Source organism: Actinoplanes sp. TBRC 11911, from assembly GCF_012933445.1.
Classification (GTDB): Bacteria; Actinomycetota; Actinomycetes; order Mycobacteriales; family Micromonosporaceae; genus Actinoplanes.
Map to the genome: position 1 here is coordinate 56346 of NZ_JABBNC010000002.1, position 56970 is coordinate 113315.

Below are 56970 nucleotides of genomic sequence, written 5' to 3' on the forward strand. Positions count from 1 at the left end.
GGCGGATCGGCGTACGGCTGGGCGTCGTGGACGCGTACCGGATCAATCTCGAGACCGACCACCGTGACGTCCGGGCGGACGGACGCCGCCAGGCGGCTGTGGAGTTCCACGGCCGTGACCGGCGTCGCGCCGTAACCCAGGTCGATGACCATGGGTTGCGCTGATCGCATCAGCAGATTCCCGCAGCGGTACGCGATGAAGTTGTCGACGCGACGCAACCGATTGGGGTTGGTCGTCCCCCGGGTGATCGCGCCGACAATTCTCACTCAGCTCTCCCGGTGAACCTTGTGCTGGGCCGCCTGGGCGAGCGGGCGGACCACCAGGCGGTCGATGTTGACGTGGTGTGGACGGGTCGCCGCGAACACGATGAGGTCGGCGATGTCCTCGGCCGTCAGCGGTTCCTTGACGCCCTGGTAGACCGCGTCCGCGCGGGCCTGGTCGCCGCCGAACCGCTTGAGCGAGAACTCGTCGGTGCGGACCATGCCCGGGTCGATCTCGATCACCCGGACCGGCTTTCCGACGATCTCCAGGCGAAGTGTCCCGACCAGGGCGGTCTGCGCGTGTTTGGCCGCCACATAACCCCCGCCGCCCTCGTACGGGACGAACGCCGCCGTCGACCCTACCGTCACGATCGTGCCGTTGCCGCTCGCGATTAACGCCGGCATCAGCGCCTTTGTCGTCCGGAGCGTGCCGAGGACGTTCACGTCGAACATCCATTGCCAGTCCTCGACCGAGCCGACCTCGATCTCGTCGAGACCGGCCGCCCCGCCCGCGTTGTTGACCAGCAGCGTGAGCGGGCCGTCCAGCCCCGCCACCACCTCGGCCAGCCGGGCCACCGACTCGTCCGAGGTCACGTCGGTTTCGACAGCCGTCGCGGACGATCCGATCTCCTTGACGAGCTCCGACAGACGGTCGGTGCGGCGGGCCGCCGCGATCACGTGGAAGCCTTGGGAGGCGAGCATTCGGGCGGTGGCCGCGCCGATTCCACTCGATGCTCCGGTCACGACTGCGTAGTTCACCATCGCTCCATCTTTGCGGATGACATGTGTCACCACGGGAACGAGGCATGGTGGTTCAGACGCTTCGCAAGGGGAAGATTGACAAGGACGTAACAAGTTAATGTGTGTTTTCCCCCACTTCGAGAGGATTAGTCGTGGCTGACTGGCCGACCCCGCGGCGCATCGCCACCCTTTCGGTTCACACTTCCCCCTTGGAACAACCGGGCATCGGCGACGCCGGCGGCATGAACGTCTACATCGTCGAGGTATCGAAACGGCTGGCCCGCCGCGGCGTCGAGGTGGAGATCTTCACCCGGGCGACGCGCAGTGGCCTTCCCAAGGTCGTCGAAATGGAACCGGGCGTCCTGGTGCGTCACGTGACCGCCGGGCCGTTCGAGGGCCTGAGCAAGGAAGATCTTCCGGCTCAGCTGTGCGCCTTCACCAACGGCGTGTTGCGTGCCGAGGCCGCCCGCCCGCCGGGCTACTACGACCTCATCCACTCGCATTACTGGCTTTCCGGACAGGTCGGCTGGCTCGCCCGCGAGCGGTGGGGCGTCGCGCACGTGCACACCGCGCACACTCTGGCGAAGGTGAAGAACCGGCTGATCGCCGACGGGGACCGGCCCGAGCCCAAGGCCCGCGTGATCGGCGAGGAGCAGGTGATCGCGGAATCCGACCGGCTGGTGGCGAACACCCGGTTCGAGGCGCAGGACCTCGTCTACCACTACGGCGCCGACCCGACCCGTACGACAGTGGTCCAGCCCGGTGTCGACCTCGACCGGTTCCGTCCCGGCCCGTCTGACCGGGACCGGCTCGGCCTGCCGCCCACCGGCGCGATCATCGCGTTCGTCGGCCGCATCCAGCCGCTCAAGGCGCCGGACGTGCTGGTCTCCGCGCTGGCCGTGATGAAAGCGACCACGTCCAGCGACGCGACGCTGGTGATCTGCGGCGGGCCCAGCGGCAGCGGCCTGGAACGGCCGTCCGCGCTGATGGAACTGGCGGCGTCGCTCGGCGTCAGCGACTCGGTGGTCTTCCTGCCGCCGCAATGCGCCGACAACCTGGCCGCGCTCTACCGCACCGCCGACCTGGTCGCGGTCCCGTCGTACAACGAATCGTTCGGGCTGGTCGCGCTCGAGGCCCAGGCGTGCGGCACCCCGGTCGTGGCGGCGTCGGTCGGCGGCCTGGTCACCGCGGTCCAGGACGGCACCAGCGGCGTGCTCGTCGACGGGCACGATCCGCGTGAGTGGGCCCGCGTGCTGGCCAAGCTGATCGAGGCACCCCGGCTGCGCCGGCTGCTGTCCAAGGGGGCCGTGGCGCACGCCACCGAGTTCTCCTGGGACCGCACGGCCGACGGCTTGATCCAGGTCTACGGTGAGGCGATGACCGAGCGCCGCGCCATGATCGCGGCCCGCCTGGAGAAGTGCTACGCATGGTGACCGAGTTGATCGAGCGGGTCCTCACCGACCGCGAGCTGGAGTGGGAACGCACCGGCCCGGACGCGTACGTGGTGACCCTGCCCGGCACCCACAAGCTCAAGACCGCGGTGAACCTGATCCTCGGCGAGCACGCGCTGCGCATCGAGGCGTTCGTGATGCGCCACCCGGACGAACGGCACGAAGAGCTCTGGGCGTGGATGCTGCGGCACAACGCCCGCATGTACGGCGTCTCGTTCTCCATCGACACCGTCGGCGACGTCTACCTCACCGGCCGCGTCTCGATCAAAAGCCTCGACGAGGACGAGCTCGACCGTTTGCTGGGGGCGGTTCTCACGTACGCCGACGAGTCGTTCGACACGATGCTGGAGATCGGATTCGGATCGTCAATCCGGCGCGAGTGGGAATGGCGGGTCAAACGCGGCGAATCGCTGGCCAATCTTCAAGCTTTCAAGCATCTGGCACCACCCGCCTCCTGAACGCCGCCGTTCCTCAATACCTGTTACCCATCAATGAAAATGTCCGTCTGGGGGAGCCCGGATGAGGGAGTCGTCATCCGCCGATCGGCCAGATGTCGGTGACTGTGACGGTCCAGACAGATGGCGGACAGCCAAGTGCCTTGTGAGGGTTGACCGGCCCAACTAGCGTAATCAATGGACGCCGAACCGTTAGTTCGGGGAACTGGTTGGCCAGCGATGGTCACCGCGGTCGGCGTTTGGGGACGGGTGGCATATGCCGTTGGGGGACGGCGCGACCCGAGACCGGCGGTTAGTGCGGGCGACGCCTATGGGGATGGGCGTCGTCCGCCGCCGCCGGCGCGAGAGTGCAGGGGCCGCGTGTCCGCGGAAAGCGCGGACCGTGGCCCTCTCTTCATTTCTGCCCGGGGGGCCGAGCCCCCTGGAACCCCACGATGTTGTGGTTGGCCTTGGCGGGTTGGTTGCGGTTTTTCCGGGGCTTCGCCCTCGCGACCAAAACCGCAACCCCCGCGATGCCGCAACGCCGCGATCCGCCGACCCCACAACCCCGCAACGCCGTGATCCCGCGATGCCGCGGTCCCGCAACGCCGTGATCCCGCAACGCCGTGATCCCGCAACGCCGTGATCCCGCAACGCCGTGATCCCGCAACGCCGTGATCCCGCGATGCCGATGCCGCGGTCCCGCAACGCCGTGACCCCGCAACGCCGTGATCCCGCAACGCCGTGACCCCGCGATGCCGTGATCCCGGGGTCCCGCGGCGCGCGCGCCCGCAGCCGCACGAACGCCATGCGCCGGCGCACCAACCCCCGCGAGCCCGTATCCCCGTGATCCGGTGACGCGCGAGCCCGCAACCGCCCGCGCCGGCTACCCCGCGATTCCGCAACGCGGCAACGCGGCAACGCGGTTGCGATCCCGCGACGGCGCGAGCCGGCAACTGCGAGAACGCCATAGCCGCGCGAGCTCACCAACCGCGCGATCCCGCAACCCGTGATCCGGCGACGCGCGAGCCCACAACCGCGCGCCCAGCGATCCCGCAACGCTGCGATTTCGCGAGCCGGCAACCGCGCGAGCCGGCAGCCGTGAGTTGGCAGCCGTGAGTTGGCAGCCGTGAGTTGGCAGCCGTGAGTTGGCAGCCGTGAGTTGGCAGCCGTGAGTTGGCAGCCGTGAGTTGGCAGCCGTGAGTCGGCAACCCGGTGATTCGGTGAACCCGCAAAGCGCGCGAAGCCCTTGAGTCGGCGCGGCCGTGTCGGCGGGTTAGGCGGTGGTGCCGGAAGAGCGCGGCCGTGGCGTTGTTCTTGAAGGCGTTCGTCGCATGCGGTCGGTCATCGGCTGCGACGCATCCGATTCCGGGGCCGCAGTCGGATTTTCGCGACCTTGGAGACTTATGGCTCGTATATGGGCGTAACTCTCCAAGGTCTCGACATTGGGCGCTAAACCCGTCGTACAAAAGCCGCTTAGGCCGACAAAACGACCGTCCAGAGAGGACGGTCGTCCACCATGCGGAACTGTTCAGCTGGTTCTCGCGCCGCTCACCCTCCGATGCGGTGGCCTTCCGCGGCGGACCTGAGGGCCGTCGCTGTGGGGAGCTGGGACGTTCCGGCCGTGACGGGTCCCCACACCCGTTGTGGGTCGCCACGGTGTGGGGAGCCGGAGCCTCCCTGCCGTCGCGACTCCCCACACGTGGGTGAGGGTGGCCGCGGTGTGGGGAGCCGGAGCCTCCCTGCCGTCGCGACTCCCCACACGTGGGTGAGGGTGGCCGCGGTGTGGGGAGCCACCGCCTCCCCGGCGTCGCGACTGCCCACACCGGGGTGGGGGGCGCCCACTGTGGGGAGTTGGGACCTGCCCGGGCCTGGCGGCGTCGCCTCGCACGGGACTCCCGGCCGACGGAACCAGCTGAACAGTTACAGCATGCAGACATCTGAGACCGAATAGTGAGAGCGATGGGGCTCGGGGGCGGCGCGGGCGCTTGGGGGCGGTCGAGGGGCTCGGGGGTGGCGGGGGCGGCCGAGGGGCTCGGGGTGGCGTGAGTTCTTTGGGGGCGGGCGAGGGCTCGGGGCGGCGCGGGCTCTTCGGGGTGGGCGAGGGCTCGGCGGTGGCGGGGGGCGGAGTTAGCTGGGGTGGGCGTCGGCGGTGGTGAGGGCGGTCTGGTCGCGGATGGTGGCGACTCGGCGTTCGCGGGGTGGGCCGGCGGCCAAGTGCAGGAGGGCCGCGGCTGCGCCCAAGAGGCCGATCAGCAGCCAGTGTGCGTTGCCCAGGTACTGCAGGCCGAGGCCGCCCAACGAGGGTGCCAAGAAGGAGGCCGCCGGAAATGTCAGGAAAAAGACGGCCTGGTAGCGGCCGCGCAGCAAAGGTGGTGCCAGCTCGGAATTGATCTCGGCGTTTGGCGGGGCGGCCAGCATGTTGCCGACCGTCCAGACCACGGCGGCGATCACGTAGGCGACCAGGGAGTCCGCAAGTGCGAGCAGCGCGAAGCCGATACCGTTCGCGAGCAGCGCGACGGCGAGCACCCGGTCCTTGCGGTGGCCGTCGATGAGCCGGGGCACGAACAGCTGCCCGACCACGATCAATGCGCCGCCCAGGGCCGCCACCACGCCGTACGCGGAAGGGCTGAGACCGTCGTCGCGCATGGCCAGCGGGACGATGGTGTTGTTCTGGCTGAAGATCAGCGCCTGCAGCAGCGTGAGCCCGACGAAGGCCAGGAAGATCCGGTCGGTCAGCGCGGTGGCCAGGCCCGCCGAACGGGCAGGACGAGCAGGCCGCCCCGCCGACCACTCAAACCGCCCGGGCCGGCCCGCGGGCCACCCAAACCGCCCGGGCCGGCCCGCGGGCCACCCAAACCGCCCAGATCGCCCGGCCGACCACCCAAAGCGTCTCGTCCAGCGCCCGGCCGACGCGGTGGGGACCTGGGCCGAACTGGTGCGGGTCAGGGTCTCGGGGACCTTCCACGCGATCAGCGCGCCGGCGATCAGCGTTGAGGTCGCGTCGATCAGGAACAAGCCCACGTAGCTCCACTGCGCCAGCAGTCCGGCCAGCAGGGACGCCGACGCGGTCCCCAAGTTGAACGCCCAGAACTGCAGGTTGAACGCGCGCGAGCGGCGCTCGGCCGGCACCACGTCGATGATCGCGGCGACGAATGCGGGGCTCGGGGCCGACTGGAGCAGGCCGAGCAGCAGGCACAAGCCGGCGATCACCACCAGGTTGCTGCTCAGCGCCAAGCCGGCCAGCACGACCGAGCAGAGGAAATGCGCGCCCAGCAACGTGTTCCGCCGGCCCCAGCGGTCGCTGAGCACGCCGCCGAGCAGTGTGCCGAGGATGCCGCCGATCCCGTACGTGCCGACGATGAGCCCGGCCATCGCGGTGCTCGCGCCCCGTTGCGCGGTCAGGTACAGCGAGAGGAAGAGGACCGCGAACCCGCCGACCCGGTTGATCAGGATGCCGGTCCAGAGGTACCAGTACGTCGCGGGCATGCCGCCTGCCGTGTCCCGGAGAAAACTCCGCACGGACCAACCTCCGTTAGGAAACTGTCTTAACGATTCCGTCGGGAAGGTTACTAGCGAGCGGCTGGGCCGCGTCGAGCGCCGGGCGGGAGACCAAGGTGCCCATGCGGCGGCGCCGGCTCGGCCCGGTCAGCAGGTGGCCGAGCGAGACGAGCACGCAGAGCAGGAAGCAGCCGAACCACAGCGCCGTGTTGCCTAAGTGCTGCTGGGTGAAGCCGCCGGCGACCGGGGCCAACGCCGTCCCGGCCGACCAGGACAGCGATTGCAGACCTTGGTAGCGGCCGCGCAGCAGAGCCGGCGAGAGCGATGCGACCGTGACCGCGTTGGACGGCGACTGCAGCATCTCGCCGAACGTCCAGATCACCACGGTGAGCGCGAAGAACCAGGCCGCGTGGGCGAACGCGACCAGTCCGAAGCCCACGCCGACGATCAGCGCCGCGATGGTGAGCACGCGCGCGCTGTCCCGGCCCTCGATCAGCCGTGGGATGAAGAGCTGGCCGAGCACGATCAGGATGCCGTTGACCGCGATCACCCAGCCGTAGGTCGCCGCGGAGAGGCCGTCCGCGGTCATCGCGATCGGCAGCGTCGACATGTGCTGCATCATCACGACGATGCCGCCGAGGCTGATCAGCAGGTAGGTGACGAAGACGCGGTCCCGCAAAGCAGTGCCCAGGCCGCCGGTCCGCACCCGGTCGCCAGACGCGGCCGAACGAGGGGGCCGCGTCTCGGCCAGGAAGATCAGACTGATCACCGCGGTGATCAGCGTGGTGCCCGCGTCGATCACGAACAGCAGCAGATAGTTCGCCCGAGCCGCGAACCCGGCCGCCACCGACGAGAACGCGAACCCGAGATTGACCGCCCAGTAGTTCAGGGAGAACGCCCGGACCCGGTCCCGGTCGCCGACGACGTCGATCATCATGGCCTGGAACGCCGGGCGCACGGCCTCGCTGCAGAAGCCGAGCAGCAGGGTCGCCAAGAGAATTTGCCAGTACGCGTGTGCGAAGCCCAGCGTGAGCATCAGAGCCGCGGCGCTGAACTGGGCGAGCAGCATGGTGGGCCGCCGTCCCCACCGGTCGGCCAGGACGCCGCCGACCGTGGTGCCGATCGCGCCGCCCACCCCGTACAGGCCGATCACCAGGCCGGCCTGGCTCTGTGAGAAGTGCCGCTGGCCGGTCAGGTAGATGGCCAGGAAGATGACGACGAAGGCGCCGAGCCGATTGATCAGTGTTCCGGTCCAGAGGAACCAGAACTGCCGGGGGAAGCCTCCCGCGGTCTGTCTGAACCATCCGCCCACGCCGCCCCCAGTAATTAGTGATCTCGATTTATCCCCTTACAAACTAGGTGCTGGCGCAAGCGATATTCCACGTGGCGGTCACCACGTGAGGGTGCTTACCGGCGCTCACAAGCGGCTGCGGCACTATGGACCGCATGACAGGGACTCTGGTGCTGCTGCGACACGGCAACAGCGAGTGGAACGCCAAGAACCTCTTCACCGGCTGGGTCGACGTGGACCTGGACGCCAAGGGCGAGGACGAGGCCCGGCGCGGCGCCGAGCTGCTGAAGGAGCACGGTGTCCTGCCGGATGTCGTGCACACCAGCGTCCTGCGCCGCGCGATCCGGACCGCCGAGATCACGCTGCACATCGTGGATCGGCACTGGATCCCAGTGAAGCGGTCGTGGCGGCTCAACGAGCGGCACTACGGCGCGCTGCAGGGCAAGGACAAGAAGCAGACCCTCGAGGAGTACGGCGAGGAGCAGTTCATGCTCTGGCGGCGGTCCTACGACGTGCCCCCGCCGCCGATCGAGAAGGGCTCGGAGTTCGCCCAGTTCGACGACCCGCGGTACGCGGCGCTCCCGCCCGAGCTCAAGCCCAGCGCGGAGTGCCTCAAGGACGTGCTGAACCGGGCACTGCCGTACTGGTACGACGAGATCGTCCCGGACCTGTGGGCGGGCAAGACGGTGCTGGTCGCGGCGCACGGCAACTCGCTGCGCGCGATCGTCAAGCACCTCGACGGGATCTCCGACGAGGCGATCGCGAAGCTGAACATCCCGACCGGCATCCCGCTGCGCTACGACCTCGACGAGGACCTGCGCCCGATCACGCCGGGCGGCGCGTACCTCGACCCGGAGGCGGCCAAGGAGGCCGCCGCCGCGGTCGCCAACCAGGGTCGCTGATCAGCGGAGAGGGCCGGGACGCCCCCGTGGAGTCCCGGCCCTCTCCGAAGCCTGCTCAGTCCTGATCGGCTACCGGCTCGCCGGTGATCAGGTAGACCAGCTGCTCGCCGATGTTCACGGCGTGGTCGGCGTACCGCTCGTAGAACCGGCCCAGCAGCGCGCCGTCGATCGCGGTCTCGGCGCCGTACGGCCAGGTGGCGTCCAGCAGCACCTTGAACAACTCGCGCTCGAGGTCGTCCATCGCGTCGTCGTCGGTCTCGAGCTCGGCCGCCAGCTTGGCGTCCGGGTCCCCGAGCAGCTTCGTGATCTTCTCGGCCATCCGGTCGGCGACCACGGACATCTGCTGGAAGACCGGGCGCAGCTCGGCCGGCACGGCCGGCGACGGGTGCCGCCGCTGCGCCGTCTTGGCGACGTGCTCGGCGAGGTCGCCCATCCGCTCCAGGTCGGCCGCGATGTGCAGCGCGGTGATCACCCGCCGCAGATCGGTGGCCACCGGAGCCTGCCGGGCCAGCGTGTCCGCGACCTTGGCTTCCAGCTGGCTGTTGATCGCGTCGACCTCGACATCGCGCTCGATGACCTCCCGAGCGGCATCGAGGTCGGCGGTGAGCAGCGCGGTCGTGGCATTGCGCATCGCTGCCCGGACCGCCTCCGCCATGGTCACCGTGAGGCGGCTGACCTCGTTGAGGTCGGCCTGGAACTCTTCGCGCATCATCTCTGTCCTGGGGGTTGGAGGCGGTGTGTGACGTACACGCTAGGTGAACCCAGCGGCCTCGGCATGAACGGCGATGAACGCCGCCGGGCGTAGTGGTGAACATTATTCGAAGCGCGCCCGTTATGTCCGTCTGGCCATAGGACCTAGGTAAACAATGACCCTACGATCGCTGCGTGAACCTGGCGTCCGGCATCATCCTCGCCCTCGTCGCGCTGGTCGTCGGCGCGGTCGCGGGGGTGTTGCTCACACGCGCTCGCCGATCGCCTGAGCAGGCGTCGGGCGCCGGCTCCGACAAGAGGGGACGCGCCATCGACACCGAGGACGAGCCGCACGGCAAGCACGGCATGAAGGGGCTCGGTCGCAAGAGTCTCGACTCGCTGCGTGTCGGTGTCGTGGTGCTCGATGCGGAAGACGAGCCGGTGCTGGTCAACCCGGCCGCCCGGGCCATGGGTCTGCTGCGTTCCGGCGGTGCTCCCGGCACGATCGCGGCGCACCCCATCCTGCGGACGTTAGCCGGGCAGGTGCGCCGTACGGGCGTACGCCGGGAAGTGGAACTTGATCTTCCGCGAGGCCGTGCCGGGGAAGCGCACGCACCGCTCGGCCTGCACCTTCGCGCCGTCGCGCTGAACTCGACGCATGTCGCCGTCGAGGCCGCCGACGTCACCGAGTCGCACCGTCTGGCCCGGGTCCGCCGCGACTTCGTGGCCAACGTCAGCCACGAGCTCAAGACGCCGATCGGCGCGCTGCAACTGCTGGCCGAGGCGCTGCTGGACGCGACCGAGGCGCCCGCCACCAGCGCCGGCGCCGAGCTGGACATGTCCGAGGATCTGATCGCGGCCCGCCGGTTCGCCGAGCGGATCCACCACGAGTCCGCCCGGATGGGCCGGCTGGTCAACGAGCTGCTGGAACTGACCCGGCTGCAGGGCGCCGAGCCGCTGCCCACGCCCGAGCCGGTGTCGGTGGACTGGGTGATCGCCGAGGTCATCGACCGCACCAGGACCACCGCCTCGGCGAAGAGCATCGAGGTCCTGTACGGGGGTCCGAAGGGTGCCATGGTCTACGGCAGCGACACCCAGATCGCGACCGCGGTGACCAACCTGGTGGAGAACGCGATCGCGTACTCGGGTGAGGACACCAAGGTCGAGCTCACCTTGCGTGAGGACACCGACTGGATCGAGATCGACGTGGCCGACCAGGGCATCGGCATCGCGCCGCACGACGTCGACCGGATCTTCGAGCGCTTCTACCGCGCCGATCAGGCCAGGTCACGGTCCACCGGCGGAACCGGCCTCGGCCTGGCCATCGTCAAGCACATCGCCACCAACCACGGCGGCCGGGTGGACGTCACCAGCGTCCTGGGAGACGGCTCGACGTTCACTCTGCGCCTACCGTCGCGTCCCCCTGAAGCCCCTTTGCCGTTACCAACAGCAATTGAGATCGAGTCCGGTGCGGCCGGGCGATAGTTCGGACCCCCGGGAAATGGAAGGAACCACATTGGCACGCGTGCTCGTGGTCGAGGATGAGGAGTCGTTCTCCGACGCCCTGTCGTACATGCTGCGCAAGGAGGGCTTCGAGGTGTCGGTCGCGCCGACCGGAACCTCGGCGCTAACCCAGTTCGACCGGACCGGTGCCGACATCGTGCTGCTCGACCTCATGCTTCCGGAGATGTCCGGCACCGAGGTGTGCCGTCAGCTGCGGCAGCGTTCCGCCGTCCCGATCATCATGGTGACCGCCCGGGACAGCGAGATCGACAAGGTGGTCGGGCTGGAGATCGGCGCCGACGACTACGTGACGAAGCCGTATTCGCCGCGTGAGCTGGTCGCCCGGATCCGCGCGGTGCTGCGCCGTCAGGGCACCGAGGCGGCCGAGGTCTCCACGCCCACGCTCGCCGCCGGCCCGGTCCGGATGGACGTCGAGCGCCACGTCGTCACCGTCGACGGCGCCGGCGTGCAGCTGCCGCTCAAGGAGTTCGAGCTCCTCGAGCTGCTACTACGTAACGCCGGCCGGGTGCTGACCCGCGGCCAGCTCATCGACCGGGTCTGGGGTGCCGATTACGTCGGTGACACCAAGACCCTGGACGTGCACGTCAAGCGGCTGCGCTCCAAGGTGGAGCCGGAGCCGTCCGCGCCGCGTTACATCGTCACGGTCCGGGGTCTGGGCTACAAGTTCGAGCCCTGAGCCTGCTGAGCCGCCACGGTGGCCGGGTGCACCGCCACCAGGCCGGCGGCGATTCGTGCCGCGCACAGCTCGGCCAGCTTCTCGTAGGCTGAGCCGCCGATGAGCGCGGTCAGCTCGGGCGCGTACGACATGTACATCGGCTCGGTCCCGACGTGCGCCTCGGGTGAGGACGTGCACCACCAGTCCAGGTCGTGCCCGCCGGGACCCCAGCCGCGCCGGTCGAACTCGGTCAGCGTCGACTGCAACACCTTGGTGCCGTCCGGGCGCTTGACCCAGTCCTGCTCCCGGCGCACCGGCAGCTGCCAGCAGACGTCCGGCTTGTACTGCAGCGGGTGTACGCCGTCACGCAGCGCCTGGGCGTGCAGGGCGCACCCGCCGCCGCCCGCGAAGTCCGCGTCGTTGAGGAACACGCACGGCCCGTCCTCGGTGCGGATCGCGGTGCGCCGCGCCGGGTTCGACCCGTCGACCGTGTCCATCTCCGTGTAGTTCTTGAACCCGCGCCGGTAGTGCTGCCACGTCTCGGGCGTCAGCTTCGCGGCGGCGGCCCGGACCCGTTTCTCGTCGTCGGCGTCGGTGAAGAACGCCCCGTGGGTGCAACAGCCGTCCGCCGCCCGACCGGCCACGATGCCGTGGCAGGCGGACCCGAAGACGCATGTCCACCGGGACAGCAGCCAGGTCAGGTCGGCCCGGATCAGGTGCTGCTCGTCGGCGGGGTCGAGAAATTCGATCCACTCACGAGGAAAATCCAGCCCGGTCTCCGCGGGCCGATCAACGGCCGACGGGTCCATGACGATGCGGATCGGGTCACGGCGACTCATGCGGCAAAGGGTACGCGCGCAGGTGACTATCACCGCGACGACGCCCGGTATGACCGCATATACCCGCTCGACGAGCCTGCGCGCGAGACGAACGGGTCTACCCTTATGACTGTGAGTTCCCGCGTCCCCGTGCTCCTGTCCAGCTCGTCGGTCTTCCCCGAGCCGACCGCCGCCGCATTTGAGATGGCCGCCACCGTCGGATACGACGGCGTCGAGGTCATGGTGTGGACCGACGCCGTCAGCCAGGACGCCGGCGCCTTGAAAGGTCTATCCGATCACTACGGCGTGCCGGTCCTCTCGGTGCACGCGCCCTGCCTGCTGGTGACCCAGCGGGTCTGGAGCCCCGACCCGTGGGAGCGGCTGAACCGTGCCGCCGAGCTGGCCGAGACGCTGGGCGCGCCGACCGTGGTCGTGCACCCGCCGTTCACCTGGCAGCGCGACTACGCGAAAAACTTCGCACCCGGGCTGGAGAAGGTGCAGGCACGCCATCCGGGCCTGTCCTTCGCGATCGAGAACATGTTTCCGGTCAAGATGGCGGGCCGCTGGTTCGTGCCGTACACGCCGGGCTGGGACCCGACCGAGACCGGCTTCGACGCGTACACGCTTGACCTCTCGCACTGCGCCGCCGCCCGGGTCAACTCGCTGAACATGGCGGACAAGATGGGTTCCGGGCTCAAGCACGTGCATCTGGGCGACGGCACCGGGGCCGGCCGCGACGAGCACCTGGTGCCCGGCCGGGGCAATCAGCCCTGCGCCGAGCTGCTGCACTCGCTGTCGGCGCGGGGTTTCACCGGTTCGGTGGCGCTGGAGATCAACACGCGGCGGGCGTCCAGCCGGGCCGCGCGTGAGGCCGACCTGCGCGAGTCCCTCGAGTTCGCGAGGAAGCACCTCGAACCGGCCGAGCAGAAGGCGATTACGCGGGCGTAAGAGTCGCGGCGCGCTTGCGGGCGCGGTGCGCGGCCACGTGCGAGCGGGTCGCGCAGCGCTCCGAGCAGAAGCGCCGGCAGTTGTTCGACGACGTGTCGAGGTAGACGTTTCCGCAGCGCTCGTCGGCACAGATGCCGAACCGGGCGCTGCCGTACTCGCAGAGCCACACCGACAGGCCCCAGACGGCGCCGGCCAGGTATTCCGCGCTCACCGACGCGCCGCGGCTGGTCACGTGCATGTGCCAGTCCGCCGCGTCGTGCCCGGAGATGCGCGGCTGCACCGGAAACGTCTCGAGGAGAGCGTTCAGCTCGTTGACCGCCTCACCGTCGCGGCCGGTGGTGCCGTACTCGAAGACGTCGCGCAGGCGGCGCTGCGCACGACGGAACACGGCGACATCTTTGTCGGCCACCTCGCCGCCCATCCAGCCCTGGTCGCCGGCGAACAGGGCACGCAGCTCAGCGAGGTCACCCATGGGCGCGTTGACGAGGTCAACCGCCGTCCGGGCGTACGCATCGAAGTTCACCCGATAACGGTAGCCGGACGCGGCCCGGACGGACATGGTTGCCGCGAGTGACGATGCTTCGGACGATACGCTCGCCCTATGCTCCGATCCGTCTTTCTGGCCGCCGCGAGCTCCACTCGTCTCGGACGACTCATGACGTCCGCCCCCATCTCGGGTTTCGTCGGGCGTTTCGTCGCCGGCCCCGAGACCGAGGACGCGTTGCGGGTGGCCCGGCGGCTGGCCGACGACGGTCTGACCGTCACCGTGGAGCATCTGAGCGAGGAACCGGTGACCGCCGAGCGGGCGGTCGACACCCGCGACGAGTACGTCCGGCTGCTGTCCCGGCTGGCCGGCGTCGGGCTGGCGCCGGCCGCCGAGGTGAGTCTCAAGCTGTCCGCCCTGGGCCAGCAGATCGACGAGAAACTGACCGCCGAGTACGCGCGGACGATCTGCGCGGCCGCCGCGCAGGCCGGCGCGGCGGTGACCCTGGACGCCGAGGACCACACCACCACCGACTCGGCCCTGGAGATCCTGGCCGAGCTGCGCAAGGACTTCCCCGCCACGGGTGTTGCCCTGCAGGCCCATCTGCGCCGCACCGAGAGCGACTGCCGCGAGCTGGCCACCGCCGGTTCGCGGGTGCGCCTGTGCAAGGGGGCTTATGCGGAGCCCGAGTCGGTGGCGTTCCAGTCCGCGCTCGACGTCGACAAGGCGTTCGTCCGCTGTCTGAACATCCTGATGTCCGGCGAGGGTTACCCGATGGTCGCCACGCATGATCCACGGCTGATCGCGATCGCCGAGGACCGAGCGCGCTGGTTCGACCGCTCCAGCGACGAGTTCGAATTCCAGCTCCTGTACGGCGTACGCCCCGAGGAGCAGGCCCGGCTCGCGGCCGGCGGCGGTGTCGTGCGGGTCTACCTGCCGTACGGCGCCCAGTGGTACGGCTACCTGATGCGCCGTCTCGCGGAGAGCCCGGCCGGCGTCCTGCGCCCCGCGTGGCAGAGCTGACACGTCACATTCAGGGCAAAATGCGGCAATACCGGCGTGTTGCGCTTGACTTTTTCAGGCGATTTCACGGAACGCATCGCGTTGGTCACAGACGTATCGATACCGTTCTGAGGACACGCACGTTTTCCGCCGCGTCGCAAGGCTTGTCCGGTCGCGGCGGCCGTGCCCGAAAGGATCGGTGCAACGAGATGACGGGTCCAGCCCAGACCGAGGAGCGACTCTCCGAGGTGCGGTTCCTGACCGTGGCCGAGGTGGCCTCCCTGATGCGGGTTTCGAAGATGACCGTCTATCGGTTGGTGCACGGCGGCGACCTGACCGCGGTCCGGGTCGGCCGTTCGTTCCGGGTGCCGGAGCACGCGGTGCACGAGTATCTGCGCGACGCGTTCTCGCAGACGGCCTGAGGTCTGGCAGGGCCGTTTTGGCGCGGCCCTGACCGGCCGGTACGCTGGTGCGGTTGGTTCCTGGTTTCGCGCGTGCCGCCTCTCGGCAAGCCCGCGCCCCGGGATGCCGTCCAGATCGGAACCGGGACGCGCTCGAGCGCGCCCGATCCGAGCCACCAGGTTTCGAGAGGCTGTTCGTATGGGCTCCGTGGTCAAGAAGCGCCGCAAGCGTATGGCGAAGAAGAAGCACCGCAAGCTGCTGCGCAAGACCCGCGTCCAGCGTCGCCGTCTCGGCAAGTGACGGCCGGCCGGGCCGCGCGGTGACCGCCGGCCCCGGCCGTTCCGGCGCTTGCCGCCCTTTGCCGCATCGGAAGGTGCGTCCGTGGTGACCTCACCGCCGAACGTCGTCGTGGTCACCGGAGTCAGCCGATTTCTCGGCGCCCGGGTGGCCGCGCGTCTCGCCTCCGATCCGCGCGTCGGCCGCGTGATCGGTCTCGACACCGTCGACCCGCCGTCAGCTCTGCGTGAGCTGCTTCCGGACGTCGAGCTGATCCGGGCCGACGCCCGGGCAGCCTCCGGCGTCATCGCCGACCTCGGCGCCGAAGCGGTCGTGCACCTGGCGGTCACCAGCGCGCCCGATCCGCAGCACGGCGGCCGCTCGGCGATGAAAGAGCAGAACGTCATCGGCACGATGCAGCTGCTCGCCGCCGCCCAGGGTGCCTCCCCGCTGCGCAAGCTCGTGGTGCGGTCGTCGACCGCGGCCTACGGCGCGTCGTTCCGTGACCCGGCCGTCTTCACCGAGGACACCGAGCCCCGGGCGGTGCCGCGCGGGTCCTACGCGCGCGACATCCTCGACATCGAGGGTTACGTGCGCGGTTTCCGCCGCCGGCGGCCCGACGTGGTCGCCACGGTGTTGCGCTTCGCGCCGTTCCTGAGCTCGACCGCCGACACCACCCTGACGCGATACTTCGCGCAGCCGGTGGTGCCGACCGTGCTCGGCCGCGACGCCCGCCTGCAGTTCGTGCACGTCGACGACGCGCTGGAGATCCTGCACCGCTCGGTGATCGAGGACCACCCGGGCACGTTCAACGTGGCCGGGGCCGGTGTGTTGTCGCTCTCCCAGGCCGTCCGCCGGGCCGGGCGGCTCTCGCTGCCGCTTCCCGAGACCACGCTGTCCACGCTCGCCGGGCTGGCCCGCAACGTGGGCATCGGCCAGATCGGCCTCGATCAGATCGACCTGTTCGTGCACGGCCGCGTGGTCGACGCCAGCCGGCTGATCAGCGAGTTCGGCTTCACCCCGCGCACCACCGCGGAGGCGTTCGACGACTTCCTGCGCGGTCACGCCGAGGGCTCGCTGAACTCCGACCGGCTGGTCGCGGCCGAGCGTGCGATCCTGGACGGCATCCGCCGGCTTCGCTCGACCGCCGCCGTGGGAGGTGATCGGCCTTGAGTCAGGACGAGTACCGCGGAATGCTTCCTGGGCACGCCGACTTCACCCTGCCGGAGCCGGCCGAGCCGAAACGCGTGAACGGCCGGCGTCCGATCCCGGAGGTGCCACCGATGCCGGAGGCAGCGCCCGACCCGATCGACGTCTGGGACCAACGCGTCGCGAACGGTCTCGCCTTCCTGCGGCGCCGGCTCGCCGGGGCGTACGAGATCGACGAGTTCGGTTTCGACCGTGAGCTCACCGACTCGGTTTTCCACCCCATGCTGCGCTTCCTCTACCGGGACTGGTTCCGCACCGAGGTGTACGGCGTGGAGAACGTCCCGTCGTCCGGCGGCGCTCTGATCGTCGGCAACCACTCCGGCACGCTCGCGCTGGACGCGCTGATGTTGTCGGTCGCCCTCCGCGATCGCCACCCCCAGCAGCGGCACCTGCGACTGCTCGGCGCCGACCTGGTGTTCCGGGTGCCGATTCTCAGCGAGCTCGCCCGCAAGGCCGGCGCCACCGTGGCCAGCAACCCGGACGCCGAGCGCCTGATGAACTACGGCGAGCTGGTCGGCGTCTTCCCGGAGGGCTTCAAGGGCGTCGGCAAGCGCTTCTCCGAGCGGTACAAATTGCAGCGCTTCGGCCGTGGCGGCTTCGTCTCGGCGGCGTTGCGCACCGGCACCCCGATCGTTCCGGTGGCGATCGTCGGGGCCGAGGAGATCTATCCGATCCTGGCCGACTTCAAGCCGCTGGCCCGCCTGCTGAACCTGCCGTATTTCCCGCTGACGCCGACGTTCCCGTGGCTGGGCCCGCTCGGGCTGGTGCCGTTGCCGAGCAAGTGGCTGATCCGGTTCGGCACCCCGATCCCGACCGCGCACCTGACCGAGCTCGCTGACGATCCGATGGTCGTCTTCAACCTCGCCGACCAGGTGCGCGAGACGATCCAGGCGACGCTGCTCGAACTGCTCGAGTTGCGACCCGACCCATTTGGTCCCTGAACGTCCTATAGTGACAAACGAGGGGTGGCCCCGGTAACTCCCGGGCTCCACCCCTCGCCATGTTCCGGTGTGTCTACTTGCCGCCGAGCAGCCCGCCGAGCAGTCCGCCCAGCGGGTCGCTGCGATTCTGCGGTCCGGTCGACGGGCTCTCGCTCGGCGACGTGTCGCCGAAGGGCGCCAGATCCGGTCCGGGCGCTCCGACGCCATCCGGGTCCTCGGTCGACGACGGGCTCGCGTCCGGTTCCGCGGACGTGGTGCCCCGGGTCGCCGGCTTGGCCGAGTCGTCCTTGTCCTTGGTCGGCTTGGTCGTCACCTTGCTGCCGTGCCCGGACGGGCGGGACGTCGTCGGATTGTCCGCGTTGGCGACGCAGTCGCGCAGCTTCGGACCGAGAGCGTCCGCGCCGGCCGGTTCGACCGGCGTACACCGCAGGCCATCGCGCAGGTCCGCGGTGCGCTCGCGCACCGCGTCGAGCAGATCGAGCGAGGTCATCGCCCGTTCCCGGTTGTCCGGGCCGACCCGGTCCAGCACCGGCATCAGCTTCTGCCGCTGCTCGGTCACGAAGTCGTCGACGGTGCCGAGCGGCTTCGTGTCGCGCCGCGCCACCGACGAGGTGGTCAGCAGCTTCACGCCCTTGCGGGTGTCGGCGTCCATGTCGTTGAGCACGCCACCGAAGCCGGCGTCCTCGCCCTTCATCGCGGCCGCCTCGGCGAGCCGGGTGCGGGCGAAGTCCAGGGACAACTGCCCCCGGTTGACGTCGGAGCCGGCCATCGCCAGCTGCGCGCGTTCGGTGGAGCGTTTCACCCCGTACAGGGTGTCGCCCGGCGATGCGTTCTCGCTTGCGGCGGAGATCCCGGAGACCGCCAGCGCGCCGGCGGCGACGCCGATCACGATCGCGCCCCGGGTGCGGAACCGCCGGCCGTCGCGGCCGATGAGCCCGGCCTTGATGCGGGATCGGGCCGGTTCGGCCGGTTCGGTCTCGGCGGTCGCGGTCCGGCCGATGCCGTCCCGCTCGGCGGTGGCGACCAGCATGGCACGCAGCCCGGTGCGGAACTCGGGTTCGACGCCGGTTCCGGGCAATGACGCGGGCAGGCTGCTGCCGATGGCGACCAGCTCGGCGAGCTGTTCGTCGGCCGGGCCGCGACTGTGGTGCCGGCGGCTGCCGGTGGTCTCGTCGAGAAGCTCCGCGAAGCGCTCGGCGCTCCGGCGGTTCAGGAAGTCGAAGTTCACCGCGGGCACCTCCCCTCGCTCGTGAATGTCTCGTCGGCGGCATCGCCGACGGTCGCGACGAAACCGGGGGCCGGCAGGCCTGCCCGGGGTCGCACCCGGACAAACGCGCGACACGCTTCGCCGGTTACGGGGAGAAGAGCCCGGTATCGGGTATCGGAGATCGACATCCGCGAGAGCCCGGTCACCACTGGAACCCTTCGGGCAGCAGCCGGGCGAGCGCCCGGACGGCCCGGTACTGGAGTGCCTTGATGGCACCCTCGTTCTTGCCCATGGTCTGTGCCGTCTCGGCGACCGAGAAGCCCTGCAGGAAGCGCAGCACGATGCACTCCTGCTGCTCGGGATTGAGCTGCTTGACCGCGGAGAGCAGGGCGACGTTGGTGATGTGGTCGACCACCGCGGATTCCGGGCTGCCCTCGGGACCGCGGTCCTCCCGGTCGGCGTCCAGCACGTCGCCGGTGGTGACCTCGAGCCGGTACCGGCCCGACTTGAAGTGGTCGGCGACCAGGTTGCGGGCGATCGTGACCAGCCAGGCGCCGAGGTCGCGGCCCTGCCAGGTGAAGCTGCCGATGCGCTTGAGCGCGCGCAGGAAGGTGTCCGAGGTGAGGTCCTCGGCGAGCTGACGGTTGCCGACCCGGAAGTAGACGAACCGGAAGACGGTGTCCACGTACCGGTCGTAGATCAGCCCGAACGCCTCGGCCTCGCCGGCCTGCGCGCGTTCCACCAGCGCCCACACCTCGGCCGCCGCGTCGGTCGGGTCCGGCCGCGCCGGGTACTTGGGCGGCTCGGCCTCGCGCGGCGGGCCGGTGGTGCTCTGCGCCGGGACGACCACTGTCGCGTCGGCTTCCGGCAGGTTGCTGCGCTGCCCGGCGGTGGGCTGCGCGGGCATGGTCGGACGACCGGGCACGGCGACCCGGCCGCCACCCGGCATCGGCTTGGCGTTGCCGGTCGGCGCGGCCCGATGCGGGGACTCGTTGACGTTCGGGCGGTTGCGGGTGCGTTTCGGGCTGTCACCCCGCAGCGTGTTGGTGATCATGTCGTCTACGGAGCGGCGGAGGGCGGTCAGACCCTCGGAGATGCGGTAGTTCGGATCCCCGGCGTACGCATGAGTCACTGCGCCTCCTCAACCCGGCGGGCCCGGTACGTCTGCTGATCCGTCCCGCCAGAACAGGAATAGCAGTAATTCCGTACTTTTTGTGGCACAGCGGCCTCCTCGGATGAGGGGTGATCACTCATAGCAAAAGGGGTGGGTCGGCACGACCGACCTCACCCAGGGCTGTGGAGTCCGTTACTCAGACGCGAAGTATCACGGACACCGAACACATGGAGTCGCACACCGTGTGCGCTGCGCGAAAATAGTACGAAGTGGCGCAGACGTCGCACAAGGAACGTCTGACACGATGGTGGGCACTCTCCGCAAGACGACGGACAGGCTGTCCGCCTGTCCCCATTTCGGGCACCATTTGTGCCAGACTCGTGCCCCGTGGACGTACGCGCTGCCGACCCGGTCGCCGAGGCCGCGGCGCGACGGCCCGACGGCCTCGCCCTGATCGCCGCGGACGCGTCGCTGACCTGGGCGGCGGTCGACGAGCGGGTCACCGCGGCGGCGCATCGGGTCGCCGAGCTGGCCGGCCCGGGCGAGCGGGTGGCGATCATGCTGCCCAACTCGGTCGACTTCGTGGTCACCTATTTCGGGGTGCTGCGGGCCGGCCGGGTCGCGGTGCCGCTCAACCCCGGGTACACGGACGACGAGCTGGAGTACGCGGTCCGCGACAGCGGCGCGGTGCTGATCGTCCGGGAGGCGCTCGGCCCGTCCGCGCACGCCGCCGAGCTGCCGTCGGTCGCCCCGGGTGATCTCGCGGTGCTGCTCTACACGTCCGGGACCAGCGGCCGGCCCAAGGGCGCGATGCTCACCCACGCCGCGCTGGCCGCCAACCACGAGCAGCTCGACGCCGTCGACCCGCCGCCGGCCGGCCCGGACGACGTGGTCCTGCTGGCGGTGCCGATGTTTCACGCGTACGGGCTGAACACCGGGCTCGGCATGGTGGCGCACCACGCCGCGACCGGCGTGCTGGTGGACCGCTTCGACGCCGCCGCGTCACTGTCCGTGATCGCCGAGCGAGCCGTGACGGTGACGATCGGGGTCCCGAGCATGTACGCGGCGTGGGCGCGACAGCCCGCCGCGGCGACGGCGATGAGCAGCGTGCGCACCCCGGTGTGTGGCGCGGCGCCGCTCGCCCCGGAGGACTCGGCCCGATTCACCGCGGCCACCGGCAAGTCGATCCTGGTCGGGTACGGGCTGACCGAGACCGCGCCGGTGCTGACGATCGGTGCCCGGGAAAAACCGGGCTCTATCGGGCGGCCGCTGCCCGGCGTCTCCCTGCTGCTGCGCTCGGCCGACGGCGCGGTGCTGTGGACGGACGGGATCGCGTCCCCCGACGATGACGAGGCCGAACTGGATTTGAGCGTGGCGGACGTGGACGGCACCGACCCGGGCGAGATCGTCGTGCGCGGCGCGAACCTGTTCGCCGGGTACTGGCCGGACGGCCGGGACGGGCCGGACGCGGACGGCTGGTGGGCCACCGGCGACGTGGCGTACGCGGACGCCGACGGCGACCTGCACCTGGTCGACCGGATCGGCGAGCTGATCCTGGTCAACGGCTTCAACGTCTACCCGGCCGAGATCGAGCGGGTGCTGGACGGCCATCCCGCGGTGGCCGAGGCGGCGGTGATCGGCGTAAGTGATCCGGCGACCGGTCAGCGGCCGCACGCCTTCGTGGTCGCCGCCCTCGACCCACCGCCCACCCCCGCCGAGCTGCAGGTTTACTGCTCCGGCCAGCTGGCCCGGTTCAAGATGCCGAGCATCGAGCTGGTGAGTGAGCTTCCGCACTCGGCCACCGGCAAGGTTCGCAAGCGAGAATTGCCCTCATGAAGCGAGTGACCCTGATCAGCCGGGACGGCTGCCACCTCTGCGAGCAGGCGGCGGCCGTGCTCGACCGGATCGTGCCGGACGGCTGGACCCGGGTGGACGTGGAGTCGTCCATCGAGCTGGAACGTGACTACGGCGACCGGGTTCCGGTGGTGCTGCTGGACGGCGCCGAGCACGGTTACTGGCGGGTCGAGGAGGACCGGCTGCTGCGGGATTTGGCTCGACAGCCGGGGGAGTCGCGACTGTAGGGTGCCTGCCGTGACGCGCACGCATCTTGTCTGGGACTGGAACGGCACCCTTCTCGACGACTTCAGCCTGGTCGTCACCGCCACCAACGAGGCGTTCACCGCGGTCGGCGGCCGCTCGGTCGGCGCCGACGAGCACCGCAGCCGCTTCCGCCGGCCGGTCGCCGAGTTCTATGCCGAGATCCTCGAGCGGGCGGTGGACAACGAGGAGTTCGGCAAGCTCGACCGGATCTTCCACGACGCGTACCGGCTGGGTCTGACCGACATGAAGCTGGCGGCCGACGCCCAGGCCGCGCTGACCTCCTGGCCGGGATCGCAGTCACTGCTGTCCATGTGGTTCCACGACGAGCTGGTGCCGGCCATCCAGACGTACGGGCTTTCCGGGGTCTTCACCCGCATCGACGGGCTTCGCACCGAGGTGGGCGGGCACCTGAAAGCGGCCCATCTGGCCGAGCACCTGGCCCAGTTGGGCATCCCGGGCGACCGGGTGGTGCTGATCGGTGACTCGTTGGACGACGGGGCGGCGGCCGAGTCGGTGGGGGCCGTCGCCGTGCTGTACACGGGCGGTTTCACCGATGCGGTCCGGCTGAGGGCTTCGGGGCGTCCGGTCGCGGACAGTCTGGTCGAAGCAGTCGCCGTCGCTCGTACGCTTCAGTAAGTGGTCGGTGGATGTAGACAGCGGCCATACTTTTACTGATGCCCTGTTAACACGCGAGTGGATCTTTGTCCACTCCTCTGAACAAGATCGCGATTTGTGCACGCCTTCACAAGCGCCTACTCTGTGACGACGAAGAGGCCCGCTATCACAGCCGATACACGTAGGCGTCGGCGGGTTCACCGCAGTTTCGCCACCTCGTCGGCACGGAGTCAGATGAGTCAGCAGCGTCACGGAAGCACGCCCGGAGAGCCCGGGGCCGTCCCGGCCTTCCCGGATCTGCCGGAGGCGACGGTCGCGCGCCTCCCGGAATATCTGCGGGCATTGCACAACCTCGGCGAGGCCGGCGCCGACACGGTTTCCAGCGAGGGTCTGGCCGCGGCCGCCGGGGTCAACTCGGCCAAGCTGCGCAAAGACCTCTCACATCTGGGGTCGTACGGGACCCGCGGGGTCGGCTACGACGTCGCGCTCCTGATCGAGCAGATCGAGTTCGTCTTAGGTCTGGATCAGCGGCGCGCGGTCGGCCTGGTCGGCATCGGAAACCTCGGCCACGCACTGGCCGGCTACGACGGGTTCGTCAGCCGGGGTTTCAAGATCGTCGCACTGTTCGACGCCGACCCGGACAAGGTCGGCGAACGGATCCACGGCCTCACCGTGCGTCACATCGACGAGCTCGGCAAGGTCGCGTCCGAGGAGAACGTCGCGATCGGGGTGATCGCCACCCCGGCGGGGGCCGCGCAGGCCGTCGCGGACGAACTGGTCGCCGCGGGGGTGACCAGCATCCTCAATTTCGCGCCCTGCGTGTTGTCGGTTCCGCCGGGGGTAGACGTCCGGAAGGTCGATCTCGCGATCGAGCTGCAAATCCTGTCCTTCCACGAGCACCGCAAGGCCTCGCTGACCGCGCTTCCCGGCGGGCGGTCCGCGACGGGCGCGGGTAACCAGGAGGCGGTCGGGTCGTGAATCTGCTCAGCGTCGGTGCGTCCTACCGCACCGCTGACGTCGGCACGCTGGAACGCCTCACCATCGGCGACGGCGACGTGCCGGAGCTGCTGGCCAAGCTGGTCAAGCAGCCGTACGTCAACGAGGCCGCGGTCGTCTCCACCTGCAACCGGGTGGAGGTCTACGCGGCGGTCACCGGCTTCCACGGCGGACTCGCCGACGTCTGCAACGTGCTCAGCGAGATCTCCGGCATCAACGCCACCGAACTGGCCGGCCACCTGTACGTGCACTACGACGAGGCGGCGGTGCTGCACTCGTTCCGGGTGTCGTCCGGGCTCGACTCGATGGTCGTGGGGGAGTCGCAGATCCTCGGGCAGATCCGCGACGCGTACCACGCGGCCAGCGAGGCGGACACGGCCGGCCGGTTGTTGCACGAGCTGATGCAGCAGGCGCTGCGCGTGGGCAAGCGGGCGCATGCCGAGACCGGCATCGACAAGGCCGGGCAGAGCGTCGTCACCGCCGCGCTCGACGTGGCCGAGAGCCACCTGGGCGACCTGACCGGACGCAAGGCCCTGGTGATCGGGGCGGGCGCGATGGGTGCCCTCTCGGTGGCCACGCTGACCCGAGCCGGGGTCGGCCCCCTGAAGATCACGAACCGGAGCGCCGACCGGGCCGATCGGCTCGCCGAGGCGTACGGGGCCACCGCCGTGCCCTACGACCAGCTGGACGCCGCCCTGGCCGAGGCCGATCTGGTGATCACTGCGACCGCCTCGACGCTGCCGGTGCTCGATCGCGCCCGGCTGCAGGCCGCCGCCCCGCTGGTGGTGCTCGACCTGGCCGTGCCGCGCGACGTCGCGCCGGACGCCGGCGACATCGACGGCGTCACCGTGATCGACATCGACAGCCTGGCCGGTTCCCGGCGCACCCAGCCCGCCGACGCGGAGACCGCGGCGGTCGAGCAGATCGTCACCGGCGAGGTGGAACATTTCCTCGGCTGGCTGCGCGGCGCCGACATCGCACCGACCGTCGCGGCGCTGCGTAATCGCGCCGAGGACGTGGTCTCGGCCGAACTGCGTAAGCTCTACTCCCGCCGCTCGGAATTCTCCGAGGAGCAACGAGCGGATGTTTCCCGTACGCTGCACCGGGTCGTCCAGCAGTTACTGCACTCACCCACCGTGCGGGTCCGTCAGCTCGCCGCCGAACCCGGTGGTGACCAGTACGCCGCACTGCTGCGCGAGTTGTTCGACCTCGACGTCCCGCACGCCACGCAGGCAGACGCCGTCCCGGAGATCGGAGCGCAGGAGTGACCACTCCGCTACGCCTCGGCACGCGCCGCAGCGCCCTGGCCCTGGCCCAGTCCCGGACGGTCGCGGAGGCGCTGACGAAGGCCACCGGCCGCGAGGTCGTGCTGGTCGAGATCGTGACGCACGGCGACCGTTCGTCGGCCCCGGTGGCCCAGCTCGGCGTGGGTGTCTTCGTCTCCGCGCTGCGCGACGCGCTGCTCACCGGCGAGATCGACTTCGCCGTCCACTCCTATAAAGACCTGCCCACCGCGCAGCCCGCCGACCTGCGGATCGCCGCGGTGCCGCTGCGCGAGGATCCGCGCGACGTGCTGGTCGCCCGCGACGGCCGCAAGCTCGCCGAGCTTGCCCCGGGGGCCCGGATCGGCACCGGGGCGGTGCGCCGAATCGCGCAATTGCATGCTTTGGGCCTACAGTTGCAGGTCACGCCGATCCGCGGGAATGTCGACTCCCGGATCGCCCGGGTCCACGGGCCCGAGGCCGATCTGGACGCCGTCGTTGTCGCCCGGGCCGGTGTGGCGCGTCTCGGCCGGGCCGCCGAGATCGCCGAAACGCTCGACCCGATGCTCATGCTGCCCGCCCCGGCTCAGGGTGCGCTGGCGGTGGAGTGCCGGGCGAACGACACGAACATGGTCGAGCTGCTCGCCACGCTCGACCACGCACCGTCCCGCGCCGCCGTCGAGGCGGAACGGGCGATGCTCGCCACGCTGGAGGCCGGGTGCTCCGCCCCGGTCGCCGCATACGCCGAGGTCGCCGAGGGCGAGCACGGCGAGGAGATCTACTTGCGCGGTGCGGTGATCAGCCCGGATGGGGCCCGAACCATCCGGCTGTCGCGCACCGGAACGCCCGCCGACGCGGCGGAGGTCGGCAAGGCACTCGCCACCGAGCTCCTCGACGCCGGCGCCGACACCCTGATGGGGAGCCCAGAATGACCACCCGACCCGCTCGCAAGCCGGCCGGCCGCATCGCCTTCGTCGGCGCCGGACCCGGCGACCCGGAACTGCTGACCCGCCGTGCGCACGCCGCGCTGACCGAGGCCGACCAGGTGGTCTACGACCGCGGTGTGCCGGAGTCGCTGCTGACCGCCATCCGCGCCGAAGCCAAGGACGACACCCAGTTCAGCCCGGCCGAGGGCGCGCCCGGCGATGTCGCCAAGGTGCTGCTGTCCGCGGCCAAGTCCGGCCTCGCCGCCGTGCACCTGGTGTCCGGCGACCCGTTCGGCCACGAGTCCGTGGTCAAGGAGGTGCAGGCGGTCGCGCGTACGGCCGTGCACTTCGAGGTCGTGCCCGGCATCGGCCAGGCCGAGGGCGTCGCCACCTACGCGGGCGTACCGCTGCCCGGCGTACGCACCACCGCCGACGTCGGTGACGTGACCGCGCTCGACTTCGACGCGCTCGCCGCGTCCGCCCAGAAGGGCTCGTTCGCCGTGGCGGTCGACGCCGGCGACCTCGCCGCGGTCCGCGACGGCCTGCTCGCCGCGGGTGTCGAGCCCGGCACCCCGGTCGCGGTGACCGGCGACGGCACCGGCGAGACCCAGTACACGACGACCTCCACGGTCGACAGCTTCGTCGCGGCGGCGCTCGGCTTCACCGGTCGGGTGGTGCTCTCGGTGGGCGCCGACGTCGCCGAGCGCGACGCCATGAGCTGGTGGGAGAACCGCCCGCTGTACGGCTGGAAGGTGCTCGTCCCGCGCACCAAGGAGCAGGCCGGGGCGATGAGCGCGCGCCTGCGCGCGTACGGCGCGATCCCGTGCGAGGTGCCGACCATCGCGGTCGAGCCGCCGCGCACCCCCGCGCAGATGGAACGCGCCGTCAAGGGCCTGGTCGACGGCCGCTACGCCTGGGTCGTCTTCACCTCGGTGAACGCGGTCCGCGCGGTCTGGGAGAAGTTCGACGAGCACGGCCTGGACGCCCGCCACTTCGGCGGCGTCAAGATCGCCTGCATCGGCCAGGCCACCGCCGACGCGGTGCGCGCGTTCGGCATCCAGCCCGAGCTCGTCCCCGCGGACGACCAGTCCAGCGAGGGCCTGCTCGCCGAGTTCTCGCCGCACGACGAGATCCTCGACCCGGTCGGCCGGGTGCTGCTGCCCCGCGCCGACATCGCCACCGAAACCCTCGCGGCCGGGCTCATCGAGCGCGGCTGGGAGGTCGACGACGTGACCGCGTACCGGACCGTGCGGGCGGCGCCGCCGCCCGCCGAGATCCGGGACGCGATCAAGTCGGGCGGCTTCGACGCGGTGCTGTTCACCTCGTCCTCGACCGTCCGCAACCTGGTCGGCATCGCCGGCAAGCCGCACGCCCGCACGGTCGTCGCGGTGATCGGCCCGAAGACCGCCGAGACCGCCACCGAGTTCGGTCTGCGCGTCGACGTCCAGCCCCCGCACGCTTCCGTGCCGGACCTGGTCGAGGCGCTCGCGACGTACGCGGTGGAGTTGCGCGAGAAGCTGGCCGCGATGCCGGCCAAGCAGCGCCGTGGCTCGAAGGTCCAGGGACCTACCGCCCTTCGCTTCCGATAGGAAGAAACAATGTCGTTTCCGGATGACCGTCCGCGCCGCCTCCGCCGCACCCCCGCGTTGCGTCGTCTGGTGGCGGAGACCCGCGTCGCGCCGTCCGAGCTCGTGCTGCCTCTCTTTCTGAAGGAGGGGCTCACCGAGCCTCGGCCGCTCGGCTCGATGCCCGGCATCGTCCAGCACACACGTGAGTCGCTGCGCAAGGCCGCGCACGAGGCGGTTGAGGCGGGCGTCGGCGGTCTGATGCTGTACGGCGTCCCCGACACCGCCAACAAGGACGAGACCGGGTCGGCCGGGCTGGATCCGGACGGCATCCTGAACGTCGGCCTCCGGGACCTGATGGCCGAGGTGGGCGACTCCACGGTCGTGATGGGCGACCTCTGCCTGGACGAGTTCACCTCGCACGGCCACTGTGGCGTGCTGGCCTCCGACGGCTCCGTCGACAATGACGCGACATTGGCCATTTATGCGGAAATGGCGGTCGCGCAGGCGGACACCGGAGCGCACATGGTCGGCACCTCCGGAATGATGGACGGACAGGTTGGTGTGGTCCGGCACGCCCTGGACAAGGCCGGCTACCAGGACGTCTCGATCCTGGCGTACTCGGCCAAGTACGCGGGCGCCTTCTACGGTCCGTTCCGCGAGGCCGTCGAGTCGTCGCTGCAGGGCGACCGCCGGCAGTACCAGCAGGACCCGCCGAACCTGATCGAGGCCCTGCGCGAGGTCGACCTGGACGTGGCCGAGGGCGCCGACATCGTCATGGTCAAGCCGGCCCTGCCGTACCTCGACGTGATCGCCGCGGTCCGTGACCGGGTCACCGTGCCGGTCGCCGCCTACCAGGTGTCCGGCGAGTACGCGATGGTCGAGGCCGCGGCCGCCAACGGCTGGATCGATCGCGAGCGCGCCATGCTGGAGTCGCTGACCTCGATCAAGCGGGCCGGCGCGCAGATCATCCTGACCTACTGGGCCACCGAGGCCGCGCAGCTTCTCCGCTAGTCGTCGTCCACGATCGTGCCGGTCCCGGTGGTGTCCAGCCGCCGCAGGCCGGCATCGAGCCCGGCGATCGAGAGCGTCAGCGTTTCGTCGCCCTCCCGCCGGCGGTCCCCGCGCACGTTCACCGTGAACGAAGCGGCGACCTCGCCCGCAGGGATGGTCGTGCAGCCCAGGAACGGGTCGAAGTCGGTTGCCGCCAGCGCGGTGCCGGGCACGGCCGCCGCGCACACCGTCAGTTTCTGGCTCAGCGGCCTGCTCAGCGTCACCGGGAAGACCAGCCGGGCGGTGCCGGCGTTGCCCTCGGCCACGCTCGCGTCACCGACCCGGATGCCGGCCTGCGACTCGAAACGCGCCACCTGCGGATCGTGATCGCTGGTGCTCTCGCCGGCCGGCCGGTCGGCGTTGATGTGCGCGGACCGCATGTCGATGAAGTCGCCGGTCAGCTCCTGGTCGGCGAACAGGCTGTCCAGCGTCTGCGCCTGACCGTCGAACACGTACGAGTAGGCGGCCTCGGGCACGTCCATGACCAGCTCTTCCCACAGGTTGTTCAGGCCCGCCCGGTACAGCGGCCCGAGCTGGTCACCGGGGTGCGCCGGGATCGGATCGTCCGGGCGCGGGAAGACGTTCAGGTCACCGCCGTAGATCACCCGGGCGTGCGGGTGGGTGGCCTTGATGCCGGTGACGATCGCCGCCCCGTACGCGGCCTGCTCGGTTCGTTGCCCGACGCGGGTGTCCGGGCCCGACGAGAAGTGGTTGCTGATCGCCCAGAGCTGGTAGCTCGACGATGAGCCGGGCGCGGCCTTGACGGTGAAGAGCGCGACCTGCGGCGCTCGGGTGTAGACGTTGCTGCCGTCCACCCCGGTGGAGACGTCCACGTCGCTCGGCAGGGTCGCGTTGAGCGTCTTCGGGTTCGACACGTCAGAGTTGGACGCGAGCGGGGTGCCGCGATAGTCGACCCGCGGGGCGCTGCCCAGGATCGGGTCGGCCGCTGTCACCCGGGCCAGTTGGAGCCGGTCGGTGCGGTAGAGGAAGCCGGAGCTGATGCCACGGGCGTCGGCGCCGCTGCGGTCGGCTGCCGAGGCGTACGCGATCCCGCTCCTCGCCTTGATCGTCAGCGCGAGCTCCTGCAGCGTGTCCGGCATCCCGTCGGGGCCCGCGCAGGTCAGCCGGTTCTTGGTGACCGTGCACATGTCCTGGTCCTCGGCCTCCTGGGTGAGGATCAGATCCGGGCCGTGCAGATCGTCGATGATCTGGTCGGCCAGACCCACCAGCTTGCTCCCGTACGCCTCGGCACTGCTCGGCACGTAATCGAACGGTGGAGCGACGCCCGGGCAGCCGGTGTTGCCCACGAAGTCGCAGCCGTCCGACGGGTCGTCCCGGAAGTCGTAGAGGTTCTCCAGGTTGAACGTGGACACGGCCAGCTCACGGCGGCGGTCGGCGGTGGCCGGCGGGTGGTTGACCGACGGGTCGACGCCGCGGGTGAAATCCACCGCGGACACCTGGATGCCGTACTTGTTGAACGCGTAGTAGAGCCCGCCGACCGCGTCGTTGGTGACGGTGTCGAACGTGCGGGCCGGCGGCAGCACGACGCGGCTGTCGTCGGCGGCGGCCTTCAACCCCATCGGGCCGATCATGACGCGGTTGCCGTTACCGTTGTCCACCAGGCCGAACTGGTCGTCCAGCGGGTGCGCGTCGCGGAAGACGCGCCGGGTATACGGGTCCTCCCGCTTCATCAGCGGATCGTCGCGGTCGATGGCCCAGATCTCGGCGTCGTCGGTGCCGGCGAAGACCTTGGTGCCGGAAATGACCCCGGACCCGGCGCGGACCCTCATCTGCATGCCCTCGTGCCGCTCCCAGTAGGTGGCGGCGTCGCCGGCGTCGGCGGGCGGCCGGGCGTCGGTGACCTGGACGGCGCCCGTCAAGCCGGTGGCGAGGGTGGCCACGTACTCGGCGCTGGTCAGCTCGGTGAAGTTGAAGAACTCGCTGACCCGGGCGCTGATCACGATCTCGTCGCCGATTCGCGGGGTGTACCCGCCGATCAGCGTGGTGAACGCGCCCGTGTAGACGAAGATCCCGTCGGAGCTGGCCGGGTCGCCGTCCTCGCCGCCGGTGCGGCTCTGGAAGAAGAAGCCGTGCTGGTCGGTGCCGGCCTGGTCGTGCGACAGCGCGATCTGGGTGACGACGCCGCGGACCTGGTATTTGGTGGTGCTGGAGCCGTTGCCGGTGGCCGGGGCGAGGGGGGAGCGCGCGATCTTGCCTTGGACGGCGCCGATCGTGAGCGGGTCGCCGTCGGCATTCTCGCCGCCGATGCTGCGCTGTTCGCCCTGGTGTTCGCCCCGCTGTTCGCCTTGGGTCGCGCCTTGCTGGGCCTCTGTCGTGCCTTGCTGGGTTTGGGCCGTGCCTTGCTGGCCTTGGGTCGCGCCTTGCTGGGCGTGCGCCACGCCTGGGACGAGGATCGCTGCGGCCAGGATCGGCGCGACGATCGCGGGCCATATGCGCTTGTGTCGCACTGAAGCCTCCACGGCGGACTCAACGAGGGCGTAAGCCGACTGTAGAGGTTGAACTCAGTGAATGTGTTCCAAACTTTGCACAAGTTGCGCAACGTCCGCGCCGTACTCGTACCAGTCCCGGTCGGCCTGATACCCCAACTCGGCGTTGACCTTGAGCATGGACTCGTTGTTCTGCGCGTTCCACGTCTGGACTTCGCGCAGGCCAGGCTCGGCGGACCGCAGCTCGAACAGCATCCGCGCCTTGATCGCCCGGTCGATGCCGTAGCCGCGGTGCGCCCGCACGACGATCGTGTCGTACTGGTCGGCGCGTTCCGGATGCTGCGCCGGCACGACGACCTCGGTGAGCCCGGCGACGGAGCTGTCCGACTCGTCGATGGCGAGCACGATGTACGGCTTGAGGCCGCGCTTGTGCAGCGTGTTCAACGAGTCGCGAAGCCGTTGCGGATCCGACGATCGAGGCGCCAGGTCGAGATCATCGTTGTCGTCCGGCGCTTCGAGCTTTGCTTGCGCGTACGCCTCGATGAGTGATTCGGGCGGCCCCCCGGGGTGGTATTCGACCCGATATCCGGCCCCGATGTCGTTGGCCATCTCCTCCAGTACGGGCCAGTCAACCGACGCGACATTGAGCACGCTGCGCGTTTCGACGTACTCCCGCTCGAATCCGAGTTTTTCGTAGAACGGGATCGCAGGCGTTCCCCCGATGGCTTCGACACCGATCGAGGAAAAGCCTTCCAGGTACGCCCGGCGGGCCGCGAACGCCACCAGCTGGCTACCGAGTCCGCGCCGTCGCAGCCGCGGCCGCACTAACACGTCCAGCACCCCGATGTCACCCAGAAGCAGCATGCTGACGTGCGCGAAGATTTCACTCTCGCCTTCCGGCAAGCGATCATCTTCGGCGACCCAACTGATCCGGCGCTCGCCCGGCATGGTCTCGGCAAGGTACTCCCGGACCTGCACGTCCTGCCACGGTGGATCACCCGGGAGATCAACGGCCAGCGCCGCGTTCACCGTTTCCACGAGTGATCGGATTTCCCCCGCCGACGCTGACCGGGGATTCCATTCACGCACCCTCACCCGTACAGCTTGCCGGTAACGGAACAGTCTGGGAAGTGCTCCGAACGTAAATGTATAGGTCCCGTCACTGTCAGTTGAAGGTCATCTTCATCAGCGGCTCCGCTGCCCGTATTCGTTCGCGGTCTCAAACACCTTCTGCGCGTACGGCTGAACCGCGTTGTAGGACAAAATGGCTTCCCACCACGAGTCGAGCTTGGACATGTCCCGCCCGCCCTGACAGAGGTAATTCGCCGCCGCCAGCGACGCGTCGTCGATGTCGTTGGGGTCGGCGGTGCCGTTGTTGTCCGCATCCACCTTGAAGGCGAGCCAGGTCGACGGAATGAACTGAAGCGGCCCGACCGCCCGGTCGTAGGTCGTGTCCCCGTCGATCGTGCCCTGATCGGTGTCCCGGATCAGTTGCCGCCCACCCTTACCGTCCAGCGGCAGCCCGTAGATCGGCGGCTGCACCAGCCCGTCCGCCCCCAGCACGGAGGTCTTGTAGCTGCCGTGCGAGGACTCGACCTCCCCGATCGCCGCGATCGTCGTCCAGCTGAGGTGGCACGCGGGCGTGGTCCGCGCGACGACCAGCTCCGCATACCCGTAGGCCTGCACCGCCACCACCGGGATTCCCGCCTGGGTCCCGACCTGCTGCGCCCAGCCGTTGAGCACGTCCGAAGGCCGCCCCGTGGTGGTCCCCGGCACCCCGTTGTTGGCGGCGGGCGGCGTGGCGGCGCCCGTGGCCAGCCCGGTGGGAACGGTCGCCGCCCCACCACCCGGGAGCGACCCCAGCGGAAGGCTGGCCGAGGGCGCCGGCAGCGGCCCGAGCGCCCCACTGGGCCCGAAGGCCGGCGTGGCACTGGGCGAGGGCGCCGCCTCAATAGCCTGCGGCACCAGGTAGACCCCCGCCGTCCCGGCCCCCGCCAGCAGCAGAATCGCGATGACCGCCGGCACGATCAGCCGCCCACTGGGCCGCTTGGCCCAGGCAGACGTGCTGCGCCCGGCCCGCTTGACCACCCGCAGCGGACTGGCGCGCCGCAGATGCCGCGCCTTAGCCCCGCCCGCGGCCGCGCCTGTCGCTGGCGTGCTGCTGTTGCCCGCGCCTGTCGCTGGCGTGCTGCTGTTGCCCACGCCGATGGTCGGCGTGGCCGCGGGCGCTCGGGCAGCGGTGTCGCCAGCCTCTGCTGGAGCGCCAGCCGCGCCGCCTTCCACGGTCATATCCGAATTGTCGCCTAAAGATGGGCTTTGGTGGAGTCCGTCTGTCCTGGCGTCCGGTGATTCGGCAGCAGCGGCAGTGCCGTCTGATGGTCGCTCTGTCGCATCCGGCCCGGAGCCACCAGCCGAACGCTCGCCATCGCGGGGCTGCGGCGCGGCATTGGCTCGGCCGCTTCGCTCGGGAGCGCCACCGGCCTCGCGGCTCTGCGTGCCACCGGCCTCGCGGCTCTGCGTGCCACCGGCCTCGCGGCTCTGCGTGCCACCGGCCTCGCGGCTCTGCGTGCCACCGGCCTCGCGGCTCTGCGTGCCACCGGCCTCGCGGCTCTGCGTGCTACCGGAGTCGCCGCTCTGCGTGCCACCGGAGTCGCCGTTTTGTTCGGGCGTCTCACCGAGCCCGCCGCTTTGCTCTGGCGCGGTGCCTGCTTGCTCGGGTGTCGCGCCGGCGGCGTCGCCTCGCCCCGGGGCTGTCTCGTTGGTATCGCTGGGCTCGCGCGTCGCGGCAGCCGCAGCGGGCGCCACGGAGTCCGGATCGCTGCGCGCCGGCGCAGTCTGATCAGGGGCCGCGCCGGAGCTGCCGAGCGGCCCACCCTGGTGCGGCGCCGAAGCCCGCAAGGCGGGTCGGGTTGCTGGCTTTTCCTGCTGCCCGTCCGTCACGCGACCGAGAATACCGATCCCGATCTCGCGCCGGGCGGCCGCGTTGAAGCCTGTGGATAACCCGCCAAAGGCGATACGCCGGGTGCCTTTTTGTCACACCCGGGGCCTACTCTTTCCCCATGCCGCGCTACGAATTCCGATGCCGCGCCTGCGGCGACACCTTTGAGGTCAGCCGTCCCATGGCCGAGGCGTCCGCGCCGACGACCTGCCCGCAGGGCCACGACGACACGGTAAAGCTGTCATCCACGGTCGCGTTCACGGGCCGCGGTGCTCCTTCGATGCCCAGCCCGATGGCGGGCGGCGGCGGAGGCGGCTGTTGCGGCGGCGCATGCGGTTGCTGATCGGCTGAGCCAGGCCACTCGCGCCCGTCGCGGGAGGTCAGCGACAGCCTCTTGGAACGGAGGCGGGTCAAAGAGGCCCGCCGCGCGGTCCCTGCCGGGCCGTCGCGGAAGCCTGACCCGCATCCGGCGGCCAGACAGTTGGCATCATGGCGCGGCTGACGGCGTCTGAAACCAGCCGCAAAGGCTCCCGGCGAGCGCCGGGCCGGCGTGGTCGCCATCGCGCCCTGGGCGCTCTGCGAACCACAAGGTCCTCGACTGGCGCGACGAATTGTGCGGCCACTTCCGGCAGGAGCCCGAATCGAGCCCGGGACATATCGGGCTACGCCAGTGGGTCTCAGGGCCTGTGCTGACCGTGCCGCGAGCCGCGACAAGGTTGCCGGTCGCCTCCGCCACTCCGTCGAGGCGGGGCTGCCGGGGCCCTCGCGATCGCCGGGCACCTGCGGCCGTCGATCACCCGCCCAGGCCGGAGAAGCCGCCCGGAACACCAAAAGCCCACCCCGTAAGCGCCAACCCTCACCCCCCCCCGCAAGCGCCAAACCCCACCCCCGCAAGCCACCTCACCCCTGATCCGCTTGCGGCTGCGTACTTGAGACCCGCGCCCACGATGTCAAAGCTGCGTGCTGAACAGGCAAAAGGACGTCATGCCCAGGCCGGGCATGAGCTTCCCGGAGTGATGCACGCGACTTCAGGTGCCGGAAGCCGCGCGCCGCTCGTGTAGGGGGCATGCGGCAACCGCGGCGATTTCGACCCTTACGCGGTGACCGTGGCGAGCGACAAAACGGCGCACCCCGGGGTGCGCAATCAGGACAGGACGACGTGGAGGGAAATCGCACTCTTGCGGGTACGGCCGAACGGCCTGCCGGAACTGACCAACTGCGGCGTGACCCAGCTCGATCCATTTCGTTACGTCACGCGTAGTGCCGTAGAAGACTTCGATGCCCACGACGGAGTGTCCTTCGTCCGGGGTCGGCCGTGGCGGGAGGATGGTTACCGTCCGTTTCTACGATGGTCGGTAACGCTGTGATACGCCAGCATGAGACGCGACTTCCCAAAGGGGGCGGAGGTTCACCGTGTCGGGACGGACCGAGCTGCCGAGCGGGCTTGTGACCTTTATGTTCACCGACATCGAGGGCTCGACGCGACTGGCCCGAATGCTCGGCGACGATTACGGCTCGGTCCTCGGCGATCACCGTGCGGTCATGCGCGCTGCATTCCGTGACTATGGCGGTGTTGAGCTTTTCACTGAGGGTGACTCTTTCTTCGTTGCGTTCGGGGATGCGTGCGCGGCCCTCGCCGCCGCCGTGGAAGCGCAACGGCGACTGTCCGCACACGACTGGTCCTACCCGGATGTCGCACCCCGAGTGCGCATCGGCATGCACACGGGCTGGGCCAAACCGAACGGCAGCGAGTACGCCAGCATCGAGGTGCATCGAGCTGCCCGGGTGGCGGCGGCCGCGCATGGTGGCCAGATCATCTGTTCGGCGGCCACGGCACTTAAAGCCCAAAACGCCAAGACCCCTCGAAACGCTCAAAAGGCCCGAAACGGCAAAACCGAGAACCATCAACTTCTGGGCGTTCCGGTACGCCAGATCAAGGCGCGCAACGGCACAGCGGTAGCCACCCGAACCACCTTGGACCTTCTCGACCTGGGCCGGCACCGTCTCCGCGGCTTCGACGACGACGAACAGCTCTACCAGGTGATGGCCGACGGCCTGGAACGGGACTTCCCGAGGCCCCGGACGACCGCCGCGCCGATCCACAACCTGCCGGCCCCCCTCACGTCCTTCGTCGGGCGCCGGGCCGAACTGGCGGAACTGGCCGACCTGCTGACCCGGCATCGGCTGGTCACGGTGGCCGGGCCGGGCGGAGCGGGCAAGACACGGCTGTCCTTGGCGGTGGCGGAACGGTCCATCCCGGCGTACGGGGAAGGGGTCTGGAATGTCGACGCCGCAAGCGCGAAGGACGGCCTGATCCCGGCGATCGCCGCGGCCCTGGGGGTGCGCGCCGAACCGGGCCGGCCGCTGCTGGACACGCTGCTCGACCACTGCGCGGGCCGGCACATGCTGATCGTTCTGCAGACCTGCGAGATCGCGCAGGCCTCGGGCGCCACCGCGGTCCGGCAACTGCTCGCCGCCTGCCCGGGCGTGGATCTTCTGGTCACCTCGCGCGCCCCTCTCGGCGTACACGGGGAATTGGTGTGGCGAATTCCGCCGCTCTCCCCGGCCGATGTGTTCGCGCTGCTCAGCGAGCGTGCCGACGCGGCGCGCGGAGGCCGGCCGGGACCGGGTGACGACGGCACCGATCTCGACGAGGTCGCCAAGCGGCTGGAAGGCTCGCCGCTCGCGGTCGAGCTCGCCGCCGCCCGGTTGCGGCTGTTCACCGCCGGCCAGCTCGCCACCCGGCTCGACGATCCGATCCAGGCACTCGACCCGGCCACTCATGCCGACGCCGACCGGCACGACAGCCTCGAGGCCAACCTGGACTGGTCGTATCGGACCCTCACCGCGCGCGGCGCCGAGCTGCTGCGCCGCCTGGCCGTCTTCGCCGGGCCGGTCGAGCTGGGCACGGTCGAGTGGTGCGGACCGGACGCGCTCGGCGCGCTCTCCGAGCTTGCCGACAAATCGCTGGTCGAGGTCGTGCCGGGCCCGCGCTACCGGATGTCCGGGCAGGTTCGCGCGTACGCCTCCCGCAGGCTCACCGCGGCCGGCGACGAACGCGACGCGCGCGACCGCCACGTGGAATGGTCGCTGCACACCCTGGACAGCGTGGCCGTGGACACCGACGGCCAGCCCCGCACCGTCTCGTTGACCGAGCTCGCGCCGTACGTGGCCGAGTGGCAGACCGCCCTGCGCTGGACCGCGAACGGCGGCAGTGTCCGCGCCGGACTCCGCCTCGCCACCGCCCTGCAACCGTGGTGGCGTGAACACGGCAGCACGCGGGAGGGCCGTGACCTGCTGTTCCGGCTGTATCGGCGGCTGGACGGCGCGGAGATCGAGGCCGCCGACCTGGCCACCGCGTACCTGGTGCACGCGGGCCTCGCCGACGATCACGGCGAGCGTACCCGGTTCCTGGAGCGTGCCGAACGCGTGGCCCGCGCCGACGATCGGCCGGATCTGCTGGTTCGGGCGCTGGCCGGGCATCGTGCCACGCTGCTGGCGACCGGCCGGTGGGAGGAAGCGGAACGGCTCTGCCGCGAGGTGATCACGCTGGCCGAGCAGACCGGTGTGCCGCGCTCGGCGCTGCCGGCCGTGATCGCGCTGGCCGAGCTGCTGTGGCGGCGGGACGCGATCGACGAGGCGGCCGAACTGCTCGGCTCGGCCCGTCAGCTGGAGGCCGGACGACCGCAGGATCGTGGCCGGCGCACTGTCGACTGGCTGCTCGGCATGGTCGCGCTGCGCCGCCGTGACCTGGTGGCCGCGCACGACCATCTCGTGGTGGCGCTGCGGTCTCGGTTACGGCACGGCTTCTCGGGTGCCGCCGCGGACGCGGTCGCGGCGATCGCGGTCCGCTGTGCGCAGGGCGGCGACCCGGCGACCGCCGCTGTGCTTTTCGGGGGAGCGGAGGCCGCGCGGGGCGCACGTCGTACCGAGATGTTCGGACGGTTCTGGTCGGCGCAGCAGTTGTCCCTGCGGGTATCCATGGGCGATGTCGCCTTCGACGCCGCGTACGCCGACGGGGTGGGTCAAGGTTTTGATCAGATCGTGGCGTTGGCGCTGGCGGTCGAGCACCCGGATCTGGAGGACGGTGCCGCCCGTTTCGCGCAGACGCTGCGGTAGGTCGGGGGTCAGCCGCGCGGGAGCATCTTCGCGGCCTTGTCGATGTCGTCCTGCTTGACCGCGGCGACCGAGCCGAAGACGTGGACGGCCTGGTAATACGTCCAGGCTAAGGCGTTGCAGGCGGGCTGCCACCCGGAACTGTAGGTGGCGCAGACGCGCTGCAGGTCGGCGTAGAACATGCTGTCGACCCGGTCCTTGTTGGCCGGGAACGCGCCGATCGCCTTGTAGTTGCGGTAGCCGAAGTCGTGGTGCCAGCAGGAGGTGTCGAAGTTGAAGCCCAGCGGGTTGTCCGGGCTGGACGAGCAGTAATCGGTAGACCAGTCGAAGCCGTACGAAGCCCAGGGCGCGCGGTTGTTGCGGGCCGCGTTCCACTCGTTGGTGCTGGCGGCGGTGGGCTGGGTCCAGCGGGCGAGAACCGTCGCCTTGGAGTCCGCGGCGTTCGCGATGCCGGCGGGGATGAGGGCGGCGATGACCAGGGTGAGGACGAGAGCGATACGTCGAAGCATGGGCACAGTCTTCGATTGCGCCATGAACGTATATAGATGGATCGATGAAGTTGGCACTGCGTAGCGACTGCTACTCGTGGGTATTCCGGTCCGGCCCCCGATGTGATGTCCTGGAGGGCCCGCCGTGCAGCGGCAGCTATGGTGTGAGCGTGTGGGGCACTGAATGATCCATCTGCCGATGGTCCGTAAGGGACCTCTCCGGGCGCTCGGCGTGCGGCTCGCGCTCGCCGTCGGGCTCGTTCTGGTCACCGTCGCGATCATCTACGCGGACCGGGACGGCTATCGGGACGTCAACGCGGACGGCCTCACGCTGCTCGACTGCTTCTACTACGCGGTCGTCTCGCTCTCCACGACCGGGTACGGCGACATCACGCCGGTCACCCCGGACGCCCGCCTGGTCAACGTCCTGATCGTCACGCCGGCGCGCGTCCTCTTCCTGATCATCCTGGTCGGCACGACGCTCGAGGTGCTCACCGACCAGTACCGCAACACCCTGCGCGTCACCCGGTGGAGGCGAAAGTTGAAGGACCACATCATCGTCTGCGGGTACGGGACGAAGGGCCGAGCCGCCGTCGACGCGTTGCTGGAGAACGGCTACGACAAGGCGAAGATCGTCGTCGTGGAGACCAGCGAGGTGGCCGTGCGCGGTGCCGCCGCCAACGGCCTCGTGGTGATCGAGGGCAACGCGACCCGCTCGACGGTCCTCAACCAGGCGGACGTCAAGCACTGCAAGGCCGTCATCATCGCGACGGACCGCGACGAGGCCTCGGTCCTGATCACCTTGACCGTACGCCAGCTCACCGCCGGCCAGGTGCGCATCATCGCCGCCGTCCGCGAACAGGAGAACGCCGCCCTGTTGAAGCAGAGCGGCGCCCACCACGTGATCGTCTCGTCCGCGACCGCGGGCCGGCTGCTCGGCTTGACCACGACGTCGCCGCCGCTGATCGACGTGGTGGAAGACCTGCTGACCCCGGGCCAGGGCATGGCCTTGGCGATGCGCTCCGCGGAACGCGGCGAGGTCGGCACGAACCCGCGCGAGCTGGCGACGCTGGTGGTCGCCTTGATCCGCCGCGGCAAGGTGCTGCCACTGGGCGGCGACCAGTCCCCGAGCATCGAGACCGGCGACCTGCTCGTCTACATCCGAGCCGAGGAAAGCAACGTCAGCGCGACTGTCTGATTTAGAGGATGGTCCAGGTGTCCGCGGTGTTCAGCAGGCCGTCGAGCATCTCGTCCGGCGTGCCGGTGCCCTCCGCCTTCGCGTCCACCAGCTGCTTCTGCAGGATCTCGTCGTAGGTGGGGCGCTGCACGTTGCGGAAGACCCCGATCGGCGTCGTGTTCAGATCGGAGCCGGACAGCCGGGACAGGGCGAAGGCGTACGCGGGATCGTCCACCGTGGCGTCGTGGATCAGCGCGTCGCCGCCCTCCTGCACCCGCAGGCCGAACGCGCCCTCGGGATGCACCACGGAGAACTGGCCCTCGGCGCCGAACTTGATCGGCTGCCCCTGCTCGAGCCGGATCAGGTGGTCGTCCCGGGACGACGCGTCCTTGATCATCTCGAAGGCGTTGTCGTTGAAGATGTTGCAGTTCTGGTAGATCTCGACGAACGCGCTGCCCTTGTGGTCGGCGGCCGCGCGCAGCACCGACTGCAGGTGCTTGCGGTCCGAGTCGATCGTGCGGGCCACGAACGTCGCCTCCGCGCCGAGCGCCAGCGACAACGGGTTGAACGGCGAGTCCGCCGAGCCGGCCGGGGTCGATTTGGTGATCTTGCCGAGCTCGGAGGTCGGCGAGTACTGCCCTTTCGTCAGCCCGTAGATCCGGTTGTTGAACAGCAGGATCTTCAGGTTGACGTTCCGTCGCAGCGCGTGGATCAGGTGGTTGCCCCCGATCGAGAGCGCGTCCCCGTCGCCGGTCACCACCCAGACAGACAGGTCTGGGCGAGACGCGGACAGCCCGGTGGCGATCGCCGGCGCACGGCCGTGGATCGAGTGCATCCCGTACGTGTTCATGTAGTACGGGAAGCGCGACGAGCACCCGATGCCGGAGATGAAGACGATGTTCTCGCGCGGGATGCCCAGCTCCGGCATGAAGCCCTGCACCGCGGCGAGGATCGCGTAGTCACCACACCCCGGGCACCAGCGGACCTCCTGGTCGGACTTGAAGTCCTTGGCGGTCAGCTTCAACTCAACAGTGGGGCTAGCCATTCTTGACCACGTCCTCGAGCATGCTCTCCAGCGTCGCGGCGGTGAACGGAAGGCCGCTGATCTGGTTGAACGGAACGGCGTCAACCAGGTACTTCGCCCGGATCACGTGGGCGAGCTGCCCTAAATTCATTTCCGGGATCACGACCTTCTCGTACGCCTGGAGCACCTCACCCAAATTCGCCGGCAAGGGGGACAGGTGCCGCAGGTGGGCCTGCGCGATGGGCAGGCCACGTTGCCGCAACGCCCGGCAGGCGGCACCGATCGGCCCGTACGTCGAACCCCAGCCGAGCACCAGCACCCGCGCGTTCTCGTCCGGGTCGTCGACCTCGACGTCCGGCACCTCGATGCCCTCGATACGCGCGGCCCGGGTGCGGACCATGAACTCGTGGTTCGCCGGGTCGTACGAGATGTCGCCGGTCTTGTCCGCCTTCTCCAGGCCGCCGATGCGGTGCTCGAGACCGGGCGTGCCGGGGATCGCCCACGGCCGCGCCATCGTCTTCGGATCGCGCAGGTACGGCAGGAAGCGGCCGTCCTCGCCGTTCGGCGTGCGGGCGTACTCGACGCTCAGATCGGGCAGCTCACCGGCCTCGGGCAGCAGCCACGGCTCGGACCCGTTCGCCACGTAGTTGTCGGAGAGCAGGATGACCGGGGTGCGGTAGGTCAGCGCGATCCGGGCCGCCTCGATCGCCGCGTGGAAGCAGTCCGACGGCGACTTCGGCGCGATCACCGCGAGCGGCGCCTCACCGTGCCGGCCGTACAACGCCATGTTCAGATCGGCCTGCTCGGTCTTGGTCGGCATGCCGGTGGACGGGCCCGCCCGCTGCACGTCGACGATCACCAGCGGCAGCTCCAGCGCGATCGCCAGCGAGATCGTCTCGCCCTTGAGCGCGACACCGGGACCCGAGGTCGTGGTGACACCCAGGGCTCCCCCGTACGCCGCCCCGAGCGCGGCACCCACGGCGGCGATCTCGTCCTCGGCCTGCATGGTGGTGATGCCGAAGCGTTTGTGCTTGGACAGCTCGTGCAGGATGTCGGAGGCCGGCGTGATCGGATAGGCCCCGAGGAACAGCGGCAGCTTGGACCGCACGCTCGCGGCCACCAGCCCGAGCGCGAGCGCCTGGTTGCCGGTGACGTTCCGGTACGTGCCCGGACGCATCTTCGCGGGCTTCACCTCGTACCGCACGGAGAAGTCCTCGGTGGTCTCGCCGAAGTTCCACCCGGCCTGGAACGCCGCCTTGTTCGCCGCGACCAGGTCGGGGCGCTTGGCGAACTTGCGCTCCAGGAAGCGCAGCGTCGACTCGAACGGCCGCGAATACATCCAGGAGAGCAGGCCCAGCGCGAACATGTTCTTGGCGCGCTCGGCGTCCTTCTTCGAGACGCCCAGGCCGTCCAGCGCGCCCACCGTCATCGAGGTCAGCGCGACCGGGTGCACCGCGTACGCGTCCAGCGAGCCGTCGTCCAGCGGGTTCGCCGCGTAGCCCACCTTGCCGAGGTTGCGCTTGGTGAACTCGTCGGTGTTGAGGATGATGTCGGCGCCCTGCGGCAGGTCGGAGATGTTCGCCTTGAGCGCGGCGGGATTCATCGCGACCAGAACGTTCGGCGCGTCGCCGGGCGTGAGGATGTCGTAGTCGGCGAAGTGCACCTGGAAGCTCGACACACCCGGCAGGGTGCCTGCTGGTGCGCGGATCTCCGCCGGGAAGTTGGGCAGAGTCGAGATGTCGTTGCCGAGTTGCGCGCTTTCCGACGTCAATCGATCACCGGTGAGCTGCATGCCGTCGCCTGAGTCGCCCGCGAACCGGATCACCACCCGGTCCAGCTGTTCGACCCGCTTCGCTCCAGCGGACACGTTCCAACCCTCCTATGGGCGCCGGCCGGTGGGTTGAGCGCATCGATGAGCCGGCCCCGCGTTCGTCATACCCAGCCTACGTCGCCGCTCCTTACGGAGAGGTCACGGCCGGGGACCACAGTAACTATGTGGCGCTCGCCGGAGCCAGTTGGTGTCCACCATCCGGTTGCCCCGGGCGTCGCGCTTCGTCCATTAGGCTGTCGCTTCGTGGACGGATATCTCGGTTCGTACGCCATCCTGGGGTTGGTGCTGGCCGCCGGGGTGATCGTCTTTGTCGGTGCATTCAGCGCGAACAAGCTGCTTCGCCCGTCCGACCCGGCTTCGCCGCCCGGCAAGTTCATCCCGTACGAGAGCGGAATTGACCCGGTTGGCGGAGATTGGGCACAGGCGCAGATCCGATATTACGTCTATGCCTACCTGTACGTCCTTTTCGCCGTGGAGGCCGTTTTCCTCTTTCCGTGGGCGGTCGTCTTCGATCTGCCCGGGTTCGGCGCGGCCACGTTGACCGAGATGGGCGTATTCGTGGCGGTGCTCGCGCTGGGCATTCTCTATGCGTGGCGCAAGCGCATCTTGACCTGGACCTGACCTTACTGCCGCATAACGGTCGGGGTGGCGGGCTCGCCAGGCGCGGGCCGCCGTGCCAACATCGTGCGCATGGGCCAGCTTCTCCTTTATCTCGTCGGCGCATTGGTCGTGGCCGCGATCGTGTTCGGCGTGACCGCGATGTTCGGCGGCGGCGACAACGGATTGTCGCCGGCCGAGCCGGACGGCCATGCCGTTCCGCTGCCCAGCGACCGCCCGCTCGGTGAGCAGGACCTCGAGCGCACGATGTTCGACACCGCCTGGCGCGGCTACCGGATGGCCCAGGTCGACCAGGCGCTGCAGCGCGCCGCCTACGACATCGGGTACAAGGACGAGCTGATCGGCGTGCTGGAGGCGGAAGTGGCCGCGCTGCGCGAGGGCCGGACCGCCGACGCGGACGCGCTGCGCCGCGCCCGGGAAGCGGCGGTCGCCCCGGCCGACCAGCCGGCGAACGCGCCCGCGCCACTGATCAAGGGAGAGCGAGCCATCGAGGTGACCGTCGTGCCCGCCACGAAACCGGCCGAGCCGCCGGCCGGTGAACCGGTCGAGGAAGACAAGCCCGAGGCGGTGGAGCGCCGGTGAGCGCCACCGAGCCCGGGCTGGGCGACGCCGCCCAACCGGGTTCCGGCGAGGTCACCGCCACGGTCATCGTCAACGCCCCCGCCCCACGCGTGTTCGCCGCGCTGATGAGCTGGGAGAAGCAGTCCGAGTGGATCCCGTTCACCAAGGTGCGGGTGGTCCGCGGCGACGGCGGCGAGGGCAGCCTGGTCGAGGCCATCACCGCGATCGGGCCGGCCGCCCTGCGCGACGAGCTCGAGGTCGTCAAGGTCAACCCCCCTTTCGAGGTCCGCGTCGTGCACTGCGGCAAGGTGCTGCGCGGCCCCGGATCGATGCGCTGTACGGCGATGTCCGGCGACCGGACGCAGGTCGTGCTGCACGAGTGGTTCCACCTGCCGGCCGGCGCGTTCGGCAAGGTGACCTGGCCGGTGCTGTGGCCGGGCTCGAAGCTGGGCTTCACCGGCGCGCTGCGCAAGTTCGGGCGGCTCGTCGAGCAGGGCCGACTGCCCTAACCGAAAATGTCAGGGGCCCCCTTTAAGGTGGCCGCCATGGATGACACCTCTGGGCTGGTCGTCGGCGCGGACGGCCAGGCTCGCTGTTCGTGGGCGAGCAGCACGCCGGACTACATGGCCTATCACGACCACGAGTGGGGCAAGCCGGTGCTCGGCGACGACGCCCTGTTCGAGCGCATGTCCCTGGAGGCGTTCCAGTCCGGCCTCGCCTGGATCACCATCCTGCGCAAGCGGCCGGCGTTCCGGGCCGCGTTCGCCGGCTTCGTCATCGAGAAGGTCGCGGCCTTCTCCGACACCGACCACGCCCGCCTGATGGCCGACGCCGGCATCGTCCGCAACCGCATGAAGGTCGACGCCACGCTGCACAACGCCCGCGTCGCCGCCGACCTGCCGGACGGCCTGGCCGGGCTGCTCTGGTCGTACGCGCCGGATCCGACCCCGCCGCGCCCGGCCGCCCGCGCCGACGTCCCGGCGCTCACCCCCGAGTCCACGGCCATGGCCAAAGATCTCAAGAAGCGCGGATTCAAATTCGTCGGGCCCACCACGGCGTACGCGTTGATGCAGGCCACCGGCATGGTCGACGACCACTTGGCGGGTTGCTGGGTCCCGCCGCACAAACGTCCGGCCACCCCGTGATGAGATGAACGGCATGGCAGGTTGGGCGGTGATCATCCCGGCGGATCAATGGGCGACCGAGCGGCTGTACCACCACGACTCGGTGACAATCGACGTCGGCGCGGGCACGCTGGCGCCCGACGACGAGGTGCTGGTCGTCGCCGACGGCGGCGTGGTGGCGCTGGCCCGGGCCGCGAAGGTCGACGATGATCGGCTCGTCCTGACCTACCTGCGGCGTGCCTTCGACGCCCCGGTGCCGGCCGAGGCGTTGGCGCTCGGCACGGCTCCGGGCGTGCTGCCGGTCGATCCGTCGGTGTTCCGCGCGGTGGCCGCCCGCGTCGGCGGGGAGCCGCCGCTCGCCGGGCGCACCGAGTGGCTGGTCAGCGTGGCCCTGCCGATCGAGGCGGGCACCCCGGCCGAGGCTGTCCGGCAGTTCTGGTCGCACGTACGCGAGATGGGGCCGGCCGAGCTTCCGACCTACGTCTGGCCGTCCGGCGACGAGCTGGCGATGCAGGTCTTCGTCCTGGGCGAGGAAGCCAACCAGGACCCTGAGGAGGAAGACGAAGAAGCGGAAGAGGAGGACTGAGCCGGGCACGAAGCCCGGCGTCAGCGGCCCTGGCTGGCGGCCCTTTCCGGCGGCCCGGCTGGCTGCCCCGGCTTACTGGCTGCCCCGGCTTACTGGCTGCCCCGGCTTATCTGCCTTCGAAGACGGGCTTCTGTTTGGCGACGAAGGCGCTCACCGCCGCCTTGTGGTCGCCGGTGCCGCCGCAGATCGCCTGCGCCTGCGCCTCGGCGGCCAGCGCGTCGGACAGCGTGCCGGCGTCCCCGATGGACAACTCTCGCTTGATCGCGCCGTAGGCCACCGTCGGCCCGGCGGCGAGGCGCGCGGCCAGTTCCTGGGCGGCCGGCAGCACCCGCTCGTCGTCCTCCTCGAGCCGGGAGAGCATCCCCATCCCGTACGCCTCCGGAGCCCGCACCGGTTCGGCCAGCATGAGCAGCTCCAACGCCCGGGCATGCCCGACGATCCGCGGCAGCGACCACGAGACCCCGCTGTCCCCGGCGAGCCCGACATTCGCGAACGCCATCAGGAACGACGTCTTCGGCCCCCCGATCCGGAAGTCGGCGAGCAGCGCGAACGACGCCCCCGCCCCGGCCGCCGTTCCGCGCACCGCGGCGACCACCGGCTTCGGCATGCTCGCTAATCGCTGCGCGATCGGGTTGTAGTGGATCCGCACCGTGTTCAGATCGGTCCGCCCCGACTCCAGATCCTCGGCGTGCTCGCGCAGATCCTGCCCGACGCAGAACGCCTTGCCCGCCCCGGCCAGCACGATCGCCCGGCACGATTTGTCCGTCTCGAGCGTGGCGAGCGTGTCGCGCAGCGCCTCCTTGAGGTCGACATCGAGCGCGTTCATCGCCTCGGGCCGGTTGAGCGTGAGCGTGACGACCGCATCGGTGCGGTCGACGAGCAGGCTGTCAGTCATTGGTCGAGAATCCCATACGGTTGCGACTCGCTGACTGTAGGCATCGCTCCACATAGCGGTCCGCGGCGGGCCGCAACCGGGCCGCGTGCCGGTCGAAGAACCCGGCCGCGCTCACCCCGGGCCAGCGCGGCGGCAGCAGCGAGGCCGGCAACTGCGGATCCCGGAACAGAAAGTTCCGCCAGGCGTGCACCAGCAGGAACCGGGCCGCGTACGCCTCCTCGTCGGTGCTCTTCGCATTCACCGACGTCACCACCGGCCGCAGGTCGGCCACGAAATCCTCGTAGGACCGGGCGAGCTCGGGCAGGTCCCAGGCGCGGCCCACGACGTCCGCGGCACCCGACGACCCCGCCGCGTGCCCGGCGCTGAACCGTTCGTAGCGCACCCGCGCGGCGGTCAGCACGGTGTCGACCTCGTCGGCGTGCCGCGGCGCCACCCACGCATGCTCACCCAGCGATCCGTAGCCCAGGAACGCCATCCGGCTCGCGTCCCGCTTGGTGAGCGGCGCGTGCAGCACGATCAGATCGAAGCGACCGTCCCATCCGGTGCGTCCGGTGCGATAGATCCGGGCCGCGGCCTCGTCCAGGCGGCGGGCGGCTTTCGGGGTGAGCAGATAGCCCGGCCCGGAGACGAGTCGCATAGGGTGCAGCCACCCTTGACGGACCATCCGGGACACCGCGGTGCGGACCGCCGGAGGGGCGATGCCGAGCGGCGCCAACAGCTTGACCAGGGCGGCGACCGGTGCCCGGCCGCCCCGCGGGCGGAGGTAGTCACCGTACAGGTCGAAGAGTGCCGACCGCGCCTGCATGACCGCACATTGTGACAGCCCAAAAGACGATATGCTAGACGCTGTCACATCCGCCCGGGCTGGGTTTGGGTTCGCCGGTGTTCATCAGGGAAAATGTTTGATCGGCACGGTGGGCCGGGTCGCGGAAGACGCGCGAAGGCCCTTCGGCGGCCGGTCGGATACGAGGTACCACGTTACGTGGGGCTGAGCACGTGACGTTGAGGAAGTGGCTGTGGGGCAACCCACCGACACCCTGATGTGGGTCTGAGGGGAGACAAGATGGCGGCGATGAAGCCGCGGACGGGCGATGGTCCGCTGGAGGTCACCAAGGAGGGTCGTGGCATCGTCATGCGCGTCCCGTTGGAAGGTGGTGGCCGTCTCGTCGTTGAGATGACTCCGGACGAGGCCAACGCGCTGGGTGACGCGTTGAAGGCGATCGCCGGCTGACGTTTCACGCGAGCCCGCCGGTACGGTACCGCCCGCACCGGCGGGCTTTCCATGTCTTCCGAAAAGGTCATCCTCCCGGGTGTCACCGTTTGACCGCGGTGAGCAGCCCGGCCCCGGACGGGACCACCGCCGGGATCCACTCCTCGGACTCACGCACCGCGCGCACCGTCTCGCGGATGGTCAGCGTATCCACATCGCGGGCCGACGGATCGCTGATCCGGCCGTCGGCCATGATGCCGTTGACCGCCAGCACCCCGCCCGGACGCAGCAGGCGCAGCGCCGCGTCGGTGCACGCGCCGATCTCGGTCGCGTCCGCGTCCACGAACACCATGTCGTAGACCCCGTCGGCCAGCCGGGGAAGCACGTCCAGCGCACGGCCCGTGATGATCCGGGTACGCGACGACGCGAAGCCCGCCTCGACGAAGATGCGCCGGGCGATGCGCTGATGCTCGTTCTCCACGTCGATCGTGGTGAGCACCCCGTCCGCACGCATGCCGCGCAGCAGCCAGGTGCCGCTGACGCCGGTCCCCGTACCGATCTCCACCACCGCCTTGGCATTGCCCGCGGCAGCGAGAAGACGCAGCACGGACCCGGCGCCCGGGGTGACGCTGTCGAGGCCGAGCTCCAGCGCGAGACTGCGGGCGGTCTGCAGAACGATGTCCTCGCTGGCGTACGCCTCGGCGAAATGCACCGACGGAGGCGGGCCGAACGGGCGGGCTGACGGGACGATGACGACCTCCGGGCAACGATCGGATGCGCGAGGAGGAACCCGCGCACATCGGATAAGAGAGTAGGCCGATGCTCTCTTGGGATGCATCGGGCCGTCGATGCATAAACGGGCCGGGCGAAGGCGCGGGTCGGGATCCGTGTCATTCTGGAGGGCGAGCGACGCTCATGACGGACCACGAGTGGAGGCACAGACGTGACCGACGGCTGGAACGTTCGCCCGGCTTCCGCGAACCCGCCTCCCGGTCCCACGAGCCCGCCGTCCGGTCCGACCAGCCTGCCCGCCGGCCCGCCCGACCGTCAGGCCTGGTGGTCCGACGCCCTGGCCGACCCGTGGCGTGACCCGAACGCCCCGACCGCGGTCGTCATGCAGGCTCCCGAGACGACCGCCGCGCCGCAGCCGGAGCCGGTCGTCGATCCGAACGCGCCACGCCGCTCGCTCACCCCGGTCTTATTGATCTGCCTGATCACGGCGTTACTCGCCGGCGGCTTAGGCGGCACGCTGGGCTACCTGTTCGCGGTGCGCAGCGGCGTCGGCGGCGGCGCCGGCACCCAGTTGGGCGCCGCCAACGCCTCGGAGCCGCCGGCCGCGGCGAACCGGCCCGCCGACTCGCAGGCCGGGGTCGCGGAAAAGCTGCAGCCCAGCGTGGTGACGGTCCGCGTGACCGGCGCGATCGGCTCCGGGTTCGTGGTCTCCCGGGACGGCTACGTGATCACCAACGACCACGTGGTGGAGGGCGCCGACGGCCGGATGTCCGTTTCGTTCAGCGACGGCTCCAGCGCCCAGGCGAGCCTGGTCGGGCGCGACCCGGAATCCGACATCGCGGTCATCAAGGTCTCGAAGAAGAATCTCACACCGGTCGCGCTCGGTAACTCCGACCAGGCTGCGGTCGGTGACCACGTGCTGGCGTTCGGTTCGCCGCTCGGTCTGACCAACACCGTCACCGAGGGCATCGTGAGCGCCCTCGACCGCACCATCCAGTCCGACGAGGGCGGCACCACCCGCTACTACGCGGCCATCCAGACCGACGCCGCGGTCAACCAGGGCAACTCGGGTGGCCCGCTGGTCAACTCGGCCGGCCAGGTCATCGGCGTCAACTCGGTGATCCGCTCGGTGGGCGCACAGACCGACGCGGGAAACATCGGCCTCGCCTTCGCCATCCCGATCAACCAGGCCAAGCGGCTCGCGACCGACATCATCGACCACGGCAAGGCCCGCCGTACGGTGATCGGCGCCGACGTGTCCATGGGCAACAGCACCACCGGGGCGCGGCTCCAGACGGTCCAGCCGTCCGGTCCGGCCGCGGCCGCCGGTCTCAAGGCCGGCGACGTGCTCACCAAGCTCGACGGTCACGCCATCGAGGACGGCACCGACCTGGTCGCTCTCGTCCGCAAGTACGCTCCCGGCACAGTGGTCGCGGTGCAGTACCGTCGCGGCAGCTCGACCGGCAACGCCTCGGTGACATTGGCGGCCGACTCCAACTGATCGCTTGGCGGACTGCCGCCGGACAGATTGCGTGCGTAGTCTTGGGCGCGGACGCTAGGAGGCCGTCTCATGTTCGAGAACCTGAACTGGTGGGAGATCGGTGCGCTGCTGATGCTGGCGCTGCTGATCTTCGGCGAGCGACTGCCCAAGGTGATTGGCGACGGCCTGCGCATGCTGCGTGGCCTGCGCGCCATGGCGCAGAACGCGACGAGTGACCTGAGCCGTGAGCTCGGCACCGACATCCAGCTTCAGGATCTGCATCCGAAGGCGTTCATCCGCAAGCACCTGATCAGCGAAGAGGACGAGGCCGCGCTGCGCAAGCCGCTGCAGGGCCTGCTCGACGACGTGAAACAGGACCTCAACGGCGTCAAGCAGGACCTGAGCGAGGTCGCGACCGCCGCCGACATCAAAAACCACACGGCGCCCTCCGTGTCGGCCGAGCAGCCGGCACGCAGGACGCCGTCGTTGGACTTGGACGCTACATAAGAGCGGTCAGTGCCGGGCGGCCACTGAGAGGCCGAGCGGCTTGCCGACCAGGGACTCGCGCCGCACCGCCAGCCGGTCCGCCACCGCGTCGAGCGCCTTGGCCGCCGGAGCGTCCGCATCGGCCAGCACGATCGGCCGGCCCGCGTCGCCCGCCTCACGGACCCGGGTGTCCATCGGGATCTGCCCGAGCAGCGGCACCGAAGCGCCGATGGTCTGGGTCAGCGAGTCGGCAACGGTCTGACCGCCGCCCGCCCCGAAGACCTCCATCCGGCTGCCGTCCGGAAGCTCCAGCCACGACATGTTCTCCACGACGCCGACCAGGCGCTGGTGCGTCTGCAGCGCGATCGCCCCGGCCCGCTCGGCCACCTCGGCGGCCGCCGTCTGCGGGGTGGTGACCACCAGGATCTCCGCGTTCGGCAGGAGCTGGGCCAGCGAGATCGCCATGTCGCCGGTGCCCGGGGGCAGGTCGAGCAGCAGCACGTCCAGCTCGCCCCAGAACACGTCGGCCAGGAACTGCTGAAGCGCCCGGTGCAGCATCGGGCCACGCCACACCACCGCAGCGTTACCCGCGGTGAACATCCCGATCGAGATCACCTTCACGCCGTGTGACTGCGGCGGCATGATCATGTCTTCGACCCGGGTGGGACGCCCGTCCACACCCAGCATCCGGGGCACCGAGTGGCCGTAGATGTCCGCGTCGACCACGCCGACCGACAAGCCCCTCTTCGCCAGGGACGCGGCCAGGTTGACCGTCACACTCGATTTACCGACGCCACCCTTGCCACTCGCCACGGCGTACACCCTGGTGCGGGAGCCGGGCTGAGCGAAAGGAATGACCGGTTCGGCGGCACCGGAACCGCGCAGCTGGGTCTGCAGCGCCTTGCGCTGCTCCTCGGTCATCACGCCGAAATCGATGGTCACCGACTCGATCCCAGGGATCTTGGTGAGCGCGTCGGTGATGTCCACCGTCAGCTTGTCGCGCAGCGGGCAACCCGCGACGGTGAGTAAGAGCTCGACGTTGACCGCGCTTGTCGCGACGGTGAAGCCCTTGACCATGCCGAGTTCGGTGATCGGGCGGCGGATCTCGGGGTCGTCGACCGTGGCCAGCGCGGTCTGGATCGCGTCCTCGAGAGTGGGGGCGGGAGCGGACATGTGGCCCACTCTACGTCGAGTCAGGGACGGTCGTTTTCCCAGTCCTTGCGTTCCTCCTCCCACTCCGACCGGGCCCTTTTCTCCCGGCGCAGCGCCGCTTCGTCCAGCTCGTCGGCCAGCCGCGCCAGCTCGCTGCGCAGGAAGTCGCGGGTGGCCACCTCGCCCAGCGCGATCCGCAGCGACGCCAGCTCACGGGCCAGGAACTCGGTGTCCGCCTTCTGCATCGCCGCGCGCCGGCGGTCCTCCTCCATCGCCAGGCGGTCACGGTCGGCCTGCCGGTTCTGCGCGAGCAGGATCAGCGGCGCCGCGTACGAGGCCTGCAGAGAAAGAATCAAGGTCAAGAACGTGAACGTGTACGGGTCGAAGCGCACGCCCTGGGGAGCGAGCGTGTTCCACCCGAACCAAAACAGGATGACGATGGTCATCCAAACGATGAACTGGGCCGTGCCCATGAACCGGGCGATGTTCTCCGACCAGCGGCCGAACGTCTCCGCGTCGAAATGCGGCAGCCGCACCCGGGCGCGCTCGACGGGCTGGTCCAGGCGGTCGCGGCGCGGCTCGGTCACGGCGCCACCTCGTCCAGCCCGGCGACGTCGGTGTCCTTGTCCCGCCAGTCCCGGGGCAGCGAATGATCGAGCACGTCGTCCACCGTCACCGCACCGACCAGCCGGTTCGTCTGGTCGATGACCGGCATCGCGACCAGGTCGTACGTCGCCATCTGCTTGGTGATCACGCCGAGCGGGGTGGCCGGGCGCAGCGGCTCGATGTCGTTGTCGACGATGCCGCCGAGGATCGACGACGGCGGCTCCCGCAGCAGCCGCTGGAAATGCACCATGCCCAGGTACCGCCCGGTCGGCGTCGCGGACGGGGCACGCGCCACGAACACCTGGGCCGCCACCACCGCGGACAACTCCGGCTCCCGGATCCGGGCCAGCGCCTCGGCCACCGTGGCGTCCGGCGTCATGATCACCGGCTCCGAGGTCATCACCGCCCCCGCCGTACCCGGCTGGTAGTTCATGAGCTGGCGGACCGGCGCGGCCTCCTCCGGCTCCATCAGGTCCAGCAGCACCGCCTGCTCGGTCTTGGGCAGCTCGCCCAGCAGGTCGGCGGCGTCATCCGGGTCCATCCGCTCCAGCACGTCGGCCGCCCGCTTGCGATCCAACCGCACCAGGATCTCCACCTGGTCGTGCTCGGGCAGCTCCTCCAGCACGTCGGCCAGCTGGCGGTCACTGAGCGCCGCCGCCACCTCGTTACGGCGGGTGTCCGGCAGATCCTGCAGGGCGTTCGCCATGTCCGCCGGCTTCATCTGCTCGAGCAGCGCGATCAGATTCGAGGTGCCCTGCGTGTCGGTCGGACCGAACAGGTTGAGCACCCGGTCCAGGTCGGCCTGGAAGACGTGACCGCGCCGGGTCAGCCGGCCGGTCAGCTCACGCACCCCGACCCGCGTCACCAGCCACTCGTTACTGCGGTTCTGCTCCATCGCGATGTCCACAACCGTGGCCGGTGTCCGGTTTTCTGAGCCGTCCTCGGGCACCACCGTGACCCGCCGGTCCAGCAGGTCCTCGACCACGAGCAGCTCGTTCGGCCGCTTCTCGAACCGGCGCAGATTCAGCATGCCGGTGCCGAGCACCGCGGCGTCCGCGTCCATCGACGTCACCCGCCCGATCGGCAGGAAGATCCGCCGCCGCAGCGCCATCTCGGCGACCAGCCCCACCACCTGCGGCGGCCGGTTCGTGGTCCGCAGCCGCACGACGGCATCCCGGACGCGCCCGACCCGGTCCCCGTTCGGGTCGAACACGGGCAGGCCGGCCAGCCGAGCCAGATATACCCGCGTCCCCATGGTCATATATTCAGCCTAGGTTAGGGTCCGGACATGTCCACCGTGGCGTACGAGATCGTCGACGTGTTCACCGATCGCCCGTTCGCGGGAAACCCCCTGGCAGTCGTGTACGGCGCCGCCGACCTCGCCGGTGACCAGATGCACACGCTGGCCCGCGAGTTCAACCTCGCCGAGACCGTTTTCGTGCTACCGCCGACCACCGATCAGGCGACCTACCGCGCCCGGATCTTCACCCCCGAGGCCGAGCTGCCGTTCGCCGGTCACCCCAGCGTCGGCGCCGCGGTCACCTCCATGCGCCGCGGCCTGTTCGAGGCCGGCCCGGTGGTGCAGGAGTGCGGCGCGGGCCTGCTGCCGATCGAGGTCGGCCCGTCCTCCGCGGTCCTGACCGGCGGCACCCCCACGCTGGGCGAGCCACTCGATCCCGCCGAGCTGCTGGCGATGGCCGGTCTGGGTGCCGACGCCTACGCCGGCTCCGACCTGGCTGCCCCACGTTCCGCCGGGTGCGGCCTGCCCTGGGTGTTCCTTCCCGTACGCCGTGACGCCCTGCCCGCGATCCGCATCGACGACGTGGCAGCGGCTCGCCTGGGCGTCACCGAGCTGTCCGTCTTCTCCTGGGAGGACGGCGAGGCGCGAGCGCGCGTCTTCGTCCCCGGCGCCGCCGTCCCCGAGGACCCGGCCACCGGCTCCGCCGCCCTGGGCCTGGGCGTCTGGCTGGTCGCGTCGGCCCTGCTCCCACCCGAGGGCACGTCCACCTACCGCATCCACCAGGGCATCGAGATGGGCCGCCCGTCCTTGCTGGAATGCACGGTAACCGCCGCCGCGGGCGCAGCCACCTCGGCAACGGTGGCCGGCCACGTCGCTCCGATAGCCAGGGGCGAGATCACCGTCCCACCCTTCATCGGCTAACAACCCGGCCAGTTTCCACAACAGCCCCCCGTCCACAGGCCCCCCACCACCCCCACCCCATTTCCGCGATAATGCAAGGCGGGGGCACCCCCAGGGAGGGTGGGCTCTGAGGTTTGGGGCCATGATCGGTAGGCGCCGCCGCGTGGCAACGGATGCTGGCCACTATGGCCGTTTTGTCCCCCGCGTCATGGTTGCCCCCGCAGCCTTACGGCGTTTTACGCGAGAATTTTGAGACCTTGGAGAGTTGTGGTCGATATGTGGGCGCAACTCTCCAAGGTCTCGAAATCAACCGACATTCGCGAGTCACAAAGGCTGCCATATGTGGGCAGAGCAACCGTCCTTTTTGGACCAACGTCCACATTGTGAGCCTCAGCGTTCGAATCATGAGAATGCTCAGGGGTGCATCCTCGTGTGCCAGCGCCCCCGGCGCTAGCTCAGCCGAGTAAGGCATGCCATACCAGGATGAATCGGACACCCGTCGCCGATCAGTGCATCCGGCGGCAGGAGGGTGCGGTTTCGTAGCCCTGAACGCAGGCGCGGGTGATCGTCGCGCCGGAAATCCTCGGGACGATCGGCCAGATACCCGCAAACCCCTGCCCGGCCATCCCGATCACCATGCTCGACCAGCCGTACCCCTCCGGGCGGCAGCGCCATGACGCGCGCTAACGGCGCCGGACTTTGTGCAGCTTGAACGGGCGCTTCACCGGGACGGTCGCCGGGGTGTCGCGCAGTGGCTCCGCACCTGAGCTCGAAGACAGGTCCGGCGCGGTGACCGCTTTATCCTGATCCGGGGTTAGCCGCACAACGGAAGCGCCGGACGACACCCACCGCGCGATCAACTGATCGGCCGTGCCGGAGGCGTTCAGGCGCTTCGAAGCCAGCTGCGGCGCGACCGTCTCCCAATCCTCGCTGCCCGGCTGCACACGCGCGACCGCCATCTCGCTGACCACGATCAAGCCGCCGTTGTCGCCGCGCAACCGCACCTCCACCCGGCGCGCGTCGGCCAGCCCGGGAGCGAACTGCTCACCAGGCCCACTCACCACGATCAGCGCGCCGTCCAGGGGCATGCACCACAGCGCCAGGGCGGGCGCGCCGCCGACCGAGATCCAGGCGAGCGTGGCCTTCTTCAGAGCCTCTTCGAGAACCGCGGCGGTCACCCGGCGATCCTATGTCCCGCTGTCACCAGGGTGCGGTCGACGAGGCCGACGATCTCGGTGAGGGAGCGGACCGTACGGCCGGCGAAGTTGGTGTCCGCGTCGAAGACCAGGTGGTTCGCGAGATCGGGGGCGGCCAGACGTACCGGCGTCATGCCGACCGCTGCGGCGCCGCTGAGTTCGTGGCTGCCGCCGTCGCCCACGTAGAGGCATTCGCGAGGCTGGACGCCCAGCTCGGCACACGCGGCCAGATAGATCTTCGGGTCCGGCTTGCACACGCCGAGGCGTACGGAATAGATCTTGGCGTCCAGCAGGGGCGCGACCGGCAGGCTCGGCAGGAAGGCCGGGAGCTCGTGGGTGCAGTCGCTGATCAGGGCGGTGGCCAGGCCGCGCCGCCGGAGGGCGGTCAGCACGCTCACCGCGTCGGACCGTAACCGCGTGTCAGCCCGCAGCGCGTTCACCCGGGCCGGCACCGCGGCACGCACCTGGGACGCCTGGGGGCGGCCGCCGGCCTGCTCGATGACCCATCGTAGGGTTGCCTCCGCGGAGCCGTACCGGCCTCGCGCCCGCGCCCGGAACGTTCGATCGAGGACGCCGCGCACGGCCTCGGGCTCGACGCCCAGGGACCGGGCGAGCTCGGCGTGCTGCGGACCGCGCTGGACAGATCGGGTTAACGTGCCGAAAAAGTCAAACACGACCGCACCGTATGCGGGCATGGTAAACCAGCCTCCCGGGCATTGACGGGTGGAAAGTGGGCAGGAGAAAACCTCGTGACTGTAACGACACCCTCACTTTCCGTTCAATAGCGATCGACAAACGGTGCTGCTCAGTGACGCAAGAAGCGACCCCCGGGGATGAATGAGCGTTCATCGCCGCAAGGGCCCGCATTGCCAACCGTTCTCGCGCTCACGGTCGCGGTTCTCGCGGTCTCCTCGTCGGCGCCGCTGATCGCGTTCGCGGCCGCTCCGGCGCTGGCCATCGCGTTCTGGCGGAACGCGATCGCGTCCGTGGTGCTGACCCCGATCACGTTCGGGCCGCGGCGCACCGAGATCCGCGGGATCACCCGCCGTGACGCCTTGTTCTGCGTGCTCGCCGGGGTGGCGCTGGCCGCGCACTTCGGCACCTGGATGCCGAGCGTGCAACTCGGCTCGGTGGCGACCGCGACCGCGCTGGTCGCGACCCAGCCGGTCTGGCAGGGGCTGATCGCGATGATCCAGGGCCGGCGGCCGTCGCGGGCGGGCTGGCTCGGCATCGCGCTCGCGGTGATCGGCGCCGCGTGGGCCACCGGCGTCGACGTGAGCGTCTCGGGTCAGGCCGTGTTCGCCGACGTGCTCGCGCTGCTCGGCGGCATCGCGGCGGCCCTCTACACCGCGCTCGGCGAACGGTCGCGTGCCCGGCTCAGCACCACGACGTACACCTGGATCTGTTATGGCACGTGCGCGATCCTGCTGCTGGTCGTCTGCCTGAGCGCCGGGATCCAGCTGACCGGCTTCGACGGGCGTACGTGGGCAGCGATCTTGGCCATTGTGGCGGGCGCGCAGCTGCTGGGGCACTCGATGTTCAACTACGCGCTGCAGCACACGTCGGCGACCACGGTGAGCGTGCTGATCCTGCTGGAGGTGCCCGGCGCCGCCCTGATCGCCTGGCTTTGGCTGGGTCAGACGCCCGAGCCGGCGGCGCTTCCCGGCCTGGCGATCCTGCTGTCCGGGGTGGTCGTCGTGGTGCTCGGCGCCGCCCGCGAGCGTCAGGCGCAGCTCGCGCTGACCCCCGGCCTAGCCGACTGACCGCCTCGATCGTTTAGCCCTCCGGGGCCGTTG

The 56970-nt window shown here is 69.9% G+C and carries 54 protein-coding genes and 1 pseudogene (1 of these 55 cut by a window edge); 32 read left to right on the forward strand and 23 right to left on the reverse strand.

Annotated features, from left to right (window positions below):
* Both HH310_RS03275 and HH310_RS03280 read right to left on the reverse strand, forming a co-directional pair.
* Positions 1–266, reverse strand: the 5' end (the start) of a protein-coding gene (locus HH310_RS03275; protein WP_169173885.1) for a class I SAM-dependent methyltransferase. 484 nt of this gene lie to the left of the window's left edge; the window shows 266 of its 750 coding nt (coding positions 1–266); it begins with the start codon at positions 264–266; its stop codon lies off the left edge, out of view.
* On the reverse strand, positions 267–1022 hold the full coding sequence (locus tag HH310_RS03280; RefSeq protein WP_169173886.1) for an SDR family oxidoreductase: 756 nt from the start codon (positions 1020–1022) through the stop codon (positions 267–269).
* A 131-nt stretch (positions 1023–1153) separates the two neighbouring features.
* On the opposite strand from HH310_RS03280, the gene mshA reads away from it, so the two are divergent.
* Together mshA and HH310_RS03290 are read left to right on the forward strand one after the other, a co-directional pair.
* On the forward strand, positions 1154–2434 hold the full coding sequence (gene mshA, locus HH310_RS03285) for a D-inositol-3-phosphate glycosyltransferase (protein WP_312033798.1): 1281 nt from the start codon (positions 1154–1156) through the stop codon (positions 2432–2434).
* Positions 2428–2910: a YbjN domain-containing protein gene (locus HH310_RS03290; protein ID WP_169173888.1), complete on the forward strand. Its 483-nt coding sequence runs from the start codon at positions 2428–2430 to the stop codon at positions 2908–2910. Before mshA ends, HH310_RS03290 begins: the two co-directional genes overlap by 7 nt.
* A 2106-nt stretch (positions 2911–5016) precedes the next feature.
* On the opposite strand, the gene HH310_RS03295 is transcribed toward HH310_RS03290, so the two are convergent.
* Together HH310_RS03295 and HH310_RS03300 are read right to left on the reverse strand one after the other, a co-directional pair.
* The gene (locus tag HH310_RS03295) at positions 5017–6408 is read right to left on the reverse strand and encodes an MFS transporter (protein ID WP_312033799.1); all 1392 of its coding nucleotides are present in this window, start codon (positions 6406–6408) and stop codon (positions 5017–5019) included.
* 13 nt (positions 6409–6421) lie between these two features.
* Positions 6422–7699: an MFS transporter gene (locus tag HH310_RS03300; RefSeq protein WP_169173889.1), complete on the reverse strand. Its 1278-nt coding sequence runs from the start codon at positions 7697–7699 to the stop codon at positions 6422–6424.
* A gap of 134 nt (positions 7700–7833) precedes the next feature.
* Between HH310_RS03300 and HH310_RS03305 the strand changes: the two genes are divergently transcribed.
* Positions 7834–8580: a phosphoglyceromutase gene (locus HH310_RS03305; RefSeq protein WP_248293659.1), complete on the forward strand. Its 747-nt coding sequence runs from the start codon at positions 7834–7836 to the stop codon at positions 8578–8580.
* Between the two features lie 55 nt (positions 8581–8635).
* Here the strand turns inward: HH310_RS03305 and phoU are convergent, their stop codons facing one another.
* Positions 8636–9289: a phosphate signaling complex protein PhoU gene (gene phoU, locus HH310_RS03310; protein ID WP_169174317.1), complete on the reverse strand. Its 654-nt coding sequence runs from the start codon at positions 9287–9289 to the stop codon at positions 8636–8638.
* 176 nt (positions 9290–9465) lie between these two features.
* Here phoU and HH310_RS03315 point away from each other — a divergent pair, with 176 nt between their 5' ends.
* Positions 9466–10755, forward strand: a complete 1290-nt coding sequence (locus tag HH310_RS03315) for an ATP-binding protein (protein ID WP_169173891.1) — start codon at positions 9466–9468, stop codon at positions 10753–10755.
* Positions 10756–10786: 31 nt separating this feature from the next.
* A complete protein-coding gene (locus tag HH310_RS03320; RefSeq protein WP_020512993.1) occupies positions 10787–11470 on the forward strand; it encodes a response regulator transcription factor in 684 nt (227 codons plus the stop codon).
* On the opposite strand, the gene HH310_RS03325 is transcribed toward HH310_RS03320, so the two are convergent.
* Positions 11452–12288, reverse strand: a complete 837-nt coding sequence (locus HH310_RS03325) for a hypothetical protein (RefSeq protein WP_211191692.1) — start codon at positions 12286–12288, stop codon at positions 11452–11454. The two genes, HH310_RS03320 and HH310_RS03325, sit on opposite strands and share 19 nt — an antisense overlap.
* A gap of 111 nt (positions 12289–12399) precedes the next feature.
* On the opposite strand from HH310_RS03325, the gene HH310_RS03330 reads away from it, so the two are divergent.
* Positions 12400–13215: a sugar phosphate isomerase/epimerase gene (locus HH310_RS03330; RefSeq protein WP_312033800.1), complete on the forward strand. Its 816-nt coding sequence runs from the start codon at positions 12400–12402 to the stop codon at positions 13213–13215.
* On the opposite strand, the gene HH310_RS03335 is transcribed toward HH310_RS03330, so the two are convergent.
* Positions 13202–13738 (reverse strand): CGNR zinc finger domain-containing protein, encoded by a 537-nt coding sequence (locus HH310_RS03335; RefSeq protein WP_169173893.1) that lies wholly within the window; start codon positions 13736–13738, stop codon positions 13202–13204. The two genes, HH310_RS03330 and HH310_RS03335, sit on opposite strands and share 14 nt — an antisense overlap.
* A gap of 78 nt (positions 13739–13816) precedes the next feature.
* On the opposite strand from HH310_RS03335, the gene HH310_RS03340 reads away from it, so the two are divergent.
* From HH310_RS03340 to HH310_RS03360, 5 genes are all read left to right on the forward strand, one after another.
* Positions 13817–14722 carry a proline dehydrogenase family protein gene (locus HH310_RS03340; protein WP_169173894.1) on the forward strand — a complete coding sequence of 302 codons (906 nt, stop codon included), beginning with the start codon at positions 13817–13819 and terminating at the stop codon, positions 14720–14722.
* Positions 14723–14910: 188 nt separating this feature from the next.
* Positions 14911–15123, forward strand: coding sequence for a helix-turn-helix domain-containing protein (locus tag HH310_RS03345; RefSeq protein WP_169173895.1), 213 nt, complete (start codon positions 14911–14913; stop codon positions 15121–15123).
* A gap of 178 nt (positions 15124–15301) precedes the next feature.
* Positions 15302–15403 (forward strand): 30S ribosomal protein bS22, encoded by a 102-nt coding sequence (locus HH310_RS03350; protein ID WP_007465623.1) that lies wholly within the window; start codon positions 15302–15304, stop codon positions 15401–15403.
* Between the two features lie 81 nt (positions 15404–15484).
* Positions 15485–16552: an NAD-dependent epimerase/dehydratase family protein gene (locus HH310_RS03355; protein ID WP_169173896.1), complete on the forward strand. Its 1068-nt coding sequence runs from the start codon at positions 15485–15487 to the stop codon at positions 16550–16552.
* Positions 16549–17529, forward strand: coding sequence for a lysophospholipid acyltransferase family protein (locus HH310_RS03360; protein ID WP_211191695.1), 981 nt, complete (start codon positions 16549–16551; stop codon positions 17527–17529). The genes HH310_RS03355 and HH310_RS03360 overlap by 4 nt, the downstream gene beginning before the upstream one ends.
* Before the next feature lie 73 nt (positions 17530–17602).
* On the opposite strand, the gene HH310_RS03365 is transcribed toward HH310_RS03360, so the two are convergent.
* Together HH310_RS03365 and HH310_RS03370 are read right to left on the reverse strand one after the other, a co-directional pair.
* A complete protein-coding gene (locus HH310_RS03365) occupies positions 17603–18757 on the reverse strand; it encodes a DUF5667 domain-containing protein (protein ID WP_312033803.1) in 1155 nt (384 codons plus the stop codon).
* Between the two features lie 181 nt (positions 18758–18938).
* Positions 18939–19790 carry an ECF subfamily RNA polymerase sigma factor, BldN family gene (locus HH310_RS03370; RefSeq protein WP_211191742.1) on the reverse strand — a complete coding sequence of 284 codons (852 nt, stop codon included), beginning with the start codon at positions 19788–19790 and terminating at the stop codon, positions 18939–18941.
* A gap of 447 nt (positions 19791–20237) precedes the next feature.
* On the opposite strand from HH310_RS03370, the gene HH310_RS03375 reads away from it, so the two are divergent.
* The 8 genes from HH310_RS03375 to hemB all read left to right on the forward strand — a co-directional run bounded on the left by HH310_RS03375 (position 20238) and on the right by hemB (position 28328).
* On the forward strand, positions 20238–21686 hold the full coding sequence (locus HH310_RS03375) for an AMP-binding protein (RefSeq protein ID WP_312033805.1): 1449 nt from the start codon (positions 20238–20240) through the stop codon (positions 21684–21686).
* Complete coding sequence (locus HH310_RS03380; protein ID WP_169173899.1) at positions 21683–21931, forward strand: glutaredoxin family protein; 249 nt, start codon at positions 21683–21685, stop codon at positions 21929–21931. The genes HH310_RS03375 and HH310_RS03380 overlap by 4 nt, the downstream gene beginning before the upstream one ends.
* 10 nt (positions 21932–21941) lie before the next feature.
* The gene (locus HH310_RS03385; protein ID WP_169173900.1) at positions 21942–22586 is read left to right on the forward strand and encodes an HAD hydrolase-like protein; all 645 of its coding nucleotides are present in this window, start codon (positions 21942–21944) and stop codon (positions 22584–22586) included.
* A 213-nt stretch (positions 22587–22799) separates the two neighbouring features.
* On the forward strand, positions 22800–23543 hold the full coding sequence (locus tag HH310_RS03390) for a redox-sensing transcriptional repressor Rex (protein ID WP_169173901.1): 744 nt from the start codon (positions 22800–22802) through the stop codon (positions 23541–23543).
* Positions 23540–24829 carry a glutamyl-tRNA reductase gene (locus HH310_RS03395; protein WP_169173902.1) on the forward strand — a complete coding sequence of 430 codons (1290 nt, stop codon included), beginning with the start codon at positions 23540–23542 and terminating at the stop codon, positions 24827–24829. The genes HH310_RS03390 and HH310_RS03395 overlap by 4 nt, the downstream gene beginning before the upstream one ends.
* Positions 24826–25755 (forward strand): hydroxymethylbilane synthase, encoded by a 930-nt coding sequence (hemC, locus tag HH310_RS03400; protein ID WP_169173903.1) that lies wholly within the window; start codon positions 24826–24828, stop codon positions 25753–25755. Before HH310_RS03395 ends, hemC begins: the two co-directional genes overlap by 4 nt.
* Positions 25752–27338: a uroporphyrinogen-III synthase gene (locus tag HH310_RS03405; protein WP_169173904.1), complete on the forward strand. Its 1587-nt coding sequence runs from the start codon at positions 25752–25754 to the stop codon at positions 27336–27338. The genes hemC and HH310_RS03405 overlap by 4 nt, the downstream gene beginning before the upstream one ends.
* A 9-nt stretch (positions 27339–27347) precedes the next feature.
* Positions 27348–28328 carry a porphobilinogen synthase gene (gene hemB / locus HH310_RS03410; RefSeq protein WP_169173905.1) on the forward strand — a complete coding sequence of 327 codons (981 nt, stop codon included), beginning with the start codon at positions 27348–27350 and terminating at the stop codon, positions 28326–28328.
* On the opposite strand, the pseudogene HH310_RS03415 reads toward hemB, so the two are convergent.
* The 3 genes and pseudogenes from HH310_RS03415 to HH310_RS45215 form a co-directional block, all read right to left on the reverse strand.
* A pseudogene (locus HH310_RS03415) lies at positions 28325–30604 on the reverse strand (endonuclease); the annotation flags it as partial. The gene hemB and the pseudogene HH310_RS03415 overlap by 4 nt on opposite strands.
* Before the next feature lie 285 nt (positions 30605–30889).
* Positions 30890–31909 (reverse strand): GNAT family N-acetyltransferase, encoded by a 1020-nt coding sequence (locus tag HH310_RS03420; RefSeq protein ID WP_169173907.1) that lies wholly within the window; start codon positions 31907–31909, stop codon positions 30890–30892.
* A gap of 90 nt (positions 31910–31999) precedes the next feature.
* Positions 32000–33754 (reverse strand): lytic murein transglycosylase, encoded by a 1755-nt coding sequence (locus HH310_RS45215; protein WP_169173908.1) that lies wholly within the window; start codon positions 33752–33754, stop codon positions 32000–32002.
* A 119-nt stretch (positions 33755–33873) separates the two neighbouring features.
* On the opposite strand from HH310_RS45215, the gene HH310_RS03430 reads away from it, so the two are divergent.
* Both HH310_RS03430 and HH310_RS03435 read left to right on the forward strand, forming a co-directional pair.
* A complete protein-coding gene (locus tag HH310_RS03430; protein WP_169173909.1) occupies positions 33874–34095 on the forward strand; it encodes a zinc ribbon domain-containing protein in 222 nt (73 codons plus the stop codon).
* 1070 nt (positions 34096–35165) lie between these two features.
* Positions 35166–37871: an adenylate/guanylate cyclase domain-containing protein gene (locus tag HH310_RS03435; RefSeq protein WP_169173910.1), complete on the forward strand. Its 2706-nt coding sequence runs from the start codon at positions 35166–35168 to the stop codon at positions 37869–37871.
* Positions 37872–37879: 8 nt separating this feature from the next.
* Here the strand turns inward: HH310_RS03435 and HH310_RS03440 are convergent, their stop codons facing one another.
* Complete coding sequence (locus HH310_RS03440; protein ID WP_169173911.1) at positions 37880–38377, reverse strand: phospholipase; 498 nt, start codon at positions 38375–38377, stop codon at positions 37880–37882.
* 163 nt (positions 38378–38540) lie between these two features.
* Between HH310_RS03440 and HH310_RS03445 the strand changes: the two genes are divergently transcribed.
* Positions 38541–39554 (forward strand): TrkA family potassium uptake protein, encoded by a 1014-nt coding sequence (locus HH310_RS03445; protein ID WP_169173912.1) that lies wholly within the window; start codon positions 38541–38543, stop codon positions 39552–39554.
* 1 nt (position 39555) lies between these two features.
* Here HH310_RS03445 and HH310_RS03450 read toward each other — a convergent pair whose 3' ends face one another.
* Together HH310_RS03450 and HH310_RS03455 are read right to left on the reverse strand one after the other, a co-directional pair.
* On the reverse strand, positions 39556–40578 hold the full coding sequence (locus HH310_RS03450) for a 2-oxoacid:ferredoxin oxidoreductase subunit beta (RefSeq protein ID WP_169173913.1): 1023 nt from the start codon (positions 40576–40578) through the stop codon (positions 39556–39558).
* Positions 40571–42424 (reverse strand): 2-oxoacid:acceptor oxidoreductase subunit alpha, encoded by a 1854-nt coding sequence (locus HH310_RS03455; RefSeq protein ID WP_169173914.1) that lies wholly within the window; start codon positions 42422–42424, stop codon positions 40571–40573. Before HH310_RS03455 ends, HH310_RS03450 begins: the two co-directional genes overlap by 8 nt.
* A 207-nt stretch (positions 42425–42631) precedes the next feature.
* Here HH310_RS03455 and ndhC point away from each other — a divergent pair, with 207 nt between their 5' ends.
* The 5 genes from ndhC (at position 42632) to HH310_RS03480 (ending at position 45277) form a co-directional block, all read left to right on the forward strand.
* Positions 42632–43009, forward strand: coding sequence for an NADH-quinone oxidoreductase subunit A (gene ndhC / locus HH310_RS03460; RefSeq protein WP_169173915.1), 378 nt, complete (start codon positions 42632–42634; stop codon positions 43007–43009).
* 69 nt (positions 43010–43078) lie between these two features.
* Complete coding sequence (locus HH310_RS03465; RefSeq protein ID WP_169173916.1) at positions 43079–43588, forward strand: DivIVA domain-containing protein; 510 nt, start codon at positions 43079–43081, stop codon at positions 43586–43588.
* Positions 43585–44076 carry an SRPBCC family protein gene (locus tag HH310_RS03470; RefSeq protein WP_169173917.1) on the forward strand — a complete coding sequence of 164 codons (492 nt, stop codon included), beginning with the start codon at positions 43585–43587 and terminating at the stop codon, positions 44074–44076. Before HH310_RS03465 ends, HH310_RS03470 begins: the two co-directional genes overlap by 4 nt.
* Before the next feature lie 36 nt (positions 44077–44112).
* The gene (locus tag HH310_RS03475) at positions 44113–44712 is read left to right on the forward strand and encodes a DNA-3-methyladenine glycosylase I (RefSeq protein ID WP_169173918.1); all 600 of its coding nucleotides are present in this window, start codon (positions 44113–44115) and stop codon (positions 44710–44712) included.
* Between the two features lie 4 nt (positions 44713–44716).
* Positions 44717–45277, forward strand: a complete 561-nt coding sequence (locus tag HH310_RS03480; protein ID WP_169173919.1) for a hypothetical protein — start codon at positions 44717–44719, stop codon at positions 45275–45277.
* Positions 45278–45383: 106 nt separating this feature from the next.
* Here the strand turns inward: HH310_RS03480 and HH310_RS03485 are convergent, their stop codons facing one another.
* Together HH310_RS03485 and HH310_RS03490 are read right to left on the reverse strand one after the other, a co-directional pair.
* Positions 45384–46172 carry an enoyl-CoA hydratase/isomerase family protein gene (locus HH310_RS03485; RefSeq protein ID WP_169173920.1) on the reverse strand — a complete coding sequence of 263 codons (789 nt, stop codon included), beginning with the start codon at positions 46170–46172 and terminating at the stop codon, positions 45384–45386.
* Positions 46165–46977 carry a PaaX family transcriptional regulator C-terminal domain-containing protein gene (locus HH310_RS03490; protein WP_169173921.1) on the reverse strand — a complete coding sequence of 271 codons (813 nt, stop codon included), beginning with the start codon at positions 46975–46977 and terminating at the stop codon, positions 46165–46167. The genes HH310_RS03485 and HH310_RS03490 overlap by 8 nt, the downstream gene beginning before the upstream one ends.
* A 258-nt stretch (positions 46978–47235) precedes the next feature.
* Here HH310_RS03490 and HH310_RS03495 point away from each other — a divergent pair, with 258 nt between their 5' ends.
* Positions 47236–47403 carry a DUF3117 domain-containing protein gene (locus tag HH310_RS03495; protein ID WP_015625691.1) on the forward strand — a complete coding sequence of 56 codons (168 nt, stop codon included), beginning with the start codon at positions 47236–47238 and terminating at the stop codon, positions 47401–47403.
* Positions 47404–47485: 82 nt separating this feature from the next.
* Here the strand turns inward: HH310_RS03495 and HH310_RS03500 are convergent, their stop codons facing one another.
* Positions 47486–48094 (reverse strand): O-methyltransferase, encoded by a 609-nt coding sequence (locus tag HH310_RS03500; protein ID WP_312033806.1) that lies wholly within the window; start codon positions 48092–48094, stop codon positions 47486–47488.
* A gap of 231 nt (positions 48095–48325) precedes the next feature.
* On the opposite strand from HH310_RS03500, the gene HH310_RS03505 reads away from it, so the two are divergent.
* Positions 48326–49615, forward strand: a complete 1290-nt coding sequence (locus HH310_RS03505; protein ID WP_396027486.1) for a S1C family serine protease — start codon at positions 48326–48328, stop codon at positions 49613–49615.
* A 69-nt stretch (positions 49616–49684) separates the two neighbouring features.
* Positions 49685–50101, forward strand: a complete 417-nt coding sequence (locus HH310_RS03510; RefSeq protein ID WP_169173923.1) for a preprotein translocase subunit TatB — start codon at positions 49685–49687, stop codon at positions 50099–50101.
* Positions 50102–50107: 6 nt separating this feature from the next.
* Here HH310_RS03510 and HH310_RS03515 read toward each other — a convergent pair whose 3' ends face one another.
* From HH310_RS03515 to HH310_RS03525, 3 genes are read right to left on the reverse strand one after another with little or no spacing between them, the layout of a single operon-like run.
* Entirely contained in the window at positions 50108–51253 is a 1146-nt protein-coding gene (locus HH310_RS03515) for an Mrp/NBP35 family ATP-binding protein (RefSeq protein WP_169173924.1), read from the reverse strand.
* Positions 51254–51273: 20 nt separating this feature from the next.
* The gene (locus HH310_RS03520) at positions 51274–51819 is read right to left on the reverse strand and encodes a DUF1003 domain-containing protein (protein WP_169173925.1); all 546 of its coding nucleotides are present in this window, start codon (positions 51817–51819) and stop codon (positions 51274–51276) included.
* The gene (locus HH310_RS03525; protein WP_169173926.1) at positions 51816–53099 is read right to left on the reverse strand and encodes a magnesium transporter MgtE N-terminal domain-containing protein; all 1284 of its coding nucleotides are present in this window, start codon (positions 53097–53099) and stop codon (positions 51816–51818) included. Before HH310_RS03525 ends, HH310_RS03520 begins: the two co-directional genes overlap by 4 nt.
* A 27-nt stretch (positions 53100–53126) precedes the next feature.
* Here HH310_RS03525 and HH310_RS03530 point away from each other — a divergent pair, with 27 nt between their 5' ends.
* On the forward strand, positions 53127–53999 hold the full coding sequence (locus HH310_RS03530; protein WP_169173927.1) for a PhzF family phenazine biosynthesis protein: 873 nt from the start codon (positions 53127–53129) through the stop codon (positions 53997–53999).
* Positions 54000–54661: 662 nt separating this feature from the next.
* Here HH310_RS03530 and HH310_RS03535 read toward each other — a convergent pair.
* Together HH310_RS03535 and HH310_RS03540 are read right to left on the reverse strand one after the other, a co-directional pair.
* Positions 54662–55156, reverse strand: a complete 495-nt coding sequence (locus HH310_RS03535; protein ID WP_169173928.1) for a hypothetical protein — start codon at positions 55154–55156, stop codon at positions 54662–54664.
* Positions 55153–55869, reverse strand: coding sequence for an HAD family hydrolase (locus HH310_RS03540; protein ID WP_169173929.1), 717 nt, complete (start codon positions 55867–55869; stop codon positions 55153–55155). The genes HH310_RS03535 and HH310_RS03540 overlap by 4 nt, the downstream gene beginning before the upstream one ends.
* A gap of 138 nt (positions 55870–56007) precedes the next feature.
* Here HH310_RS03540 and HH310_RS03545 point away from each other — a divergent pair, with 138 nt between their 5' ends.
* Entirely contained in the window at positions 56008–56937 is a 930-nt protein-coding gene (locus tag HH310_RS03545; protein WP_169173930.1) for a DMT family transporter, read from the forward strand.
* Positions 56938–56970: the final 33 nt, after the last annotated feature.

Excerpts from the sequence above, each read along its gene's own strand:
- HH310_RS03280 (WP_169173886.1), bottom strand. The coding sequence starts at position 1,022 with ATGGTGAACTACGCAGTCGTGACCGGAGCATCGAGTGGAATCGGCGCG.
- HH310_RS03290 (WP_169173888.1), top strand. The coding sequence starts at position 2,428 with ATGGTGACCGAGTTGATCGAGCGGGTCCTCACCGACCGCGAGCTGGAG.
- HH310_RS03305 (WP_248293659.1), top strand. The coding sequence starts at position 7,834 with ATGACAGGGACTCTGGTGCTGCTGCGACACGGCAACAGCGAGTGGAAC.
- phoU (WP_169174317.1), bottom strand. The coding sequence starts at position 9,289 with ATGCGCGAAGAGTTCCAGGCCGACCTCAACGAGGTCAGCCGCCTCACG.
- HH310_RS03325 (WP_211191692.1), bottom strand. The coding sequence starts at position 12,288 with ATGAGTCGCCGTGACCCGATCCGCATCGTCATGGACCCGTCGGCCGTT.
- HH310_RS03340 (WP_169173894.1), top strand. The coding sequence starts at position 13,817 with ATGCTCCGATCCGTCTTTCTGGCCGCCGCGAGCTCCACTCGTCTCGGA.
- HH310_RS03345 (WP_169173895.1), top strand. The coding sequence starts at position 14,911 with ATGACGGGTCCAGCCCAGACCGAGGAGCGACTCTCCGAGGTGCGGTTC.
- HH310_RS03350 (WP_007465623.1), top strand. The coding sequence starts at position 15,302 with ATGGGCTCCGTGGTCAAGAAGCGCCGCAAGCGTATGGCGAAGAAGAAG.
- HH310_RS03370 (WP_211191742.1), bottom strand. The coding sequence starts at position 19,790 with ATGATCACCAACACGCTGCGGGGTGACAGCCCGAAACGCACCCGCAAC.
- HH310_RS03380 (WP_169173899.1), top strand. The coding sequence starts at position 21,683 with ATGAAGCGAGTGACCCTGATCAGCCGGGACGGCTGCCACCTCTGCGAG.
- HH310_RS03390 (WP_169173901.1), top strand. The coding sequence starts at position 22,800 with ATGAGTCAGCAGCGTCACGGAAGCACGCCCGGAGAGCCCGGGGCCGTC.
- HH310_RS03405 (WP_169173904.1), top strand. The coding sequence starts at position 25,752 with ATGACCACCCGACCCGCTCGCAAGCCGGCCGGCCGCATCGCCTTCGTC.
- hemB (WP_169173905.1), top strand. The coding sequence starts at position 27,348 with ATGTCGTTTCCGGATGACCGTCCGCGCCGCCTCCGCCGCACCCCCGCG.
- HH310_RS03430 (WP_169173909.1), top strand. The coding sequence starts at position 33,874 with ATGCCGCGCTACGAATTCCGATGCCGCGCCTGCGGCGACACCTTTGAG.
- HH310_RS03440 (WP_169173911.1), bottom strand. The coding sequence starts at position 38,377 with ATGCTTCGACGTATCGCTCTCGTCCTCACCCTGGTCATCGCCGCCCTC.
- HH310_RS03445 (WP_169173912.1), top strand. The coding sequence starts at position 38,541 with ATGATCCATCTGCCGATGGTCCGTAAGGGACCTCTCCGGGCGCTCGGC.
- HH310_RS03450 (WP_169173913.1), bottom strand. The coding sequence starts at position 40,578 with ATGGCTAGCCCCACTGTTGAGTTGAAGCTGACCGCCAAGGACTTCAAG.
- HH310_RS03465 (WP_169173916.1), top strand. The coding sequence starts at position 43,079 with ATGGGCCAGCTTCTCCTTTATCTCGTCGGCGCATTGGTCGTGGCCGCG.
- HH310_RS03475 (WP_169173918.1), top strand. The coding sequence starts at position 44,113 with ATGGATGACACCTCTGGGCTGGTCGTCGGCGCGGACGGCCAGGCTCGC.
- HH310_RS03480 (WP_169173919.1), top strand. The coding sequence starts at position 44,717 with ATGAACGGCATGGCAGGTTGGGCGGTGATCATCCCGGCGGATCAATGG.
- HH310_RS03485 (WP_169173920.1), bottom strand. The coding sequence starts at position 46,172 with ATGACTGACAGCCTGCTCGTCGACCGCACCGATGCGGTCGTCACGCTC.
- HH310_RS03490 (WP_169173921.1), bottom strand. The coding sequence starts at position 46,977 with ATGCAGGCGCGGTCGGCACTCTTCGACCTGTACGGTGACTACCTCCGC.
- HH310_RS03495 (WP_015625691.1), top strand. The coding sequence starts at position 47,236 with ATGGCGGCGATGAAGCCGCGGACGGGCGATGGTCCGCTGGAGGTCACC.
- HH310_RS03510 (WP_169173923.1), top strand. The coding sequence starts at position 49,685 with ATGTTCGAGAACCTGAACTGGTGGGAGATCGGTGCGCTGCTGATGCTG.
- HH310_RS03515 (WP_169173924.1), bottom strand. The coding sequence starts at position 51,253 with ATGTCCGCTCCCGCCCCCACTCTCGAGGACGCGATCCAGACCGCGCTG.
- HH310_RS03525 (WP_169173926.1), bottom strand. The coding sequence starts at position 53,099 with ATGACCATGGGGACGCGGGTATATCTGGCTCGGCTGGCCGGCCTGCCC.
- HH310_RS03530 (WP_169173927.1), top strand. The coding sequence starts at position 53,127 with ATGTCCACCGTGGCGTACGAGATCGTCGACGTGTTCACCGATCGCCCG.
- HH310_RS03540 (WP_169173929.1), bottom strand. The coding sequence starts at position 55,869 with ATGCCCGCATACGGTGCGGTCGTGTTTGACTTTTTCGGCACGTTAACC.
- HH310_RS03545 (WP_169173930.1), top strand. The coding sequence starts at position 56,008 with ATGAATGAGCGTTCATCGCCGCAAGGGCCCGCATTGCCAACCGTTCTC.